51 protein-coding genes, 2 pseudogenes and 3 riboswitches (1 of these 56 cut by a window edge) are annotated in these 56,192 nt (G+C 71.8%); of the genes and pseudogenes, 23 read left to right on the forward strand and 30 right to left on the reverse strand.

Annotated elements, in window-relative coordinates; all coding sequences use genetic code 11:
* The first annotated feature begins 99 nt into the window (after nt 1-99).
* From ACGFU6_RS09525 to ACGFU6_RS09535, 3 genes are all read left to right on the forward strand, one after another.
* Nucleotides 100-765, forward strand: a complete 666-nt coding sequence (locus ACGFU6_RS09525) for a deoxynucleoside kinase (RefSeq protein WP_393609339.1) — start codon at nt 100-102, stop codon at nt 763-765.
* A gap of 109 nt (nt 766-874) precedes the next feature.
* Nucleotides 875-997, forward strand: a riboswitch (cobalamin riboswitch).
* Nucleotides 998-1,058: 61 nt separating this feature from the next.
* Nucleotides 1,059-1,451: a (2Fe-2S) ferredoxin domain-containing protein gene (locus ACGFU6_RS09530; RefSeq protein ID WP_393609340.1), complete on the forward strand. Its 393-nt coding sequence runs from the start codon at nt 1,059-1,061 to the stop codon at nt 1,449-1,451.
* Entirely contained in the window at nt 1,448-2,143 is a 696-nt protein-coding gene (locus tag ACGFU6_RS09535) for a (2Fe-2S)-binding protein (protein WP_393609341.1), read from the forward strand. The genes ACGFU6_RS09530 and ACGFU6_RS09535 overlap by 4 nt, the downstream gene beginning before the upstream one ends.
* Before the next feature lie 165 nt (nt 2,144-2,308).
* Here ACGFU6_RS09535 and ACGFU6_RS09540 read toward each other — a convergent pair whose 3' ends face one another.
* From ACGFU6_RS09540 to ACGFU6_RS09575, 8 genes and pseudogenes are all read right to left on the reverse strand, one after another.
* A complete protein-coding gene (locus ACGFU6_RS09540) occupies nt 2,309-3,109 on the reverse strand; it encodes an ABC transporter ATP-binding protein (protein ID WP_393609342.1) in 801 nt (266 codons plus the stop codon).
* Entirely contained in the window at nt 3,106-4,197 is a 1,092-nt protein-coding gene (locus tag ACGFU6_RS09545; protein ID WP_393609344.1) for a FecCD family ABC transporter permease, read from the reverse strand. The genes ACGFU6_RS09540 and ACGFU6_RS09545 overlap by 4 nt, the downstream gene beginning before the upstream one ends.
* Nucleotides 4,194-5,261: an ABC transporter substrate-binding protein gene (locus ACGFU6_RS09550; protein ID WP_393609345.1), complete on the reverse strand. Its 1,068-nt coding sequence runs from the start codon at nt 5,259-5,261 to the stop codon at nt 4,194-4,196. Before ACGFU6_RS09550 ends, ACGFU6_RS09545 begins: the two co-directional genes overlap by 4 nt.
* A gap of 29 nt (nt 5,262-5,290) precedes the next feature.
* Nucleotides 5,291-5,433: riboswitch (cobalamin riboswitch) on the reverse strand.
* Nucleotides 5,434-5,583: 150 nt separating this feature from the next.
* Nucleotides 5,584-6,027 (reverse strand): annotated as a pseudogene (locus ACGFU6_RS09555) (solute carrier family 23 protein); the annotation flags it as partial.
* An 89-nt stretch (nt 6,028-6,116) separates the two neighbouring features.
* Nucleotides 6,117-7,103: an isopenicillin N synthase family dioxygenase gene (locus tag ACGFU6_RS09560; RefSeq protein ID WP_393609346.1), complete on the reverse strand. Its 987-nt coding sequence runs from the start codon at nt 7,101-7,103 to the stop codon at nt 6,117-6,119.
* Nucleotides 7,104-7,316: 213 nt separating this feature from the next.
* Nucleotides 7,317-8,633 (reverse strand): amidohydrolase family protein, encoded by a 1,317-nt coding sequence (locus tag ACGFU6_RS09565; RefSeq protein ID WP_393609348.1) that lies wholly within the window; start codon nt 8,631-8,633, stop codon nt 7,317-7,319.
* The gene (locus ACGFU6_RS09570; RefSeq protein ID WP_393609350.1) at nt 8,630-9,346 is read right to left on the reverse strand and encodes a uracil-xanthine permease family protein; all 717 of its coding nucleotides are present in this window, start codon (nt 9,344-9,346) and stop codon (nt 8,630-8,632) included. The genes ACGFU6_RS09565 and ACGFU6_RS09570 overlap by 4 nt, the downstream gene beginning before the upstream one ends.
* A 73-nt stretch (nt 9,347-9,419) precedes the next feature.
* Nucleotides 9,420-10,199: pseudogene (locus ACGFU6_RS09575) on the reverse strand (solute carrier family 23 protein); the annotation flags it as partial.
* A 470-nt stretch (nt 10,200-10,669) separates the two neighbouring features.
* Between ACGFU6_RS09575 and ACGFU6_RS09580 the strand changes: the two are divergent.
* The 7 genes from ACGFU6_RS09580 to cobM all read left to right on the forward strand — a co-directional run bounded on the left by ACGFU6_RS09580 (nt 10,670) and on the right by cobM (nt 17,420).
* Nucleotides 10,670-10,894: a hypothetical protein gene (locus tag ACGFU6_RS09580; RefSeq protein ID WP_393609352.1), complete on the forward strand. Its 225-nt coding sequence runs from the start codon at nt 10,670-10,672 to the stop codon at nt 10,892-10,894.
* Between the two features lie 5 nt (nt 10,895-10,899).
* On the forward strand, nt 10,900-11,709 hold the full coding sequence (locus ACGFU6_RS09585; protein WP_393609353.1) for an alpha/beta fold hydrolase: 810 nt from the start codon (nt 10,900-10,902) through the stop codon (nt 11,707-11,709).
* Complete coding sequence (locus ACGFU6_RS09590; protein ID WP_393609355.1) at nt 11,709-12,965, forward strand: PP2C family protein-serine/threonine phosphatase; 1,257 nt, start codon at nt 11,709-11,711, stop codon at nt 12,963-12,965. The genes ACGFU6_RS09585 and ACGFU6_RS09590 overlap by 1 nt, the downstream gene beginning before the upstream one ends.
* Nucleotides 12,962-13,318, forward strand: a complete 357-nt coding sequence (locus ACGFU6_RS09595; RefSeq protein WP_393609357.1) for an STAS domain-containing protein — start codon at nt 12,962-12,964, stop codon at nt 13,316-13,318. Before ACGFU6_RS09590 ends, ACGFU6_RS09595 begins: the two co-directional genes overlap by 4 nt.
* A 783-nt stretch (nt 13,319-14,101) precedes the next feature.
* Entirely contained in the window at nt 14,102-15,064 is a 963-nt protein-coding gene (locus ACGFU6_RS09600) for an agmatine/peptidylarginine deiminase (RefSeq protein ID WP_393609358.1), read from the forward strand.
* Between the two features lie 308 nt (nt 15,065-15,372).
* On the forward strand, nt 15,373-16,674 hold the full coding sequence (gene cbiE, locus ACGFU6_RS09605) for a precorrin-6y C5,15-methyltransferase (decarboxylating) subunit CbiE (RefSeq protein ID WP_393609360.1): 1,302 nt from the start codon (nt 15,373-15,375) through the stop codon (nt 16,672-16,674).
* The gene (gene cobM, locus ACGFU6_RS09610) at nt 16,671-17,420 is read left to right on the forward strand and encodes a precorrin-4 C(11)-methyltransferase (protein WP_393609361.1); all 750 of its coding nucleotides are present in this window, start codon (nt 16,671-16,673) and stop codon (nt 17,418-17,420) included. Before cbiE ends, cobM begins: the two co-directional genes overlap by 4 nt.
* Before the next feature lie 38 nt (nt 17,421-17,458).
* Here cobM and ACGFU6_RS09615 read toward each other — a convergent pair whose 3' ends face one another.
* A complete protein-coding gene (locus ACGFU6_RS09615; protein WP_393609363.1) occupies nt 17,459-18,574 on the reverse strand; it encodes a cobalt-precorrin-5B (C(1))-methyltransferase in 1,116 nt (371 codons plus the stop codon).
* 11 nt (nt 18,575-18,585) lie between these two features.
* On the opposite strand from ACGFU6_RS09615, the gene ACGFU6_RS09620 reads away from it, so the two are divergent.
* On the forward strand, nt 18,586-19,347 hold the full coding sequence (locus ACGFU6_RS09620; RefSeq protein ID WP_393609364.1) for a cobalt-precorrin-6A reductase: 762 nt from the start codon (nt 18,586-18,588) through the stop codon (nt 19,345-19,347).
* On the opposite strand, the gene ACGFU6_RS09625 is transcribed toward ACGFU6_RS09620, so the two are convergent.
* The 3 genes from ACGFU6_RS09625 to ACGFU6_RS09635 form a co-directional block, all read right to left on the reverse strand.
* Nucleotides 19,332-20,843: a precorrin-2 C(20)-methyltransferase gene (locus tag ACGFU6_RS09625; RefSeq protein WP_393609366.1), complete on the reverse strand. Its 1,512-nt coding sequence runs from the start codon at nt 20,841-20,843 to the stop codon at nt 19,332-19,334. The two genes, ACGFU6_RS09620 and ACGFU6_RS09625, sit on opposite strands and share 16 nt — an antisense overlap.
* Before the next feature lie 2 nt (nt 20,844-20,845).
* Complete coding sequence (locus ACGFU6_RS09630; RefSeq protein WP_123527173.1) at nt 20,846-21,472, reverse strand: precorrin-8X methylmutase; 627 nt, start codon at nt 21,470-21,472, stop codon at nt 20,846-20,848.
* A 115-nt stretch (nt 21,473-21,587) separates the two neighbouring features.
* Complete coding sequence (locus ACGFU6_RS09635; RefSeq protein ID WP_393609738.1) at nt 21,588-22,952, reverse strand: precorrin-3B synthase; 1,365 nt, start codon at nt 22,950-22,952, stop codon at nt 21,588-21,590.
* Nucleotides 22,953-22,999: 47 nt separating this feature from the next.
* Nucleotides 23,000-23,152: riboswitch (cobalamin riboswitch) on the forward strand.
* A gap of 71 nt (nt 23,153-23,223) precedes the next feature.
* Here ACGFU6_RS09635 and cobN point away from each other — a divergent pair.
* From cobN to ACGFU6_RS09655, 4 genes are all read left to right on the forward strand, one after another.
* Nucleotides 23,224-26,820: a cobaltochelatase subunit CobN gene (cobN, locus tag ACGFU6_RS09640; protein ID WP_393609368.1), complete on the forward strand. Its 3,597-nt coding sequence runs from the start codon at nt 23,224-23,226 to the stop codon at nt 26,818-26,820.
* 232 nt (nt 26,821-27,052) lie between these two features.
* Entirely contained in the window at nt 27,053-27,928 is an 876-nt protein-coding gene (locus ACGFU6_RS09645) for a methyltransferase domain-containing protein (RefSeq protein ID WP_393609370.1), read from the forward strand.
* 132 nt (nt 27,929-28,060) lie between these two features.
* The gene (locus tag ACGFU6_RS09650) at nt 28,061-29,119 is read left to right on the forward strand and encodes a VWA domain-containing protein (protein WP_393609372.1); all 1,059 of its coding nucleotides are present in this window, start codon (nt 28,061-28,063) and stop codon (nt 29,117-29,119) included.
* A gap of 123 nt (nt 29,120-29,242) precedes the next feature.
* Nucleotides 29,243-30,628, forward strand: a complete 1,386-nt coding sequence (locus ACGFU6_RS09655; protein ID WP_393609373.1) for a rhodanese-like domain-containing protein — start codon at nt 29,243-29,245, stop codon at nt 30,626-30,628.
* A 9-nt stretch (nt 30,629-30,637) separates the two neighbouring features.
* Here the strand turns inward: ACGFU6_RS09655 and ACGFU6_RS09660 are convergent, their stop codons facing one another.
* Complete coding sequence (locus ACGFU6_RS09660; protein WP_393609375.1) at nt 30,638-30,916, reverse strand: metal-sensitive transcriptional regulator; 279 nt, start codon at nt 30,914-30,916, stop codon at nt 30,638-30,640.
* Nucleotides 30,917-31,011: 95 nt separating this feature from the next.
* Here ACGFU6_RS09660 and ACGFU6_RS09665 point away from each other — a divergent pair, with 95 nt between their 5' ends.
* The gene (locus ACGFU6_RS09665; RefSeq protein ID WP_393609377.1) at nt 31,012-31,611 is read left to right on the forward strand and encodes a rhodanese-like domain-containing protein; all 600 of its coding nucleotides are present in this window, start codon (nt 31,012-31,014) and stop codon (nt 31,609-31,611) included.
* A 109-nt stretch (nt 31,612-31,720) separates the two neighbouring features.
* Here ACGFU6_RS09665 and ACGFU6_RS09670 read toward each other — a convergent pair whose 3' ends face one another.
* The 7 genes from ACGFU6_RS09670 to ACGFU6_RS09700 are packed head-to-tail and all read right to left on the reverse strand — an operon-like array spanning nt 31,721 to nt 37,087.
* Nucleotides 31,721-32,953 carry a cytochrome P450 gene (locus tag ACGFU6_RS09670; protein WP_393609378.1) on the reverse strand — a complete coding sequence of 411 codons (1,233 nt, stop codon included), beginning with the start codon at nt 32,951-32,953 and terminating at the stop codon, nt 31,721-31,723.
* A 9-nt stretch (nt 32,954-32,962) separates the two neighbouring features.
* A complete protein-coding gene (locus tag ACGFU6_RS09675) occupies nt 32,963-34,177 on the reverse strand; it encodes a cytochrome P450 (RefSeq protein ID WP_393609380.1) in 1,215 nt (404 codons plus the stop codon).
* Nucleotides 34,174-34,797 (reverse strand): ATP/GTP-binding protein, encoded by a 624-nt coding sequence (locus ACGFU6_RS09680; protein ID WP_393609381.1) that lies wholly within the window; start codon nt 34,795-34,797, stop codon nt 34,174-34,176. Before ACGFU6_RS09680 ends, ACGFU6_RS09675 begins: the two co-directional genes overlap by 4 nt.
* A complete protein-coding gene (locus ACGFU6_RS09685; protein ID WP_393609382.1) occupies nt 34,775-35,128 on the reverse strand; it encodes a DUF742 domain-containing protein in 354 nt (117 codons plus the stop codon). Before ACGFU6_RS09685 ends, ACGFU6_RS09680 begins: the two co-directional genes overlap by 23 nt.
* On the reverse strand, nt 35,125-35,547 hold the full coding sequence (locus ACGFU6_RS09690) for a roadblock/LC7 domain-containing protein (protein WP_393609384.1): 423 nt from the start codon (nt 35,545-35,547) through the stop codon (nt 35,125-35,127). Before ACGFU6_RS09690 ends, ACGFU6_RS09685 begins: the two co-directional genes overlap by 4 nt.
* Nucleotides 35,548-35,549: 2 nt before the next feature.
* Nucleotides 35,550-36,962, reverse strand: coding sequence for an ATP-binding protein (locus ACGFU6_RS09695; protein ID WP_393609386.1), 1,413 nt, complete (start codon nt 36,960-36,962; stop codon nt 35,550-35,552).
* Nucleotides 36,962-37,087 (reverse strand): hypothetical protein, encoded by a 126-nt coding sequence (locus ACGFU6_RS09700; protein WP_393609388.1) that lies wholly within the window; start codon nt 37,085-37,087, stop codon nt 36,962-36,964. The genes ACGFU6_RS09695 and ACGFU6_RS09700 overlap by 1 nt, the downstream gene beginning before the upstream one ends.
* 621 nt (nt 37,088-37,708) lie before the next feature.
* Here ACGFU6_RS09700 and ACGFU6_RS09705 point away from each other — a divergent pair.
* The 4 genes from ACGFU6_RS09705 (at nt 37,709) to ACGFU6_RS09720 (ending at nt 41,789) form a co-directional block, all read left to right on the forward strand.
* Nucleotides 37,709-38,617 (forward strand): helix-turn-helix domain-containing protein, encoded by a 909-nt coding sequence (locus ACGFU6_RS09705; RefSeq protein WP_393609389.1) that lies wholly within the window; start codon nt 37,709-37,711, stop codon nt 38,615-38,617.
* Between the two features lie 14 nt (nt 38,618-38,631).
* Nucleotides 38,632-38,835 (forward strand): DUF397 domain-containing protein, encoded by a 204-nt coding sequence (locus ACGFU6_RS09710; protein WP_393609391.1) that lies wholly within the window; start codon nt 38,632-38,634, stop codon nt 38,833-38,835.
* A gap of 196 nt (nt 38,836-39,031) precedes the next feature.
* Nucleotides 39,032-40,375, forward strand: a complete 1,344-nt coding sequence (locus tag ACGFU6_RS09715; RefSeq protein ID WP_393609393.1) for a helix-turn-helix domain-containing protein — start codon at nt 39,032-39,034, stop codon at nt 40,373-40,375.
* 187 nt (nt 40,376-40,562) lie between these two features.
* A complete protein-coding gene (locus ACGFU6_RS09720; protein WP_393609395.1) occupies nt 40,563-41,789 on the forward strand; it encodes an FAD-dependent monooxygenase in 1,227 nt (408 codons plus the stop codon).
* Nucleotides 41,790-41,863: 74 nt separating this feature from the next.
* Here the strand turns inward: ACGFU6_RS09720 and ACGFU6_RS09725 are convergent, their stop codons facing one another.
* The 7 genes from ACGFU6_RS09725 to ACGFU6_RS09755 all read right to left on the reverse strand — a co-directional run bounded on the left by ACGFU6_RS09725 (nt 41,864) and on the right by ACGFU6_RS09755 (nt 51,131).
* Nucleotides 41,864-42,592, reverse strand: a complete 729-nt coding sequence (locus ACGFU6_RS09725; protein ID WP_393609397.1) for an ABC transporter ATP-binding protein — start codon at nt 42,590-42,592, stop codon at nt 41,864-41,866.
* Nucleotides 42,593-42,603: 11 nt separating this feature from the next.
* Nucleotides 42,604-43,455, reverse strand: coding sequence for an ABC transporter ATP-binding protein (locus ACGFU6_RS09730; RefSeq protein ID WP_393609399.1), 852 nt, complete (start codon nt 43,453-43,455; stop codon nt 42,604-42,606).
* Complete coding sequence (locus ACGFU6_RS09735) at nt 43,452-45,473, reverse strand: branched-chain amino acid ABC transporter permease (protein WP_393609401.1); 2,022 nt, start codon at nt 45,471-45,473, stop codon at nt 43,452-43,454. Before ACGFU6_RS09735 ends, ACGFU6_RS09730 begins: the two co-directional genes overlap by 4 nt.
* Nucleotide 45,474: 1 nt before the next feature.
* Nucleotides 45,475-46,677 (reverse strand): ABC transporter substrate-binding protein, encoded by a 1,203-nt coding sequence (locus ACGFU6_RS09740; protein ID WP_393609403.1) that lies wholly within the window; start codon nt 46,675-46,677, stop codon nt 45,475-45,477.
* Nucleotides 46,678-46,774: 97 nt separating this feature from the next.
* Complete coding sequence (locus ACGFU6_RS09745) at nt 46,775-47,179, reverse strand: roadblock/LC7 domain-containing protein (protein WP_123527191.1); 405 nt, start codon at nt 47,177-47,179, stop codon at nt 46,775-46,777.
* Nucleotides 47,176-49,626 carry a nitrate- and nitrite sensing domain-containing protein gene (locus ACGFU6_RS09750; RefSeq protein WP_393609405.1) on the reverse strand — a complete coding sequence of 817 codons (2,451 nt, stop codon included), beginning with the start codon at nt 49,624-49,626 and terminating at the stop codon, nt 47,176-47,178. The genes ACGFU6_RS09745 and ACGFU6_RS09750 overlap by 4 nt, the downstream gene beginning before the upstream one ends.
* A 689-nt stretch (nt 49,627-50,315) precedes the next feature.
* Complete coding sequence (locus ACGFU6_RS09755) at nt 50,316-51,131, reverse strand: SAM-dependent methyltransferase (protein WP_393609407.1); 816 nt, start codon at nt 51,129-51,131, stop codon at nt 50,316-50,318.
* A 254-nt stretch (nt 51,132-51,385) separates the two neighbouring features.
* On the opposite strand from ACGFU6_RS09755, the gene ACGFU6_RS09760 reads away from it, so the two are divergent.
* Nucleotides 51,386-52,792 carry a lipase family protein gene (locus tag ACGFU6_RS09760; protein WP_393609409.1) on the forward strand — a complete coding sequence of 469 codons (1,407 nt, stop codon included), beginning with the start codon at nt 51,386-51,388 and terminating at the stop codon, nt 52,790-52,792.
* A gap of 106 nt (nt 52,793-52,898) precedes the next feature.
* Here ACGFU6_RS09760 and ACGFU6_RS09765 read toward each other — a convergent pair whose 3' ends face one another.
* Nucleotides 52,899-53,267, reverse strand: a complete 369-nt coding sequence (locus ACGFU6_RS09765; RefSeq protein WP_393609740.1) for an ArsR/SmtB family transcription factor — start codon at nt 53,265-53,267, stop codon at nt 52,899-52,901.
* A 17-nt stretch (nt 53,268-53,284) separates the two neighbouring features.
* On the reverse strand, nt 53,285-53,731 hold the full coding sequence (locus ACGFU6_RS09770) for an SRPBCC domain-containing protein (protein ID WP_393609411.1): 447 nt from the start codon (nt 53,729-53,731) through the stop codon (nt 53,285-53,287).
* Nucleotides 53,732-53,935: 204 nt separating this feature from the next.
* Between ACGFU6_RS09770 and ACGFU6_RS09775 the strand changes: the two genes are divergently transcribed.
* Both ACGFU6_RS09775 and ACGFU6_RS09780 read left to right on the forward strand, forming a co-directional pair.
* The gene (locus ACGFU6_RS09775) at nt 53,936-54,577 is read left to right on the forward strand and encodes a CatB-related O-acetyltransferase (RefSeq protein WP_393609412.1); all 642 of its coding nucleotides are present in this window, start codon (nt 53,936-53,938) and stop codon (nt 54,575-54,577) included.
* Between the two features lie 234 nt (nt 54,578-54,811).
* Complete coding sequence (locus ACGFU6_RS09780; protein ID WP_393609414.1) at nt 54,812-55,990, forward strand: macrolide family glycosyltransferase; 1,179 nt, start codon at nt 54,812-54,814, stop codon at nt 55,988-55,990.
* A gap of 69 nt (nt 55,991-56,059) precedes the next feature.
* On the opposite strand, the gene ACGFU6_RS09785 is transcribed toward ACGFU6_RS09780, so the two are convergent.
* Nucleotides 56,060-56,192 carry the 3' portion of an alkyl/aryl-sulfatase gene (locus ACGFU6_RS09785; RefSeq protein ID WP_393609416.1) on the reverse strand. 1,613 nt of this gene lie beyond the right edge of the window, so 133 of the gene's 1,746 nt are visible here — the last part of the coding sequence; the start codon falls outside the window, past its right edge — the gene reads right to left on this strand; its stop codon occupies nt 56,060-56,062.

Raw genomic sequence — 56,192 nt, forward strand, 5'->3', positions numbered from 1 at the left:
TCGTCCCCCGTCGGGGCAGCGAGCATCGACGGGGTCTGCATCACGCCCTGGATCCTGTGCAGCCCTCCGGCATGGGCAACTCCGAGAAAGATTCGAGGTATGGCAGTGATCTGCGTCGGCGGCATGATCGGGATCGGAAAGACGAGTGTCGCCGAACTGATCGCCAAGGAGCTGGGGAGCAGGGTCTTCTACGAGAGCGTGGAGGACAATCCGATTCTGCCGCTCTTCTACACGGCCGGCCCCGAAGAGATAGAGGCGAGGCGGTACCCCTTCCTCCTCCAGCTCTACTTCCTGCAGACGCGTTTCGCCGCGATCAAAGACGCGTACAAGCAGGACGACAACGTGCTCGACCGCTCCATCTACGAGGACTGGTACTTCGCCAAGGTCAACCACGACCTCGGCAGGATCAGTTCCCTTGAGATGCGGGTGTACGAGGGGCTGCTCGCGGAGATGATGCGCGAGATCGACGGCCTGCCCTACCGCAAAGCACCCGATCTCATGGTGTATCTCCGGGCGGACTTCGAGACGGTACTGCACCGCATCGGGCTGCGGGGACGCGATTTCGAACAGGACCGGAGTCTCGTCGGGTACTACCGGACGCTGTGGTCGGGGTACGACGACTGGGTGCGCGAGCACTACCGCGCCAGTGACGTCGTCGTGGTCGACATGAACGACACCGACGTGGTCAACAGCCCCGAGGACGCGGAGCGCGTGGTCCGGGAAGTCACTGACGCCCTGGCGCTGGCGAGGTCACGGCGCCCCTGATGCCGCCCGGTGGCCGGGCACGGAGGTGTCCCGGTACGCCGTCCGGCCGGGCTCCTGCCACCGTGGGGCGGGTGACATGATGGGCTGCGGACATGGGCGACGGCGGCCCGAGGAAACCGGTGGGAATCCGGTGCGGTACCGCCACTGTGATCGGCGAGCGGATCCCGATGCGCCACTGCCCCGCGAGGGCGGGAAGGCCGGGACGAGCACGGACCCGAGAGCCAGGAGACTCACGCTGTCGCCTCCTCGAAGGACCCCGGGGCGGAACTCCCCGGCAAGAGGGAGGATGCGGCATGCCTGAGCGGCCAGTCGACGAGAACGCGCCGACGTCGGACCGGACGGTCCCCTGCCGGGTGGTGGTGTGCCGCGACTGCTGCTGCGGCACGGTCAAGGTGCGGGGCGATCACCCCGCGCAGACCGCGCGGTTGCGGGAGATCGCCCCGGTGCGGACCTCCGACTGCCTGGACCTCTGTGAGCAGGCCAACGTCATCGTCGTACAGCCTTCTGCCGTCGGGCGGGCGGCAGGAGCCCGGCCGGTCTGGCTCGGCCTGGTCAACGACCCCAATGCCACCGAGGACATAGTGGATTGGGTGCGGGCCGGCGGGCCGGGTGTCGCGGACCGTCCCGGCATCCTCGACCTCTATCTGATCGACCCGCCGCGCCGCGTGAGGACGGCGACCTCATGACCAGCGGTGGGCGCGCGGCGGACGCGGTACCGGCGCACGAGGTCGTCGTGGCGCTGCGCGACGTGGCGCGGATGGGCGGATTCTTCGTCCTGGACACGGCCCGGGGGCCCGGGTCCGGTGCAGGAGGGCTCACACGGGAAGGGTTCGGCGCGCGGGCCAGGACGGTCAATGAACGCTACGCCACCGCCGAGGCCCGCGTCGGAGTCTCCATCGCCCATCTCGGGCTCGCGGCCCGCCTGTGGTCACCGGTTCTCGCCTGCGCGCTGTTGCACGGGATCGTGCCGGAGACGACCACCGTGGAATGGGCCGGTGACAGTGCGGCGCTCCGGCTGGCCGAGCCTCGGGGCAGCCGTGCTCCGCAGCCGGCGTCGTCGCTCGCCGATGCCGTCCGCGCTCAGGCGGACGGTGTTCTGGAGGGTGTGGAGCGGGGCCTGCCCGTCAAGGTGGCTCCCCGCCTGCTCGCGGGTAACTCGGCTTCCGCGCTGGTCGGTTCGGCGGCGCAGCTGCTCAGGTCCCGGCCCGACCTGCGGGCACCGCTCACCGGGCTGACCAGGGAACTCCTTCAGACGGGGCGGCTGTTGGGTACGGGCGAGGTCACCGGCCCCGAGCTGACGTTCCGGCGGCGGAGCTGCTGTCTGTACTACCGGGCCTTGAACGGTGCGAAGTGCGGTGACTGCTGCCTGGCCCGGTGACCGGAGCGGAGCAGGCCACAGGGGCCCGCTCCGCCCGCTGCCGAACGTGCCCGGGATCCGCTCACCGCGACGCGGGCAGCCGGTGTCGCGGTGGGCCCGGCGTCCCGGATCCGGCGCCGCGGCTCGTACCCCGGCACCGGCGTCCAGTTGACCCAGGACGCCCGGTCACCGGTTCGCGTCGGGCACAGGCACGTCCGCCGGCAGGAACGTCACCTGGGGACGGCCCGTGCGAGGATGCACCGCGACCTCGGCGGTCACCTCGTAGACCTCCGCGAGCAGGCGCGGAGTGAGCACCTCGTGCGGAGCACCGGACGCGACGACACCGCCGTCGCACAGAACGAACAGGCGATCGCAGTAGTACGCGGCCAGGTTGAGGTCGTGCAGGGCGACGAGGACCGTCGCGGGCAGCCGGCGCAGCACGGCCAGGATCTCCAACTGGTGCCGGATGTCGAGGTGGTTGGTCGGTTCGTCCAGGACGAGCAGCGACGGCTCCTGAGCCAGCGCGCGGGCGATCAGCACCCGTTGGCGCTCGCCGCCGGAGAGCCGGTCGAAGGCGCGGCCGGCCAGGGGGACGGCGTCGACCGAGACGAGTGCGGCCTCGATCAGCGCGGCGTCCTCGGTCGTGTCGCCCGACAGCAGTCGCTTGTGCGGGGTGCGGCCCATCGCGACGACTTCACGCACGCTCAGATCGAGGCCGGACGGAGTGTCCTGCACCACTGCGGCCAGGGTGCGCGCCAGCCGGCGCGGTGGCAGTGACCAGGTGTCTTCGCCGTCGACGCGGACCGTTCCGGCTGCCGGCCGCAGTATGCGGTAGACGGCGCGCAGCAGGCTGGACTTGCCGCTGCCGTTCGGTCCGACGAGGCCGATCGTCTCCCCGGGGCGGGCCGTGAGCGTGACGTCGTGGACCAGTCGCCGGGCCCCGGCCGTGAGCGTGACGCACTCGACGCGCAGTTCGGCCGCCGTCATGCCGCGCCTCCGGCGTTCCTACGGGCGTCGCGTCGCATCAGCCACAGGAAGAAGGGCCCTCCGCACAGGGCGGTGAGGACGCCGACCGGCATCTCCTGCGGTGCCGCTACGGTCCGCGCTGCGATGTCCGCCAGGACCAGGAAGGACGCGCCCCCGAGCGCGGCGGCGGGCAGCACACGCCGGTGGTCAGCGCCGACGAGGAGCCGTACGGTGTGCGGCAGCATCAGTCCGACGAAACCGATCGGTCCGGCCGAGGCGACCAGCACTCCGGTGACGAGCGAGACGAGCACGAACATCCGGGCCCGGAAACGGGCGACGTCCAGGCCCATGGTGGCGGCGGCCTCCTCGCCGGCGAGCAGCAGGTTCAGGTTCGGGGACTGCACCATGAGGACGGCGATGCCGAACAGCAGCGCCAGGCCCGGCAGCCACAGCGAACCCCAGGACACACCGCCCAGGCCGCCCAGCGTCCAGGCGAGGACCGTGCGCGCCTCGTTGCCGTTGTCCGTCGTCAGGAGCAGCAGGTTCAACAGCGCGCTGAGCACTGACGCCACCGCGACCCCGGCCAGGATGAGCCGCAGCGAGGTGATGCGGCCGCCGGTGCGGGCGGCGGCGTAGACGAGCACGAGCGCGCCCAGTGCCCCGGCGAACGCGGCCGCCGACAGGGACACCGTCCCGAAGAGGCTCACCCCGAACACGATCACCGAGACCGCGCCGAGCGAGGCGCCGGAGGACACCCCGAGGAGGTACGGCTCGGCGAGCGGATTGCGCACCAGCGCCTGCAACGCCGTACCGACGACGGCGAGACCCGCGCCGGTGACCGCGCCGAGCAGGACGCGGGGCCCGCGCACGTCGAGGACGATCGTCTCCCGCGCCCGGGTCCAGGTGGGTTCCGTCCAGTCGGCGCCGAGCGCATGGGTGACGATGCCCCACACCTGGCCGGGCGGCACGTGCACCGAGCCGAAAGCGAGTCCTGCGGTCGAGCAGGCGGCCAGTAGCACCGTGAGCCCGGCCAGGGTGAGCGCGAACGCGGCCCGGCGGCGCGGCTTCACCAAGGCGGTGTTCCCGGCGTCCGCGGTGGACGCGGTCACTTGAAGCTGTCCGGGTGCAGCCCGCGCGCCAGGTCGCCCACCGCGTCCGCCGAGCGGACACCGACGAGGGTGTCGGTCAGCGGCAGCACCACGAAACGCCTGTTCCTGATCGCGGGCACGTCGGCGAGGGCGGGCTGGGAGAGCAGGAACTTCTTCTTCTGCGCGACGCCGGTGCCCGCGTAGTCGTAGATGGCGATGACGTCGGGCTTGCGGTCGACGACCTGCTCCCAGGAGACGTCGCCGAACACGTCGTCCAGGTCGGAGAAGACGTTCTTGCCGCCTGCCAGCCTGATCAGCTCGTTGCCCAGGCCCTTGCCGCCGGCCGTGAAGGCGGACTTGTCGCCGCTGTCGTAGACGAACACGGAGACGTCACGCGCGTCCTTCACGGCCTCGCTCGCCTTGCCGGCGCGGGTGCGCAGCTCGGAGACGAGGGTGGCGGCGCGATCGGGGACGCCGAAGATCTTGCCGATCGTGCGTATCTCGGTGTACGTGTCCTCGATGGTCACCCCCTTCTTTCCGGCGCAGTTCTCCCGGTTGAGGTAGGTGTCGATGCCCGCGTCCCCGAGCGCCTCGCGTGAGCGGCCCTCCTTCTCCGCGAATGCGCTGGCGTACCCGCCGTAGACGAAGTCGGGATCGGTGTCGAGGACCTTCTCGAACGACGGCGCCTCCTTCGACAGCTGCGGGATCGACGCGAAGTCCTCGCGCAGCGCGGGCAGGATCGCCGAGTCGGGGTACGACGTACCGGCCATCCGGTCCTTGAGCCCCAGCGAGAGCATCACTTCGGTCGGATGCTGGTGGATGGTCACCGCACGGGACGGCGGCTTCGTGTACGTCGTCCTGACACCGCAGTTGTCGATGGTGACGGGGAAGCCCTTCGCCGCCGAGGCGCTCGCCTCCGGGGAGCCGGCGGTGGCCCCGGACGAGCCGCAGCCGGCCGTCAGCACAATCGCCGACAGCACGGTGAGGGCTGCGGCGAGGCGCGCGGGACCGCGCCCGCGTGGGGCTGCGAACGCCGCGGGCGAGGGGGAGAGCGAGAAAAGGGGACGGCTGTGACCGTCGTGCATGGGAAGCCTCCTGCGGAGTCCGCGCTCCTCGGATCGGGCCCGCGGCAGGTCAGTGACCTGACTTCCGCGCACGTCCCGTGGGACACGCGCGGTCACAGTGGCGGGACCGCGCCGGATTCGCACCGGCTTCCTGATTCCTGCCGCGGCTTTGACCTGGTGATCGTACGTAATGACCGGATGGACGAGGAAACCGGGTCGGCGCCGGGTCACTGGTACTCCTCGCCAAGCTGCCGAGCGCCGTGCGCCGGTGCGAACGAGGCCCGGTCTGGGCGAGGAAGCCCCGGCCGAACCGGGCCACGAGCAGGATCACGACCACCACGAACGCTGCGAGCGCGAGACGGGAGGGCGCCGCGTAGTCGGCCGCCCTCGGGTCGTTCCCGACGACAAGACTCACCCCCACCCCGATCAGCGCGAGGTCGACCACCGTGATCACCACACCGCTCACCAGCGGCGGGAAGAACCGCACGGCCTTCGCGAACGGGTAGGCGACCAGCAGCCCGAACACCCCCGCCGCCAGCATCGATCCGTACACGGCCTGGATGCCGTACTCCCCGGCGATCAGGATCATCGGCGTCACCGCGGTGAACGCCGCCCCCGCCATCACCGGCATCCGTACCCCGAGGATCCGGCCGACCCCGGCTCCCTGGATCATCGTGACGACGCCCGCGACGAGCAGATCGGCGTTGATGAGCACGGCGATGGTCGAGGCGTCGAGGCCGGCCGCCGCGCCGAACACCAGCGGTACGGTCACACACCCCGTGTACATCACGAGCACGTGCTGCAGCCCGAGTACCGCAAGCCGCCCGGACCCGGGCCGGCTGCTCCCTGGGGACGTCGTCACGTCACCCACCTCTCTCAGCGCTTGAAGTTGGCGGCGATGCGCTGCTGGATGTAGTCGGCAGCCGTGATCGGCGGATAGCGGCCGTCCGGCCCCTCGATCACCACGTCACGGTCCGCCTGTGCGAAGAACGCGATGCTGTGGCGGGCGGCCCTGTCGTCGCCCGGACCCGGCGACTTGACCCGGTGGAAGTTCGACGGCAGCCGGTCGTCGCTCCACCGCATCAGCATGTCACCGATATTGCAGGTGATCACGTCGTCGGCCGGCTCGACCGGCGTCCACTCCTGCGCTTCGGCCTCCCTGCCAGGGCACACCTGAAGCCCGCCCTGCCCGTCCCGCTGGAACAGCAGCGTGAGGCAGTCGAAGTCCGTGTGCGCGCCCGCCCGCCACACACCGGCGGGGATCTCGGCGTCCTCGGGCACCGCGAAGTAGTGCAGCATCCGCAGCGTCGACTGGTACTGGTCGCTCGCCGGGCGGTGGGCGCGGGCGAAGAACCCGTCGGGCAGCCCCAGCCTGTCGGCGAAGCAGGACAGCACGCGCATGGCAAGGTCGCGGCACTGCGCCTCGAAGGCCAGGGTGCGCTCGCGGAACCCGGGCAGAACGTCGTCGGGCCACAGCCCGTCCATGTGCGGGCGGGTCAGCTGGTAGGACTCCTTCTGGTCGGGCGTTCCGATCGACGGGCGGACCTGGGTCATGGACTCCCAGCCCGAGTTGAGGCCCCTCTTCAGTCCGTGCCGGGCCTTGGTCCCCTCCGGCAGTGCGAAGAAGCGTGCCGCGTCGGCGAACGCGGCGTCCACCGAGGGCTGTTCGATGCCGTGGTTGACGAGCTGGAAGAAGCCGATGTCCGTGGCGGCGGCCCACAGCTCCTCGGTGATCGCGGCCTTGCGGTGCTCGAAGCCGGTGAGGTCGATGCGGCGGATCTCCCGGACGGAGGTCTCCGTCCCGGCCCCGCCCATGCGGGTCTCTTTGTCCAGCTCGGCAAGGTGGTAAGCGGTGTTGGTCATCGCGGCTGTCGCTCCTCGAAGCGATCGTGGTGTACGGGATGCAGTCACCGCCCCTGCGATCCCCACCGCCGGCTCTCAGAGGCCCGCGGGCACGGCCGCGGCGGACCCCTTCGCGGGCCCGGCGCCGTGGGCTGGCGCGGGCCCCGGTCACCCGGGACCCGCACGCGATGTGCTCAGCCTGCCCGGCGCGTGTTTCCGCCGCGGCTCACGGTGTTACGCGGCCGTAAAGCCGAGCCGGGCCGCCAACTCCGCCGACGGCAGCCGGACATGCTCCCCGTCGCGCACCAGGACCTCCCCGCCGACCATGACGGCCGCCACGGTCCTGCTGCCCGCACAGGTCAGCAGGGTGGCACCCGGGTCGCGTACGGGAAGGCACGCGTAATCCCGGTCGAAGCGGTGCAGCACCAAGTCCGCCTGCATCCCGGGCCGTACCCCGTCCGGGCGCTCCTCCAGGCCGAGGACCCGGTTCGCGCCGTTGGCGGCCAGCGCGAACATCTCCGGGAAGCCGAACAGATCGGCCTTGCGGTGCGCGGCCCGCTGCACATACGCGCCGATGCGCAGCGCCTCCAGGATGTCCTGGGTGTCGTTGCTGGCCGCGCCGTCGACACCGAGCCCGACCCGCAGTCCGGCCGCCAGCATGTCGGGCACGGGAGCGATCCCGCTGCCCAGGCGCATGTTGCTGAGCGGGTTGTACGAGACACCGACCCCGTGCCGCGCCAGCGTCGCGCGACCTGCAGCGTCCAGCTCCACACAGTGCACCGCGAGCAGCCGCTCCCACAGGAAGCCGGCCCGCTCCAGATATTCGACGGCTCCGACCCCCGCGTGCTCACGGCACATCACGTCGTCGGTCGCCGTCTCCAGGAGGTGCAGCGAGACGGGCAGGCCCCGCTCGTCGGCGTAGGCGCGCACGGCCCTCATCCCGTCCGGCGTCAGGCACCGCGGATTGGGCACCGCCACTGCGACCTCGACCCGGCTGCCGTGCGCGGCCGCTATCAGCTCGTCCGTGTGGGAGAGGGCCTCCTCCAGCGGCTGCATCAGGCGCGGGTCGAACCCCCACTTGCGGCTGAGGTCGCCGCGGTCGGCGACGCCTCGGCACAGCACGGCCCGCACCCCGCTGGCGCGCAGCGCGCGCAGCACGGCGTCGTGCACGTCGGGCGACGGGTGCGGCCACATGTGCTCGACGAGCGTGGTGGTGCCGCTGCGCAACGCCTCCGCGGCGGCGGCCGTCGCGGTCGCGTACGCCCGCTCGGGCGTCAGCAGCGCCGCTTCCTCGCCGACCGCGCTGAGCCATGCGAGCAGCGGCAGTCCTTCGCCGATGCCGCGCAGGCCCGCTTGGAAGAGATGGGTATGGGTGTTCACGAGTCCGGGCGTCAGATGCCCCCCGGCGCCGTCCAACACGATCTCTCCCGGCGGAAGTTCGCCGTGAGGCAGGAGAGCTCGGACGCGGCCGTCGGCCAGGTGCACGTCCATCCCCGCGTGCCAGGTGCCACCGCTGAAGACCGTGACGTCCGTGATCGTGTCGAGGGTCATCGGGAGAGGTCCTTCCGGCGGGGCGTGTGGTGGAACAGCAGGTTCAGGGCGAAGGCGACGATGCCGGTGACGGCGATACCGCTGTCCAGGACCGGGCGCGCGTAAGACGGCAGAGGGGCGTAGAAGTCGGGGGCGCCGACCGGGATCATGCCGAGCGCGAAGGCGAGGGTGACGGTCAGCAGGTTCCGCGAGTCGGTGAGATCGGCGCGGGCCAGGACGCGCAGGCCCACCGCGCCGACCGTGCCGAACATGACGAGCGACACCCCGCCGAGCACCGGTCCCGGCACGGCGGCGACGGCCGCGCCGAGCACCGGGACGAAGGCGAGCACCACCATCAACGCTCCCGAAAGAGCCACGACATGACGGCTTCGCACCCGTGTGACACTGAGCAGCCCCACGGACTGCCCGAACGTCACGATGGGGAACGAGGCGAGTGCCCCGGACACGACCGTCGCCGCGCCGTCCGCACGCAACGCCCTTACCACGGTGGGCGCGTCGTCGCCGCGTTCCACGATCTGCCCGACGGCGAGCGTGTCACCCACCGACTCGACCATGTTCACCAGTTGCACGACCAGCATCGCCGCGACGGCCGGCACGATGAACGTGGGCGCGCCGAAGGCGGTCGGATCGGGAGCGGTCACCACGTGCGCGTCCGCGACGCCCGTACCGTCGAACAGGCCCAACTGCACGGCGATTACGGTCCCCGCGGTCATCGCGGCGAGTACCGAGTACCGAGAACCGGGCGAGCGCGGGCGGCGCGAGCAGTTCCGCCACCACGACGAGCAGCACGGTCACGGCGGCGAGCCCGAGCCCGCGGCCGCTGCCGCCGCCGCCGTTGATCAGTCCTGCCGCGGACGGCACGAGCGAGAACCCGATCACGGCGATCACGGTCCCGGTGACCAGCGGCGGGAACAGGTGCAGCCATCGCCCGAACCACGGCGCGATGGCCACCGTCACCAGGCCGGACACGATCGTGGCCCCGAACACGGCCGCGAGCCCGTGCTCCTTCCCGATCAGCACGGCGGGCGTGATCGCGGTGAATGTGGACCCCATGACGATGGGAAGCCTGGCCCCGAACCACTTGACGCCGAGCGACTGCAACAGCGTGGCGAGCCCGCTGACCAGCAGGTTGGCACTGATCAGCAGCCTTATCCGGTCCTCGGGCAGATGGAGCGCGCTGCCCACGAGTAGCGGCATGGTCGCCATGCCCGCGTAGGCGACGAGCAGGTGCTGCAGGCTCAGCGGCACCAGGCGGCGCAGCGGCGGGCGTACGTCCACGGGGTGAGGCCCTTGCGCGGGCGCGACAGCGTGCTCGGCGACAGCCATCGTTCCTCCCTGAAAGCTAGGCGGAAGACGGCTGGTTCGCGCCGGGGCACGACAGTGGCCCCGCACACACGGGCCGTTGCAGCCATGGCCGGTGTGAGGGCGACCATAGGGACACCGTGTTTCGCCCGCGTTGCGCCGGGAATTCGGGCACGGAGCCGGATGGCGCCCCGCTCCACATCGGCTCAGACCCATCGTGGACTGCGACACGCTCTCCGTGGGCGTCGAGGTGATCCCCGACATCACGAGCGGCTCCAGAGCGCCCGTCCCTGGCAGGCACGTCTACTGCCGGAGTCGACACAGGATTCAACCGTGGAACCGGGGGCACGCTGAACTCCATGACCCGCGGGGAGAAGAATTACTACTAGCTGACCGATGCGCACGGCCGTAGGGAAAGCTGAGGCGACGTCGAATACTTGGGAGCGTCTGATGCGAATCGTTGTCGGACTTTTCATATTCATCTTTGCGGGATTTTTTGTCGTATCTTCCAAGCGGCTCAGCCGATCTGCCGGAGGCAGTCAGGCGCTATCGCAAGGTATGCAGGCCTGGAATCGTCTGCTATTCGTCCTTATTGGTGGAGTCCTTTCTCTCGCCGGCCTGGCCTATGCTTTCGGGCTCTTTGGGTAATCCCTTCGTGCGGCAATGCATGGGTTTATGTGTCAGATAGCGGTATTGCGCCGGTGTGAGCCGGTCTTCCGCCTGAAGGATCTTCAGTGGCGCAACGACCGGTAGCGAAGATCCCGCTCTCGGTGACAAGGTCCTACGGCTCCGAACCGCACCGCGACGCCCTGCGCTGCGCAAGCGCAGGGATCCTGCCCGTCGCCTCCCGCAAGGACCGCCCCCAACGGCTCAAGTGCCTGGGCAAGGTCGGCTGCGCCTGTCGCGTCGATCCGCAGATGATCCAGCTGTTCTACAGCCGGCCCCTTCTGCGAGGATGAGCCGTATGAGCGTGCGTAGGAGGAACCGGGTGCGGGTGTCAGGCCGCGCAGGCGCACCGGTGGTGGTGCTGGCGCATGGTTTCGGGTGCGACCAGAACATGTGGCGCCTGGTCGCGCCGACTCTGGAGCGGGACTTCACGGTGGTGGTCTTCGACCACGTGGGCGCCGGCCGTTCCGACCTGGCGGCATGGAGCAGGGACCGGCACTCCAGCCTGGACGGATATGTCGAGGACGTCCTGGAGATCTGCCGCGACCTGGACCTGGGGCCGGTGACGTTCGTGGGGCACTCGGTGAGCGCGATGATGGGCGTGCTGGCCGCCGTCCGGCATCCCGAGCTCTTCGCGGGCCTGGTACTCCTCGCTCCGTCACCCTGCTTCATCGACGACCCCTCGGCCGGCTACCGCGGCGGCTTCAGTGCCGAGGACATCGAGGAACTCCTCGAATCCCTGGACGCGAACTACCTCGGCTGGTCGGGCGCCATGGCCCCGGTCATCATGGGCAACCCCGAGCGCCCCGCGCTGGGCGAGGAGCTGACGAGCAGCTTCTGCGCCACGGACCCCGAGATCCAGCGGGTCTTCGCCCGGGTGACGTTCCTCTCCGACAACCGCGCCGACCTGGAGCGGGTGACCGTGCCCACCCTGGTCGCCCAGTGCTCCAGCGACGCCATCGCCCCGCCCGAGGTCGGCGCCTTCGTCCAGTCCCAGATCAAGGGCAGCCGCCTGATCACCCTGACCGCCACCGGGCACTGCCCCCAGCTCAGCGCCCCGGAGGAGACCGCCGAGGCGATCAGCCGCTTCGCGGGAGCTCTGGGGTGATGCCCCGGACCGATGGCGACCAGGACCGCGAACCGGAATCCGGCGGACGCACCGACGACCAGACGTTCTCCGCCCTGCTGGAGGACAGCGCCGAGGACCTCTACGAGCACGCCCCCTGCGGCTACCTGTCCACTCTGCTCGACGGTCAGATCGTCAAGATCAACACCACCCTTCTCGACTGGCTCGGCCACCGGCGCGGCGATCTGGTGGGCCACAGGAAGTTCTCCGATCTCCTCACCGTCGGGTGCCGTCTCTACCACGAGACCCACTTCGCCCCGCTGTTGCGCATGCAGGGCGAGATCAGCGGCATCGCCCTGGAACTCAAGGCCGCCGACGGCCGCCGCCTGCCCGTCCTGGTGACCTCCACGGTCAAGACCGGCAGTGACGGGCAGCCGCTGCTGATCCGCACCACCGTCTTCGACGCCCGCGACCGCCGCTCCTACGAACAAGAACTGCTGCGCGCCCGCCAGGAGTCCGAGCGCGAACGCGAACGCCTCCAGCAGCTCAACGCCACGCTCCAGCGGACGCTGCTGCCCCCGACCCTGGCCAACGTCCCGGGCTTGAACGTGGCCGCGCACTACCACATCGCCTCGATCGACGAGGTCGGCGGCGACTTCTACGACCTGTTCCCCCTCGCCGCCGGAACCTGGGGCATGTTCCTGGGCGACGTGTGCGGCAAGGGCGCCGCCGCCGCGGCTGTCACCTCCCTGGCCCGCTACACCCTGCGTGCCGCCGCGGTCTACGACCCCGACCCGGCCGCGGTCCTGGGCAACCTCAACACCGTCCTGAACCACGAGTACAACGGCATCGACCCCCGGTTCTGCACCGTCCTGTTCGGCCTGCTCACCCCCGACGGCGAGCGAGGCGGGTTCCGCATCACCCTGGCCAGCGGCGGACACCCGCCCGCGCTGCTGCTCCGCGCCGACGGCACCGCCGACTACCTGCCCACCCCCGACGGCCAGCTCATCGGCGCCCTGCCCGACGCCCACATCTCCACCACCACCTTCCGCCTCGATCCCGGCGACACCCTGCTCCTGCACACCGACGGCCTCACCGAGGCCCACACCGCCATCGCCGGTGACCGCTACGGCGACGAGGCCCTCCTCGACTTCGGCCGCGCCCTGGCTCCCACCACCGCCGAGACCACCGTCTCCGCGATCCGTGAACTCCTGGACACCCTCGGCACCGGGGTAGACGACGACACCGCCGTCCTGGCCATCCACGTGCCCCGGCCCGACCGTAAAGAGCAGCAGTGACCCAGCTCAGCACCACCTCGCGTACCACCCCCGCCGGGCCGGTTGTCACCCTCAGCGGCGAACTCGACCACCACAGCGCACCTCAGGTCCGCGCCATGCTGCCCGGACTGGACATCGGACCGGGACAGCAACTCGTCGTCGACCTCGGCGGTCTCACCTTCTGTGACTCCAGCGGCATCACCGTCCTGATCGCCGCACGCAACCAGGCCCTCGCCAGGAACGCCGGCATCGTCCTGGCCGCCGTCCCCGAACGCGTCAGGCGGATCTTCACCATCGTCGGCCTCGACCAGGTCTTCCCGACCCATCCCACCGTTCAGGCAGCCGAAGCCGCCTGGGCACCCCCGGCCGGTTGAGCAAGCCGGCAGACACCGACAGGAGCCCAACGCTCCGTGCCTGCCGCCCCGTACGTCACCTGGATCAGCCATGCGCCACGCCTGTCGCGCCGGCTTGCGTGAGGCGAGAAGCGGACGGACTACTCCCGGATGGCCTCGGTCACCGTCGCCGGAAAGACGTACGCCGGGCAGTACGGGGGGACCGATCAGTCCGAGCGCATCGAGCTTGGTGACACGTTCTTCCACTGCGGCCCTCGGCCCGGCAGGCAGGTTAACCGCCGGGGTGGACACGGGGTTCAACCGTGACCCCGGGGGCACGCTGGATTCCATGACCCGTGGGGGAATAGGGCTGTCAGTGCTTGACCGACGCGCTCGGCAGCGTGCTCGCCCTTGCCGAAGAGGCCGGCACAAAGGTCGACGGCTACGGCCACAGCCCTTAGTCCCGACCTACGGTGGCACCAACTTCCTTGGCGTGAACGCGGTTCAATGCCACCGCACGGCGCGGAACATCCCGCGCCTTCGTCGGCGGAATACTCTTTGCAAATCCAACGTCAGGTATCAATAATGTGGCAACACGTTCGGCGTCTTTCTGCTTTTATCGCCCTAATCGCGGTGATCGGAATCATTGCCCTGGTCACGGGAATCCGCGACCATGATGCATCGAACATCGGCCTGGGGAGCGTGATGCTGTTCCTCACGCTTGCCTTTGTCGTGTTAGTGGGCTACAGGTTCAAGACGGGGGAGATTTCACTCCCTCTCTCCGCTGAGGTGCACAATCCCCGTGTCCCCGGGCGAAGTGCCTGGATGGCCTGGCCCGACAGCACCACGATCTGGGGCCGCTCCCTGCTCGCCGGGGTCCAGGCCGACATCGCGCTGATCGCGCGGACGGTCGCCACGTACGAGCCCGTCGTCATGTGCGCCAACTCCGCGAGCGCCGCCAAGGCCCGGTCGATGTGCGGGGCCTCGGTCACCGTCATCACGTCCGTGCCGGTCGACGACTGCTGGATGCGCGACACCGGCCCGGTCTTCCGTACCGACGGCGCCGGCGGCCTGGACGCGGTCGGGCTCAACTTCAACGGCTGGGGCAACAAGCAGACCCACGCCAAGGACGCGCGAGCCGCCGCCGGGATCGCCTCCTACGCCAAGGCGGCCTACACCTCCGCGGCCCTGGTGGGCGAGGGCGGCGCCGTCGAGCAGGACGGCAGGGGCACCCTCATGGCGACCCGCAGCAGTCTCGTCAACCGCAACCGGAACCCCGGCAGGACACAGCGCCAGCTGGAGACGGCCCTGTGCGAGGCGTACGGGGCGTCCAAGGTCATCTGGTTCGACGGTGTGAACGGCCAGGACATCACCGACGACCACGTGGACGCCACCTCACGGTTCCTGGCCCCGGGGGAGGCGCTCGTGCAGATGCCCCTGGCGTCGGACAACGACGTCTACGCCAAGGACGCGCGCCAGCAGTACCGGATCCTGACCGAGTCGACGACGTCGGCCGGTGCGCCGATGGACGTGGCTCAGCTCCAGGGACCCGACTACGACAGGATCCGCTCCGGCGACCCGGAGTTCCTCGCGTCCTACGCCAACTACTACGTGTGCAACGGCGCCGTCATCAGCGCCCAGTTCGGCGACACCAGGGCGGACGCCGCCGCCAGGGCGACCCTGAGCCGGCTCTTCCCTGGCCGGGCCGTCGAACAGCTCAATATCGACCCCCTGGGCACGGGCGGCGGAGGAATCCACTGCGTCACCCAGCATCAGCCCCGCCCCTGACCTCCCGGAGCAGTTGAGGCAGGAGGCGAGGCGGGAGCGCCCCCGGTGCCGGTGTCGAACCCGGCACCGGGGGCCAACAGCACGTAGAGCCGGCGCAGCCCTGCCGTGCCGTCGGGGCCGGACGCCGACAGGGCGCCCGCGCCGGAGGCCGCCACCACGGGGATCCAGGCCCGGCTGCGGGGCCTGGGGCCGCGTACGTGACGAGGCGCGGCAGCAAGGGGGCGGCGCACCCACCTGGCCGGTGTCCTGACAAGGCCGGACAGTAGAGTTCGGGTGCGCCAGCCCCCCCGAACACCGAGGTATCGTCCGTGACTCCCGAACCCGCCGACCGTCCCGTGCCGCCAGCAGCGAGCGTCGTGGGAATCGGAGCCGACGGCTGGTCCGGGCTGACCGACGCCGCGCGCCGCGAACTCATCGGCGCGCAGGTCCTGATCGGCGCCGAACGCCAGCTCGGCCTGCTCCCGCCGCCGTGCGCGGGACGGCGCGTCGCCTGGCCATCGCCGCTGCGGCCGGCGGTCGCGGGCCTGCTCGCCGCGCACGCGGGGAGCAGGATCGCCGTACTGGCCAGCGGCGACCCGATGTTCTACGGCATCGGCCGGGCCCTCACCGAAGTGCTCGGCGCCGACGGGCTGCGCGTCCTGCCGCACCCCTCGTCCGTCTCCTACGCCTGCGCCCGGGTCGGCTGGCCCCTTGAGGACACCGAGGTCGTCACGCTGGTGGGCAGGCCCGCCGCCCGGCTCGCGGCCGCCCTGCACGACGGCCGCCGGCTGCTGGTCCTCAGCGCGGACGCCGGCACGCCCGCCGTGGTCGCCGCGCTGCTGCGCGAACACGGCTTCGGGCCGAGCCCGCTGCGCGTCCTGGAACAGCTCGGAGGCGAGGGCGAAGCGTGTACCGAAGGGACCGCGGACACCTGGGCGCACCCGCCCGGCGACCCGCTGAACGTGATCGCGGTCGAATGCCGCGCGGCCCCCGGAGCCGTGCGTCTCGGCGCGGTGCCCGGTCTGCCCGACGAGGCGTACGAACACGACGGCCAGCTCACCAAGCGCCACATCCGGGCCACCACCCTCGGCACGCTCGCACCGGCACCGGGCGAGCTGCTGTGGGACGTCGGCGGCGGCTCCGGGTCCGTGGCGATCGAGTGGATGCGCGTCCACCCCTCCTGCCGGGCGATCAGCGTGGAGCGCGACCCCGTACGGGCGGAGCGCATCACCCGCAACGCCGCACACCTCGGGGTGCCCGCCCTGCGCGTGATCAGTGGCGGGGCCCCCGGGAGCCTCGCCCGACTTCCCACGCCCGACGCCGTGTTCATCGGTGGCGGGCTGACCGTGCCAGGGCTGCTCGACGCCTGCTGGGAAGCGCTGCCGGCGGGCGGCCGGCTGGTCGCCAACACCGTCACGCTGGAGTCCGAGGCGCTGCTCACCGAGTGGTACCGCCGGCACGGCGGCGAGCTCGTCCGCCTCGCCGTCGCGCACGCGGTGCCGGTCGGCGGCTTCACCGGCTGGCGGCAGGCGATGCCGGTCACCCAGTGGTCGGTGCGCAAGCCCTCGGCCGGTCCGACCGCGCGAGCCGCGGCGCAAACCCGTACAGAACATTCAGGAGACAACAGATGACCGTGTACTTCATCGGCGCGGGGCCGGGTGCGGCCGACCTGATCACCGTGCGCGGCGCGCGTACGCTCGCCGCCTGCGGGGTGTGCCTGTACGCGGGCAGCCTGGTGCCCGCCGAACTCCTCGCCGAGTGCCCCCCGGACGCGCGGCTCGTGGACACCGCGCAGCTCGACATCGGACAGATCACGGCCGAGCTGACGGCCGCGCACGAGGCCGGTCACGACGTGGCGCGGCTGCACTCGGGCGACCCCTCGGTGTTCAGCGCGGTCAACGAGCAGATGCGGCGCCTCGACGAGGCGGGCGTGCCCTACGAGGTGATCCCGGGCGTGCCCGCGTTCGCGGCCGCCGCCGCGGCACTCAAGCGGGAGCTGACCGTGCCCACGGTCGGCCAGACCGTCATCCTCACCCGGATCGCCAACCGGGCCACGGCGATGCCCGAGGGGGAGGACCTGGCGACGCTGGGCCGCAGCGGGGCCCTGATCGTCCTGCACCTCGCCGCCAGGTACGTGGACCGGGTCGTCGACGAGCTGCTGCCGCACTACGGGGCCGACTGCCCGACGGCCGTCGTCGCCCTCGCCTCCCGCCCCGACGAGCTCATCCTGCGCGGACCCCTCGACGGCATCGCGGAGCAGGTGAAGGCGGCGGGCGTGATCCGTACCGCCGTCATCATGGTCGGCCGCACCCTGGGCGCCGACCAGTTCCGCGACAGCCACCTCTACTCGCCGGGACGCGACCGGCACGCCTGCTGACACACCCGGCGGCACCCCGGACGGCACCGGACGCCGGGTCAGCGCACCGAGCTGCGCCCGACGACCGTGCCCGCCCGGTCGATGCAGATGACGTCGACGGCGACCGGCGAGCCGCGCAGCACGGCCAGCGCCTCGTCCCGGGCGGCCACCGCCACCAGGTCCCCCAGGGGGACACCGTGCTCCTGGCAGGAGCGGAGCGCCGCCAGGCCGGTGTTCGCGGTGGCCACCTCGGCGGCCAGGGCCTCGTCCGCGCCGCCCCGCCGGGCCAGCCCGGCCAGGAAGGGTTTGTCGACCTGGGAGCGGGCCGAGTGCAGGTCGAGGTGGCCGGCGGCGAGCTTCGACAGCTTGGCGAACCCGCCGCAGATGGTGAGCCGGTCCACCGGATGGCGGCGCACGTACTTCAGTACGGCGCCCGCGAAGTCCCCCATGTCCAGGAGGGCGATCTCCGGCAGTCCGTACTCGGCCACCACGGTCCTCTCCGACGTCGAGCCCGTACAGCCCGCCACATGGGTGTGGCCGGCCGCGCGCGCCACGTCCACGCCCCGGCGGATCGAGTCGATCCACGCCGAGCAGGAGTACGGCACCACGACCCCGGTCGTGCCCAGGATCGACAGGCCGCCCAGGATGCCCAGGCGCGGGTTCCAGGTCGAGCGGGCGATCTCCTCGCCGTGGTCGACGGAGACCGTGACCTCGACGTCGCCGGAGCCCCGGTGCGCCGCGGCGACCCGCGCGAGGTGGTCGCCGATCATCTGGCGCGGAACCGGGTTGATGGCGGGCTCTCCCACGTCGAGCGGGAGTCCCGGCAGGGTGACCGTGCCCACGCCGGGACCCGCCCTGAACACCACGCCCGAGCCCGCCGGCAGCCGCCGCACGGTGACCCGTACGAGAGCGCCGTGGGTGACGTCCGGATCGTCCCCGGCGTCCTTGACCACACCGGCCGTCGCCCGTTCCCCGGCCAGCTCCTCCACCGCCAGGGCGAACGCCGGGGTCTGGCCCCGGGGGAGCGTGATGGTGACCGGGTCGGGGAAATCGCCGGTCAGCAGGGCCGTGTACGCGGCCGTCGCCGCGGCGGTCGCGCAGGCACCGGTCGTCCAGCCGGGCCGCAGACCGGTGTGTTTGAGTTGGGCGCCGCGCCCGCCCTTCGCCTCACCCACGGATGGACCCCATGCACGTACTCGTACTCGGCGGAACCACGGAGGCCCGCCGCCTCGCCGAGCTCCTGGCGGCACAACTGCCCGACGCCCGGGTGACCAGTTCGCTCGCGGGGCGGGTGGCCAGCCCCAGGCTCCCGCCGGGCGAGGTTCGCGTCGGCGGTTTCGGCGGCGCCGACGGCCTTGCCGCGTGGCTGCGCACGCACCAGGTGGACGCGCTCATCGACGCCACCCATCCTTTCGCCGGGACGATCAGTTTCAACGCGGCGACAGCCGCCTCGGCTGCCCATGTTCCCCTGCTGGCACTCCGCCGCCCCGGCTGGGTGCCCGGCCGGGGCGACGACTGGCACCCGGTCGGCTCCCTCGACGAGGCCGCACGGGCACTGCCCGCCCTCGGGCGCCGGGTCTTCCTCACCACCGGACGCATGGGACTGGCCGCCTTCGCCGGGCTGGACGAGCTGTGGTTCCTGGCGCGGTCGGTCGACGAGCCGGAGCCGCCGTACCCCGCCCGGATGGAGGTCCTGCTCGACCGGGGCCCGTTCACCGCCGAGGGGGAGCGCGAGCTGATCCGCCGCCACCGCCTGGACGTCCTCGTCACGAAGGACAGCGGCGGCGCCGCCACCGCCCCCAAGCTCGCCGCCGCCCGCGAGGCGGGGATCCCGGTCGTCGTGGTGCGCCGCCCGCCGGTTCCCGAGGGCGTCGCGGTGGCCGGCACCCCGGACCTGGCCCTCGCCTGGCTGCGCGGGACGGGGCCCGGGGCTCAGCCCTCCGGGTAGCGGCGCGGGGTCCAGACGATCTGCTCCCCGTCGCCGCGCCGCACCCAGCGCGTCTGCGAGGACCCGACGATCAGGATCGTGCGCATGTCGACCTCGGCCGGGTCGAGATCGGCCAGCCGCACCGTGCGGACGTTCTCGGCCGGCCCGCCGACGTCCCGGCCGAGCACCACGGGAGTGTCCGGCGAGCGGTGCTCCAGGAGCAGGTCGCGCGCCTTGCCGACCTGCCAGGTCCGGCTGCGTGAGCCGGGGTTGTACAGCGCGAGCACCAGGTCCGCCGAGGCCGCGGCCCGCAACCGTTCCGCGATGACCTCCCACGGCTTGAGCCGGTCCGAGAGCGAGATCGTGGCGTAGTCGTGGCCCAGCGGCGCCCCCGCCCGGGCCGCGGCCGCGTTGGCCGCGGTCACGCCCGGCAGCACCCGGACCGGCACGTCCGCGTACCGGTCCTGGGCGGCCACCTCCAGGACGGCCGTCGCCATGGCGAAGACCCCGGGGTCGCCGCCGGACACCACGGCCACCCGCCGTCCGCGACGCGCCAGGTCCAGGGCGAACTCGGCGCGCTCCGACTCGACCTTGTTGTCCGAGCCGTGGCGGGACTGCCCAGGCCGGACCGGCACCCGCTCCAGATAGGTGGTGTAGCCGACCACGTCGTCGGCGGCGGCCAGCACCCCGCGCGTCTCGGGCGTCAGCCACAGCGGTCCGGCGGGGCCGGTGCCGACCACGGCCACCTCGCCGCCGTCCGCGGTGCCTTCGGCCTCGGGGCGCGGCGCGTCGATCCTGCTGGGCAGCACGGCGACCGCGAAGTACGGCACGGAGCCGGGATCGATCCCGGCCAGCTCGCCCGTGCGTTCCCCGGCCATCGTGGCGCGCTCCACGTAACGGGCCTCGGGCAGCCGGCCCGACGCCTCGAAGGCGCGGCGCACCGCGGGGAACGTGCGGCCCAGCTTCATCACCACCGCGGTGTCCGTGGCGGCCAGCCGGGCGGTCAGCTCCTCCTCCGGCAGGGTGCCGGGCAGGATGGTCAGCACCTCCTCGCCCTCGACGAGCGGGGTGCCGAGCCGGGCGGCCGCGGCGCTGACCGAGGTGACGCCGGGGATCACCTCGGTGGGATAGCGGTCGGCGAGCCGCTTGTGCATGTGCATGTACGAGCCGTAGAACATCGGGTCGCCCTCGGCGAGCACGGCGACCGTGCGCCCCGCGTCGAGGTGCACCGCGAGGCGGGCCGCCGCCTCGGCGTAGAAGTCGTCCAGCGCGCCCCGGTAGCCGCCCGGATGGTCCGTGGTCTCCGTCGTGACGGGGTAGACCAGGGCCTCTTCGATGTGGTCGGGGCGCAGATGCTCCGCCGCGATGGACCGGGCGATCGACCGTCCGTGCCGGGCGCTGTGGTAGGCGACGACATCGGCCTGGGCGATGACCTGGACCGCGCGCACGGTCATCAGGGCAGGATCGCCCGGGCCGAGCCCGACCCCGTACAGCCGGCCGTTCTTCTGCTCGCTCACGCTTACTCTTCCTCGCTGGCGATCGCGTTGAGGGCGGCGGCCGCCATGGCGCTGCCGCCCCGCCGGCCGCGCACGATCAGGTGGTCGAGCCCGGACGCGTGTGCGGCCAGGGCGTCCTTGGACTCGGCCGCGCCGATGAAGCCGACGGGCACACCGATGACGGCGGCGGGGCGCGGCGCGCCCTCCTCGATCAGTTCGAGCAGCCGGAACAGGGCGGTGGGCGCGTTGCCGACGGCGACGACCGCGCCGTCCAGCCGGTCGCGCCACAGCTCCAGGGCGGCCGCGCTGCGGGTGGTGCCGAGCTCCGCCGCGAGACCGGGCACCGCCGGGTCGGACAGGGTGCACACGACCTCGTTGCCGGCGGGCAGCCGCTTGCGGGTGACACCGCTGGCGACCATGGCCACGTCGCACAGGATGGGCGCGCCGGCCCGCAGCGCCGCACGGGCCCGCGACACCACGTCCGGGCTGAAGGCCAGATCGCGTACGAGGTCGACCATGCCGCAGGCGTGGATCATCCGGACCGCCACCTGGCTCACATCGGCGGGCAGCCCCGAGAGATCGGCCTCCGCGCGGATCGTGGCGAACGACTGCCGATAGATGGCCGGTCCGTCCTTCTCGTACTGGTGCACAGTGCTGTCGCTCTCTTCATCGGCGTGGAAAATCGGGCGTGGAAAGTCGGGTGTGGAGGGGCCGGTCTGGTCCGGGGTCGGGCCGGTCGGTGCGCGGCGGCCGGGTGCGGGACGGTCAGGTGCCGAGGCTGCCCCGGGCCGCCTCCACGGCGGCCGCGAGCGCGGACGGGCTGTCGGGGACGGGCAGCGGGGCGTGCCGTTCACCGTCGCGCACCAGTGAGACCCGGTAGCCGTCCGCGGTGGCGACCACGTCGACCCATTCGCCCCGGGGATGACCGCACCGGCGCTCGCACCCCGACCAGTACACCGGCAGCGCCCCCACGGGCCCCAGGGCCGCTGCCGCCCCGGCCCGCACATCGGCGAGTGACTTGGCGCAGCCGGGACGCCCGATGCAGGCCCCCACCCCGGTCCAGGGGGAGAGGGGCCCGGTGATCAGCCCGGCGGCCCCCAGAGCGTCCAGTCTCTCCGCGGCCCGCGCCCGCTCCACACCCGGCACGACGACGCCGCGCCACGGGGTGAGCCTGAGTTCGCCACCGTCACCGCCACCGTCACCGCCACCGCCACGGCCACCGCCACCGTCTCGCTGCCGGGCCGTGTCTGTCAGCGCCCGCCACTGCTCCGCGCCGACGCGTCCCAGGGGCACGCCGACGGACAGCGCGACCGTGTCGTACGGGCCGTCCACGACGCCGAACGCGGGAGCAGCCGACTCCGAGGGGCGCACGGGCCCGGCGGTGCGCGCGGAGGGGATCCCGGCCCGAGCCAGCCGCCGGACCACCTGGTCCCGGAGGATCCCGCCTTCCGCGCGCAGATCCGTCACACGCCAGACGCCCGAGCCGCGCGCGGTGTCCACGAAGGTCTCGGCGGCGACGAGCGCGGCCCGAGGGGCGTGCGCGCCGGATATCCGCAGAACTGATTCGGCCGGACCGATCCGCAGAGCCGCGTCGCCGTCGGCCCGTGCCAGCAGGGTCACATCGGCGCCGAGCGCGTCCACATCGCCGCGGCCGTCGTCGAGTGCGAACAGGAAGCGGCCCGACAGCTCGGTCGTCAGCTCACTCGCGCACACCAGCTCGTCCAGCGCGGACAGCCACGGGCGGACGTCGCGTTCTCCCCGGCCGTCGAGCCCGGAGAGCGGGGAGGCCACGATGTTGCGGACACGCTCGTGGCGCTCGGAGGGCAGCAGCCCCGACTCACCCAGCCCGGAGGCCAGTTCGCCGCCGCACTCCGGCCGCAGACCGCGCAACTGCACATTGCCGCGCGAAGTGAGATGCAGCTCACCATCGCCGAGCCGCTCCGCCAACTCCCGCAGCACATCTGCCCGGCTCGCGCTCAGTACCCCCCCGGGGATCCGGACCCGGGCCAGCGCACCGTCGTGCGCACTGTGCAGCCGCAGCGTGCCGGGGCAGGCGTCACCGCGGTCACGGACGGACGCGGCTCCTGTGGGCACGGGCAAAGTGGCTGGCGGGGGCATGGCGGCGAGCATACCGACCATCTCATCAGATCCGTATGCCTCCCAGTTCTTGACCGCCCCTTACTATGCCTAGCGACGGACCTTCCGGTCCGTAGTCGCCACAGACGGCGACAGGGGAGGAAGCCCGGTGCGATTCCGGCGCGGTCCCGCCACTGTGAACCCGGCCCCACCGGCCGGGTGAGTCAGGAACTCCCTTCCCCGAGCCACTCGGCCCGTCCGAGCAGGGGAGTCCCATTCCGACACCGCCCGGGGCGTGGATACCCCGAGGAAGGCCAGACGCCGCATGATCCTGCTCCTGTCGACGTCAGACACCGACCTGCTCAGCGCCCGCGCCTCCGACGGCCCGGTCGCCTACCGCTACGCGAACCCCTCCCGGCTCCCGCTCCAGGACCTCCCCGAGCTCCTCGACGGCACCGACCTGGTCGTCGTACGTCTCCTCGGCGGGGTCCGCGCCTGGCAGGACGGCCTCGACCAGGTCCTGGCCACCGGGCGCCCCGTCGTCGTCCTCACCGGGGAACAGGCCCCCGACGCCCAGCTGATGGCCGCCTCCACCGTCCCGATCGGCATCGCGGCCGAGGCGCACGCCTACCTGGCGCACGGCGGCCCCGCCAACCTGGAGCAGCTCGCCCGCTTCCTGTCCGACACCGTCCTGCTCACCGGCCACGGCTTCGAACCGCCCGCCCCGGCGCCCTCCTGGGGCCCGTTGGAGCGCACGCCCCGCGTGACGGACGGCCCCACCATCGCGGTGCTCTACTACCGCGCCCACCACATGAGCGGCAACACCGCGTTCATCGACGCCCTGTGCGGTGCCGTCGAGGACGCGGGCGGCCGCGCGCTGCCGCTGTTCGTCGCCTCGCTGCGCACGCCCGAACCCGAGCTGATCGACGCCCTGCGGGCCGCCGACGCGATCGTGACCACCGTGCTCGCGGCGGGCGGTACCCGGCCCGCCGAGGCGTCGGCCGGCGGGGACGACGAGTCCTGGGACGCCGGGGCCCTCACCGGCCTCGACGTGCCGATCCTCCAGGCGCTCTGCCTCACCGGTTCCCGGTCCGACTGGGAGGACAACGACGAGGGCGTCTCGCCGCTGGACGCCGCGAGTCAGATCGCCGTCCCCGAGTTCGACGGCCGCCTGATCACCGTCCCGTTCTCGTTCAAGGAGATCGACGAGGACGGCCTGCCGGCCTACGTGGCCGACGCCGAGCGCGCCGCCCGGGTCGCCGGGACCGCCGTGCGCCACGCGCGGCTCCGCCACATCCCGAACGCCGACAAGCGCCTCGCCCTTGTGCTGTCCGCGTACCCGACCAAGCACTCCCGGATCGGCAACGCCGTCGGACTCGACACCCCGGCGAGCGCCGTCGCGCTGCTGCGCCGGCTCCGCGCCGAGGGGTACGACTTCGGCGACGAGGAGGTGCCGGGCCTCGCCTCCGGTGACGGCGACGAGCTGATCTACGCACTGATCGAGGCGGGTGGCCACGACCAGGAGTGGCTCACCGAGGAGCAGTTGGCCCGCAACCCGGTCCGTATCCCGGCGGCCGACTACCGGCGCTGGTACGCGACGCTGCCGGCCGAACTCCGCGAGGCCGTCGAGGAGCACTGGGGCCCGGCCCCGGGCGAGATGTTCGTGGACCGCTCGCGCAACCCCGAGGGCGACATCGTCCTCGCCGCGCTGCGCCGGGGCAACCTGCTCATCCTCATCCAGCCGCCGCGCGGCTTCGGCGAGAACCCGATCGCGATCTACCACGACCCCGATCTGCCGCCCTCGCACCACTACCTGGCCGCCTACCGCTGGATCGCCGCCTCCGCCGACGACAACGGCTTCGGCGCCGACGCGATGGTCCACCTCGGCAAGCACGGCAACCTGGAGTGGCTGCCCGGGAAGAACGCCGGACTGTCCGCCGCGTGCGGGCCCGACGCGGCACTGGGCGATCTCCCGCTCGTCTACCCGTTCCTGGTCAATGACCCGGGCGAGGGGACCCAGGCCAAACGCCGCGTCCACGCCACCCTGGTGGACCACCTCGTGCCGCCGATGGCCCGCGCCGAGAGCTACGGCGACGTGGCCCGGCTGGAACAGCTCCTGGACGAGCACGCCCAGATCGCGGCGATGGACCCGGCGAAGCTCCCGGCCATCAGGGCCCAGATCTGGACCCTGATCCAGGCCGCGAAGCTCGACCACGACCTGGGGCTCGAAGACCGCCCGGAGGACGAGGGCTTCGACGAGTTCATCATGCATCTCGACGGCTGGCTCTGTGAGATCAAGGACGCACAGATCCGCGACGGACTGCACGTCCTGGGCGGCGCGCCCGCCGGCGGCGACCGGGTCAACCTCGTCCTGGCGATCCTGCGGGCCCGCCAGATCTGGGGCGGGACCACATCCCTGCCCGGCCTGCGCGAGGCGCTCGGCCTCGACGAGTCGGCGGCCACCCGCACCGCGGCCGACGAGATCGAGGAGCAGGCGCGCGCCCTGGTCCTGGCGATGGAGGACGCCGCGTGGGCGCCGGACGCCGTCGCCGGGGTCGCGGCCGGGCACCCGCAGGCCGTGGCCGACATCCTGGCCTTCGCGGCCGGTGAGGTCGTACCGCGTCTGGCGGCCACCACCGACGAACTCGACCACACCGTCCACGCGCTGAACGGCGGCTTCGTCCCCGCCGGACCCTCCGGATCCCCGCTCCGGGGCCTGGTCAACGTCCTGCCGACCGGACGGAACTTCTACTCCGTCGACCCCAAGGCGGTGCCCTCCCGCCTCGCCTGGGAGACCGGACAGGCGCTGGCCGACTCCCTGCTGGAGCGCTACCGCACCGACAACGGCGACTGGCCCACCTCGGTCGGCCTGTCCCTGTGGGGCACCAGCGCGATGCGTACGGCCGGCGACGACGTCGCGGAGGCCTTCGCCCTGCTCGGCGTCCGCCCGGTCTGGGACGACGCCTCACGGCGGGTCACCGGCCTGGAGGCCGTCCCGGCCGCCGAACTGGGGCGCCCGCGCATCGACGTGACGCTCCGCATCAGCGGCTTCTTCCGCGACGCGTTCCCGCACACCATCGGCCTCCTCGATGACGCGGTCCGCCTCGCGGCCTCGCTGGAGGAGCCCGACGAGCAGAACTACGTACGGGCCCACACCCAGGCGGACCTGGCCGCACACGGCGACGAACGCCGCGCCACCACCCGTATCTTCGGCTCCCGCCCCGGCACCTACGGCGCGGGCCTGCTCCAGCTCATCGACTCCCGGGACTGGCGCACGGACGCCGACCTGGCCGAGGTCTACACGGTCTGGGGCGGCTACGCCTACGGCCGTGAACTGGACGGACGCCCGGCCCGCGAGGAGATGGAGACGGCGTACAAGCGCATCGAGGTCGCGGCCAAGAACACCGACACCCGCGAGCACGACATCGCGGACTCGGACGACTACTTCCAGTACCACGGCGGCATGGTCGCCACCGTGCGCGCGCTCAAGGGCACCGCCCCGGAGGCGTACATCGGGGACTCCACCCGGCCGGAGACCGTCAAGACCCGCACCCTGGTCGAGGAGACCTCACGCGTCTTCCGCGCCCGCGTCGTCAACCCCAAGTGGATCGAGGCGATGCGCCGCCACGGCTACAAGGGCGCCTTCGAGCTGGCCGCCACCGTCGACTACCTCTTCGGCTACGACGCCACGACGGGGGTGGTGGCCGACTGGATGTACGACAAGCTCACCGAGACCTACGTCCTGGACCCGGCCAACCGCGAGTTCCTCCAGCGGGCCAACCCCTGGGCCCTGCACGGCATCGCGGAACGCCTCCTGGAGGCCGAGTCCCGCGGTATGTGGGAGAAGCCCGACCCGGAGATCCTCGCCGGGCTGCGTCAGGTCTTCCTGGAGGCGGAGGGCGACCTGGAGGGGGAGGACTGAACCAGCGGGCGCAGTACCGGCGTCCGAACGGCAGGAGGGCCCCGCGAACCGCGCGCGGGGGCGGGGCCCTTCCACGCGTGGCATCGGTGGTCAGCCGGTGACGGGCCGGCCGATGACCTGGTCGAGCTTGTCCGTCCGATGCCCGCGCGGTCCGGCCGGGTGCGCCCGCCGTGTGACATGTCTCTCCACAGGCGCCATGGCGCTGTCCGCCCGGGAGGTGGAGCATCCGGACATGACCTCCTCGTCCCGCACGCCGCTCGTCGATGGCCGACCGGAACCGACAGACGGGACCACAGGGCCCGGCGGAGAGTCCCCTCCCGACCACGGGTACCTGCTGGACAACGCGCGCGCGGAGGCGGGCGAGCGGTTCGTGTGGCTTGCCGAGCTGTTCGACGGTGTGACGCGCGGGCACTTCGACCGGCTGGGCGTCGGGGCCGGCTCGCGCTGCTGGGAAGTGGGAGCCGGCGGCCCCGGTATCCCGGAGGCGCTCGCGGCGGCCGTCGGCCCGACCGGGCGCGTGCTGGTCACGGACATCGACCCGTCGTGGCTGCGGACGGGCGACGGGTACGAGGTGCGCCGGCACGACGTCGCCGCTGATCCGCCCCCGGAGCCGGGGACGTTCGATCTGGTGCACGCCCGGCTCGTACTGATCCATGTACCGGACCGGGCGCGGGCGTTGGCCACGATGGTGGCGGCGCTACGGCCCGGCGGCCGGCTGCTGGTCGAGGACGCCGACACCGCTCTGCAGCCACTGGCGTGCCTGGACGACAGCGGCCCAGCCCAGCGGCGGGCCAACCGGCTGCGCGACGCGATCCGGGAGCTGCTGTCGCGCCGAGGCGCGGACCTGCGCTACGGCCGGACACTGCCGCGCGCATTGCGTGAGGCCGGCTTGGTGGACGTCGCCGCCACGGGCTCCTTCCCGGTCGGCGGGCGGGCCTGCGGCCGGCTGGAGGCCTCCACCGTCCGGCACGTGCGCGGCGAACTGCTCGCGGCCGGCCTGGCCGACGAGGCCGAGATCGACGCGCACCTGGCCGCCATCGACGCCGGTGAACTCGATCTGACACTCGCGCCGTTGATCTCGGCGTGGGGGCGCCGTCCGGCCGAGTAGCCGCCGACGCCCGGTCAGGGGCCTCCGGCTCTCACCGCGCGGCTCGTGGTGATGACGCGTCGAACTCCGTTGTCAGTGCCTCCCCATAGGGTTCAGGTATCACTCGGGGAGCTTCGGAGAAGGAGCAGAAACGTGTCCGCCAACAGGCTTCAGCACAAGGTGAATCACGTCGCGCTGGTCGTGGACTGTTCGGGTTCCATGCGTCCGCACCAGGGCCAGCTCGTTCGTGTCGTGGACGAGTTCGTGGCCGGTCTGAAGGCCGAGTCGGACAGCCTCGGTCATGAAACCCGGATCAGTCTCTATTCGTTCGACCACAGGGTGGAGAACCTGGTCTGGGACATGGACGTGAAGCATCTGCCGTCCATGCGGGGCCTGTACAGGGTCAACAACGGCGCGACGGCCCTCATTGAGGCTTCTTTGAAGTCCCTGGACGATCTGGGCCACATCTGGGAGGAATACGGCGAGCACAGCTTCCTGCAGATCGTGGTGACGGACGGCGAGGAGAACGCCTCCGGCGGAGACCGGCGGCACGACGGCGACATGACCGTCCTCGGCCCCTGGCTCGACCGGATCGCGGCGAAGATGGGCGGCCTCCCCGGCCACTGGACGTCCGCGATCCTCGTACCGAACTCGCTGGCCAAGCGCACCGCCCAGAACTACGGCTTCCCGGCCGGCAACATCGCCATCTGGGACGCCGATTCGCAGGAGGGTGTCGAGGAGGCGATCGGCACCGTGCGTGCCGCCGCCACGAGCTTCCTGCGTGGCCGCGAGCAGGGTGTGCGCGGCACGAGGAATCTGTTCGCCGTCGGCCAGGACATATCTGTTGACGAGGTGCGCGCGAATCTCGAACCGATACCGGCCGACAAGTACCGCCTCCTGAAGGTCGACAAGGAGATCGAGATCCGGCCCTTCGTCGACTCGCATCCGGGTGTGACATACGAACGCGGCTCCTGTTACTACCAATTGGGCGCCCGCGTTCAGGTCCAGCCCGACAAGGAAGTGATAGTCGTCGAGAAGGACACCGATCGCGCGTACACGGGCGATGCCGCACGCAGCCTTCTTTTCGGTACGGGTATCCATGGGACGGTCTCGGTGAAGGCGGGAAACAATCCCGCGGTTGAGGTGTATGTGCAGAGCCGTTCGGTGAACAGGAAGCTCAAGCCGAAGACGCGTCTGCTCATCATGCTCTGAGCCGAGCGGCCCGAGCGGTACCAGCGGCTCACTTCCAGGCGCCCGGAAATACCCCGGGGGGTATCACTGTTACAGTGAGACGAAGATACCCACCGGGGTAAATCGATATGGAGGGAGACGGCCGTGTTCTTCGTGGACACCCTGGAGACCGAAGGCCTGGGCAACCGCAGCTATCTCGCGGGCGGGGCGTCGGCGGCGGTGGTCGTCGACCCGCCGCGCGATGTGGAGCGAGTCCTGGCGGCGGCCGCCGGGCGCGGGGTGCGGATCGGGTACGTGGTGGAGACACGCATACACAACGACTACGTCACCGGTGGCCTGGAGCTGGCCCGGCTGACCGGTGCGCGGTATCTGGTGCCCGCGTCGGCCCGGGTCTCCTTCGACCGGGTCCCGGTCGAGGACGGCGACAGCGTCCACGTCGACACCGGGCTCGGCCTGCGGGCGCTGGCGACCCCCGGACACACCCCGCATCACACCGCGTACGTGCTGGTCGAGGACGGGCGGGAGGTGGCCGCGTTCACCGGCGGCTCGCTGCTGATCGGCGCGGTGGGCCGTCCCGACCTGGTCGAGCCCCGGCTCACCGAGGAGCTGGCCCGCTCCCAGTACGCCTCCGTCCACCGGCTGGCCGGGGAGCTCCACGACGATGTCCGGGTGCTGCCCACCCATGGCTTCGGAAGCTTCTGCTCCGCCTCCCGGGCCGGGGGCGATGCCACCACCATCGGCAAGGAGCGGGCCGGTAACGACGCGCTCACCCAGGACGTCGACGCCTTCGTGGCGCAGACGCTCGCCGGTCTTGAGGACGTGCCCGCCTACTACGCGCACATGGGCCCGATCAACGCGAACGGTCCCGCGCCGGCGGATCTGACCCCGCCCGGGACCGCCGACGCCGAGGAGATCGCCCAGCGTCTGGCCGCCGGGGAGTGGGTGGTCGACCTGCGCAGCCGTACCGCGTTCTCGCGGGGGCATGTCGCCGGCACGTTCAACTTCGAGGCAGGGGGCAGCCTCGCCACCTATCTCGCCTGGCTGATCCCGTGGGGCAAACCCGTCACCCTCCTCGCCGCCTCCGCCGAACAGCTCGCCGGCGCCCAGCGGGAGCTGGTGCGGGTCGGTATCGAGCGGCCCGCTGCCGCCGCCACCGGTGAGCCGTCCTCCTGGCTGCGGCCGGGGCAGGAGCTGCGGTCCTTCCCCCGCGCGGACTTCGCCGCCCTGGAGCAGGCGCTCGGACGCGGCGAGGACGTCGTGGTGCTGGACGTACGCCGCGACTCCGAACGTGCCGGTGAGTACGTGCGGGGATCGGTGCACATTCCCTTGCACGAACTGCGTGAGCGCGCCGCCGAGGTTCCGGCCGGAGTGGTGTGGGTGCACTGCGCGGGCGGGATGCGCGCCGCGACGGCCGCGTCCCTGCTCGACGCCGGAGGCCGTGACGTGGTCGCCGTCGACGACGGTTTCGACGCCGCCCGGAGCGCCGGTCTGACCGTCACCGCCGCCGCCGGGAGCGGTCCGGCGGTATGAGCGTCGCCGTCAGGCCAGCGAGAGGAACAGCTTCTCCAGCCGGGCACGCATCTGGTCCCGGTCCCCGGCCTCCTGGCCGCCGTCGGCCATGCACTGCTGCAGGCCCGTCGCGATGATCGCGAACCCGGCCCGGTCGAGGGCGCGGGAGACCGCGGCCAGCTGCGTGATCACGTCCTCGCAGTCCCGGCCGTCCTCGATCATCTTGACGATCCCGGCGATCTGGCCCTGGGCCCGCTTCAGCCGGTTGAGCACCGACTTCAGCTCGGCGGCCGCCATGTCCAGCTCCACGCTTCCTCCTCCGTACGCACCGTGAATACCCCTAGGGGTATCCTATCGTGTTCGGGGCTCCCGACCCCGGCCCGCACAGAAACGGAACACCGCACATGACCACCCCCACGCCCGCCCCCGTCTCCGCGCCCGGCCCCGCCGCCGTCCTCCCCGCGCAGGCGGCGGCCCGGCTCGGCCACTACGCCGTCATCGACGTCCGCACCCCCGGCGAATACGCCTCCGGCCACGTTCCCGGCGCCTACAACGTCCCCCTGGACCAGATACGCGCGGCGCTTCCGGCGCTGAGGGCGGCCGCGACCCGCGGTGACCTGCTGATCGTCTGCGCCGCCGGCAACCGCTCCGCCACCGCCCGCGGCGAACTGGCCGCAGCCGGTGTCGCGGCGGCCACCCTCACCGGCGGCACCACCGCGTGGGCGGAACAGGGCCACGCCCTCGACCGGCCCGAGAACGCCTCCCGGGTCTGGGGCATGGAACGCCAGGTCCGTCTCGCCGCCGGCTCCCTCGTGGTCCTGGGTCTCGCCGTCGGCACCCGCTACCGAGGTGCCCGCGGGCTCTCCGCCGCGATCGGCGGCGGCCTCGTCTTCTCCGCGCTCACCAACACCTGCGGGATGGCCGCCGTCCTCGCCAGGCTGCCGCACAACCGCCCTCGCCCCGCCGACCTCGACGCCACCCTCGCCGCGCTCCGGCAGCGGTAGCCGGTAAGGCGCCCCATCCGGGCGGGAGGCCGGCGAACCGGCCTCCCGCCCGGGGTGCGCCGCCATGCGGGCCGCAGCCCCGGCGCGGACACGCTCCGGTGCGTCCCGGTCAGGCCCTGGCCGGGACGCACCGGACCGGCAGGGTCTGGTGGCCGTTGCTGATGAGGGAGTGCAGCGGCTTCAACTCGCTCGTCGGCACAGCGAGTTCGAGGTCGGGGAAGCGCTCGAACAGCAGCCGCAGCGCCGCGGCGATCTCCATCCGGGCGAGCGGGGCGCCGATGCAGAAGTGCACGCCGTGCCCGAAGGCGAGGTGCTCCGAGGACGGCCGGGTCAGGTCGAAGCGGTCGGCGGACTCCCCGTGCCAGTCGGGGTGCCGGTTGGCCGCCGCGTAGGAGACGAGGATCGCCTCGCCGGCCCGGATCGTCTGCCCGTCGGGCAGGGGCAGGTCCTCCAGCGCGCAGCGCAGCGGGAGGTGCTTGACGGCGGGCTCGAACCGCAGGGTCTCCTCGACGACATCGCTCCAGTTGGCGCGGCCGGCGCGGACGTGGGCGAGCTGCTCGGGGTTGGTGAGCAGGGCCGTGATGCCGTGGTCGATCCCGTTGACCGTCGTCTCGTACCCGGCGCTGATCATCAGCAGCAGAGTGTCGCGCAGTTCGTCGTCCGACATCGCGCCGCCGTCGCCCTCGGTGTCCCGGGCGGCGATGAGGAGCGAGGTCATGTCGTCGCCCGGCGCGGCGCGCTTGGCGGCGATCAGCTCGTCGAGCAGCTTGTACAGGGCGGCCGTGTTCGCCGCGGCCTCATCGGCGGCGAGAGCGGTGGAGAAGACTCCGTCGACCACGCTGCGGAAGCCCTGACGATGGTCGTCGGGGACGCCCATGAGCCGCCCGATCACCGCGATCGGCAGTGGATAGGCGAGCTCCTCGCGGAGGTCGACGATCTCCCCGGCCGGCCGGGACCCGATGGTGTCGAGGAGGGACGTGACGATCGCCTCGATGGTGGATGCCATGGTCTGGACCCGGCGTGCGCTGAACGCGGGCGCGACCATGCGCCTGAGCCGGCGGTGGTCACCGCCGTACGCGGTGAACATGTTGTTGACCGCGATCCACAGGGCCAGGGGCCAGGTCGTCACGGCGTCGGCGAAGCCCGGCCAGTGAGCGCGGGTGTCCTTGGAGACCCGGGCGTCCGTCAGGAGTTCCTTGAGCAGGACCGGGTCGGTGACGGACCACGCGGTGACGCCGAGAATGTCGACACGGGCGGCCGGTCCGCGGGAGCGCAGGGCCTCGTGTTCGGCGTGGTGGTCCGCCGCGGAGGGGTCCAGAACGAGAATCGGGTGTTCGGGCACGGGTGCTCCTCAGCGAGTGGCAGGGAAGACGACGGGGAGGGATTCCAGGGCACGGTGGAAAGGACCGGGCCGCCAGCGCACCTCATCGGCCGGAACCGCGAGGTCCATCTCCGGGAAGGCGTCGGCGAGACAGGTGATGGCGGTCTCGGCGATGAGATAGGCGTGGGAACGGGCCGGACAGGTGTGCGGTCCGGTACTCCAGGACAGATGGGCGCGGTTGCCGACGAAGGCCTCCGGCGGGAGTCCTGCGGTGAGCGCCGGGTCGTTGTTGCAGGCGGCCATCGAGATGACGACCGGCTGGTGCGCCGGGAGCAGGGTGCCGTCCACGTCCGCGTCGTAACGCGGATAGCTGATGCAGTAGTTGGCCATCGGCGGGTCCGTGTACAGGACGGTGTCGAGGGCGTCGCGGATCGTGGACTCGGCGGAGTGCAGCGTGGCGGAGAACTCCTCGTCCGTGAGGATCTTCCACCAGGTGTTGACGATGAGGTTGGTCAGCGGTTCGATGCCGGCGCCGTACAGCGTGACGATCTGGTGGCCCATCTCCTCGTCGCTCAGCCCCGCCGGGTGGCCTATCAGCCGGGACGTCACATCGTCCGCCGGATGGTGCCTGCGCAGGCTCACCAGGTCGGCGACCGCCGTGGCGAGGATCTCGTTGCCCCGGACGGCGTCGGTGGTCTCGAAGATGCGCGACATGCCGTCGGCGATCCGGGCGCCGATCTCGTCGGGGCATCCCAGCATCGAGCTCAGGACCCGGAAGGCGATCGGGAAGGCGTACTGAGTGGCGAGATCCGCCCGGCCGGTGGAGCCGAAGCCGGTCACGGCGTCGGCGGCGACCTTCTCCACCAGGGCACGCAGCTCGTGCTGGTCGATCGCGTCGATGCTCGCGGTGTTGGCCGAGCGATAGCGGGAGTGCTCGGTGCCACCGCTGCGCAGGGCGTTGGGCCGCCACTCCATCATCGGCCGCACCGGGCACGACGCCGGTACGTGCTGCTCCCACACCCGGGGATCGGCGGGGAAGCGCAGCGGATCGTTGAGGATGCTGCGCGCCTGGAAGTAGCCGATCACCAGGGTGGCGGGGATGCCCGGGGCCAGTTCGACGGGCGCGAACGCGCCGAAGGCGCGCCGCATCTGCTCGTACGCGGCGTGCGGGTCGGCGGCGAAATCGGGTCCGTACAGGGGATACCGGGCCGGCCCGGTCAGTGGCTCGGTGCTGATGGGGTTCATCGCAAGGGCTCCAGGGGTGCGGCTGGTCGGTGCTCCACGAGGTGGTCCATCAGGGCGACGAGTGCGTGGAGCGAGGAGGTGCGGTCGCGGGCGTCGCAGGTGATGAGCGGCGTGGCGGCGTCCAGGGCGAGGGCCTGGCGGAGTTCGCCCAGGTCGTAGGCGGGGGCGCCGGGGAAGGTGTTGATAGCGACGGCATAGGGGATGCCCTGTGCCTCCAGCAGGCCCAGCGCGCCGTGGCAGGCGTCGAGGTCGCGGGTGTCGGCCAGCACCAGGCACCCGAGTGCCCCTTCGGCCAGGTCCTCCCAGAGCAGCTGGAAACGCTCCTGCCCCGGCAGCCCGAACAGATAGAGGACCAGGCGGCCGTCGGCCAGATGGATGCGGCCGAAGTCCATGCCCACGGTCGTCGTGGTCTTCGCGGGCGTCCCGCTCAGGTCGTCCACATCCGCGCTGTCGACGGTGATGGGCTCCTCCATGCGCAGCGGAGTCACCTCGGACACGCTGCCGATGAAGGTCGTCTTGCCCACGCCGAAGCCCCCGGCGACCACGATCTTGGCGGACTCGGTCACCGCGGCCGGTACGAAGGTGACGGCCGTCGGTTCAGACCAGGTCTCGGAGGCCATCGCGCACCCTTCGCAGGAGGTCGGATTCGGGTCGGTCGGAGACAGCCGCGACGGGACTGGTCAGATGGCCGCTGTCCATCAGGGTGGAGACGAGGATCCGGACCGTGGACGGGGGCATCTGCAGGGCGGCGGCGATGTCCGCGACGGCGAGACCGCCGTGACCGCCGGCGAACAGACCCATTAATCCACGGGCATCGGGGCCGAGCGCGTTCGTCGGGCCGTTCGCGGCGATGACCACGCTTTCCAGGCGCACGTCCTGTCGCGGACGGACCCGTCCCCCGGTGCGTACGTACGGCCTGACCAGATCCGCGTCACGCCGCGGCCCGCTCATGCCGCGGAGCCGCCGTCCGTCTGCGACGGAACGCGTTCCGCGGTGCTCAGCCGCCTGCCCACCTTCACCGCGAGCTGCGCCATCTCGCGGCTGATCAGACCCACGTCCGCGTGCGGATCGGTGGTGCAGACCGACAGCATCGTGTTGTCCCCGGCAGCCGTCGTCAGGCCGATGTTGTCGATGCACTCGATCATCTGCTGGCGGACCCCGCCACCACCGGTGAAGTCGTCCCACGCCTTTCCGGCGGCACGCATGGCGGCCGTCAGCGCGGCGAACTTCTCGCCTTCCTCCTGGCTCATCGTTCTGGTGCGCGCCTTCAGCAGGCCGTCGCTGCTCATCAGCACGGCGAAGCGGACGCCCTCGATCTCACCGAGGTGCTCGTCCAGCAGCCAGCCAAGGGAGTTGATGGTGGTCGACATGGTCAACGTCCTTCGGTCTCAGGGGGAGTGCTCGGCGTGTCGCGGACGCTGCGGGCACCGTTCAGCCAGGCGGTCGCCACCTCGGGCCGGCCGGGCTCCACGGGCGCCGCGGCGGCGGCGTGGCGTCGGGAGGGCGGCGCGGACCGCCTGCGGACCGTCAGCCCGCTCACCGTGGTCGAGGACTCCGCCGGTACGGGTTCGGGGGCCCGGACGGGCTCGGCGACGGGGGCCGGTTCGGCGACGGGAGCGTGCCCGGCCACGGGAGCCGGTGCGGGGGCGGCCGGGGCCTGCCCGCGGCGCGGCGCGGGCGGGGCGGCGGGGACGGCCGGCCGGGGGGCCGGCGGCGCGGTGAGCAGCTTCTGCGGCAGGACGATGAAGGCGCGCGTACCGCCGTAGACGTTGGGGGCCGTCACCTCGACGCGGTATCCGTAGGACGCGGCGAGGACGCCGGCCACGCGCAGACCGGTCTGCGGGTAGGCGCCCAGCTTCGTGATGTCGTCCCGCTCCTCGCTGGACATCACCCGGCGGGCCCACTCCAGCCGCTCGTCCTCCATGCGCAGCCCCGCATCGTCCACGATCAGGAAGACCGCGTCGTTGCCGTGCTCCAGGGAGACGTGCACACGGGTGTTGGGCGCCGAGTAGCGCAGGGCGTTGTCCAGCAGGATCGCGAGGGTGTGGATCACCGCTTCCACTGCCCGGCTCTCCACCGCGAAGGTGTTCATGTCCGCGTGCTGCACCCGCTGGAAGCCCTCGACCCGGCCCATCGCGGAGCGCACGATCTCGCCGAGCGCGGTCACCGGGTGGCGCCGCGAGAGCTTGTCGCCCGCCAGCACCGAGTAGCCGCTGGCCGTCAGCAGCATCTGCTGGGCCAGGTGGTCGATCTCGACCAGGGTCTCGTACGCGTCGTCCGAGACGTGCTGACGCACCCCGGCACTGACCTTGGTGCCCAGCTTCGACGCCCGGTGGACCGTACCCGCGGCGAAGGACCTCACGGCCGCCCGTGCGACGTCGACGGCCTCCTTGCGTACGTGGGCGACCTGCTCGGCGGTCTCGCGGCGGGCCAGTTCGATCCGCTCCTCGGCCGCTCTCCCGGCCAGGGCGACGGTGTGCGAGTGCTGTGCGGCCAGCGCCCCGACGGCCTCGGCGACGGGGTTGCCGGCCAGCTGCGGCGGAACGGTCACCTCGATACCGCGCGCCTCGCCCGCCCCGGCTCCGTCGGCCGGGGCGGGGACGGCGGTGGTCGCCAGGTGCCTCACGAAGTACTCGGTCATCTGTATCTGTTGGGCGAGCCGCTCGGAGTGCTCGTGCAGCTGGCCGGCCCGTTGTTCCGCCCGGCGTGCCGCGCCGCGGAAACGGACCGCCAGCACCGAGACGGCCACTGCCAGCACCGCGAGAACCAGCGTCAGCGCAAGCATCAGACCCCCGGGAACGTGATGGAGGCGGCTGCCCGGCCGGCCCGGCCGTCGTCACGGACGTGTGCTCCGGTCTGCGTGCCGCCGGTCGGGAAGTGCTGCTCGATACGCGGGAGATGGCGTTTCATGATGTCCGTACTCCGTAGTGCCGGGGTAACCGGGTCTGTGGGCCGGGGCCGCCGGGGCGGCCTGCGGATGGCATGGTGCGGGCGCGCGGCCCGGTGGTTCGCGGGGCTGTCGGCAGGGAACGGCGGGAGGCGCGGCACGACCGTGCGAGGGTCGGGGGCATCACACTCTCCGCGGGGCGCGATCAGCCGGCCGGGACGGGCCGACGGCTCTGCGCCGTGGGGTGTGTTCGCCGTCAGCGCCGGGCGCGCACGGGCAGCCTGTGCGCGACGGGGCGGCCGGCCTCCAGCGGGCGGCGGGGCGAGCTCTCAGGACCTCGCGGCGATGAGCCGCTGCGCGGTTGCTCGTAGGGTGGCCCATCGCGGAAGTCCTTGTAGTGGAGACGATCGACGCCAGGTCACTCGGAACGGGTTCGAAGTGACCTGTGTTTCTAACGAGGTTCCTGCCGAGTTGGAGTATGGCCCTGGATCTCTCCCGGTGTAACGCTCGCTGGGTAAGTGTCCGCATGAGCGTTGCGTGTACGGGCGCGGCGGCAGCGCGATCCTGGTGCCGCACGGTAACTTCCTTGTGGCTGTTACGCGCCGGCGGGGAGGCCGGGGCGGCATGTCCAAGGGGGTAGTGCCATGACCGAAGGGCTGACGGTGCCGGCCGGGGCCGCGGATCCCGCCGCGGGAATGGGACCGGTCACGCGACGGCGGCAGCTCGGAGTCCGGCTGCTCGCCCTGCGCGACACCTGCGGGCTGTCGGCCGAGGAGGCGGGCGAGCGCGCCGGGGTCTCGAAGGCGACGGTCAGCCGGTACGAGCGCGCCAAGGGGAACGTGCGGTGGAACCAGGTCGACCAGCTCTGCCGCGCGTACGGTGCCTCCGACGAGGAGCGTCAGCGCCTCGTCGAACTGGCCAAGAACAGCCGGGACACCGAAGTCTGGTGGATCCCGTTCGCCGCGAAGCTCCCGGACCGGATGCGGATGCTGCTCGCCCTGGAGAACGAGGCGTCGCGCATCAGGCACCACACCGTGGGCGTGGTGCCCGGCCTGCTCCAGACGCCGGGGTACGCCCAGGAGATCAAGGCCACCCCCGGGAACACCTTCCCGCCGCAGGACCTCCAGGAGTTCCTGCGGATCCGCATGCTGCGTCAGCGGATCCTGGACCGTGCGACGCCGCCGGCCTACCACGTCGTCCTGGACGAGGCGGTCGTCCGGCGCAGGGTCGGGAGCGGTGAGGTCATGGCGGCCCAGCTCGACCATCTGCTCGCCCGGGGACGGGAGCCGAACATCAGCATCCAGGTGCTGCCGTTCTCGGCGGGTGCGTACAGCGCCGCGCTCAGCACGTTCATCGTCTTCGGCGGCCCCGATCCCTCCCTGGACGTCGTCTTCCTGGAGAACCAGAGCGGTTCGCTGTTCCTGGAGGAACCCCTGGCGTTGAAGCAGTACGCCGAGGCGATGGCCTTCCTGCGCCAGGAGGCACTGGACACGGCCGCCTCCGCCGAACTGATCGCCGAGGCGAGCACGACGCACCTGCGAAACCGGAAGTAACGAGGAGTTTGCGCATGGCCCGACAGATCCGCCCCGAGTTCTTCAAGAGCAGCTACAGCGCCAACGCCGACGGGGAGTGCGTCGAATGCTCCGAGTGGCAGCACGCGTTCCTCGTGCGTGACTCGAAGACGTCCGACGGCGCGGTCCTCAGCTTCACGCACCCCGCGTGGGGAGAGTTCGCCGCAGCGCTGCGCTGCGGCGGCCCCCAACCCCGCTGACCTGCGGCCCTGTTCGCAGGGCCCGGCCTTGCGGTGGCGACGCGGGCGGCCGACTCCCGCCCGCCGCGGCCCGATCACAGCGGTCCTGCCGGAATCACCCTGCCCGCTCTCCTGGTTACAGTATTCAGTCCGAGCAGGACATGGCCGGGGCAGGATCAGCCGCATCGGCCGATGATGATGCAGACAGTCCGCAACCGTGGCAGCTGTCCGCATCACGGCGCCGATGGAAGAGGAAATGCCGCAGAAGCCGAAGCTCCTGGACGACACCGAGTCCGCACGCGCCTGGTGGGGCAAGGAACTCCGTAACTGGCGGAACGTCAGATCGCTCTCCTCGAAGGGGCTGGGCAAGAGAGTCCACCTCAGCGGCACGATGATCGAGCGCATCGAGAAGAACGAGCGCCTGTGCGACGCCGGACTGGCCCGCAGGCTCGACGATGCCCTGGAGGCCGGTGGAGCCCTGCGACGGCTGTGGCGCCTGGTCGAGGAGGAGGCCGCCGGGCGGTCCGACGATGCGGACAGCTTAGTTCCGGTGCACCGGCCGGCCGGAGAGGCCGGGCAGGTCGAGTGGGTGTTCGACGGGCATCCGCCCGGCCTCGTCGGCCCGAGGCGTGCCGAACCCCCCTCGGTCGTCCGCCCCGAGGACATCGCCCAAGTGCTCGCCGCTGCCGCGGTCATCGCCGAGTGGGACAACCTCTACGGGGGCGGCGGCATCGTGCGCAGCTCCCTGTACGGCCAACTGCACTGGGCGCGGGGCCTCCTCGCCGCCGACTGCCCGTCCGCGCTGGAGGCGGAGCTGTTCGCCGCGGTCGGGAGACTGTCCGTCGTGCTGGGGGCGAGCGCCTTCGACGCGTACGAGCACGAGGACGCGACCCGGCTCCTGCGGTTCGGCCGCTGGTGCGCCGAACGCGCCGATGACTGGCATCTGAGAGCAGCCGCCCTTAACTGGCTCTCCCGGCAGTCCATTTGGTGCGGCATGCCGGACGAGGGGCTCACCCACGCGGAGGACGGGCTGGTGCGCGCGGACCGCCTCACCCCCCGGGAACAGGCCATGCTGCACAACGCCCGTGCCCGAGCGTGGGCGAAGATGCGGCGCCCCGGCCAGGCCATGGCCGCCATCGACCGCTCCGACGAGGTCTTCGGCGCGGTCAGGGAGAACGAGGACGTCGTCTGGATGAGCTTCTACGACGACGCGCAGCACCACGGCGACACCGGGCACGCCGCCTTCGATCTGACGCTGCTCTCCGGGCAGTCGCCCGCGGTGGCGACGGCCAGGCTCACGAAGGCGATGGACGGGTACACCGACGCCTATGTGCGCTCGCGCGCGCTCTGCGGTACCAAGCTCGCCACACTGATCATGGCGACGGGCGACCCGGGCGATGCCCTGACGGTGGCTCACCGGGCCCTGGACGAGCTGGGGCGCCTGCGCTCGAACCGTGCGGTCGAGGACGTGATGGACCTGTCCAAGGAGTGCCGGCGCTACGCCGACGACGCGGAGGTCGTCGCGCTGCGGGAACGGATCGCGGCCGCCGTCCGCTCATGAGCGCCCCACGGGCCGGGCCGGTGTGCGGGGCTCACCGGCCGACGTCCGCTGGATAGGATTCCCTCCGTGCCCTGACCTACCGAAACAGCACAACGAGCCTCAGTGCTTGTGGATTTCCGACCGGTCGAGCCGACGCGGCAGAGCCCCCGAACGGCGGCCGGAACGCCAAGTGAGTGGAGTACCAGTCATGCGTGGAGGCAGCATCGCCGTGGTCGGCGGCAGCATAGGGGGGTGTGCCGCGGCCCTGGCCGCGTCGCGCGGGGGAGCCGGCGAGGTCACCGTCTTCGAACGTGCGGACGCCGAACTCCGCGACAGGGGTGTGGGTATCGCCCTGCACAGCGACCGCTACGACGAGCTGAGGGACGCCGGGTACGTGGCCCCCGAGATGCCCTGGGCGCCGCTGAACCGGCGGGTGTGGAGCGTGCGCGAGGGCGACGCGGAGCACGGCCGGGCCGTCGGCGAGCAGCCGTTCCCCTTCCGGGCCTACAACTGGGGTTCGCTGTGGAGCGAGTTGCGCCGCCGGGTGCCCGATGACGTCACCTACCGGTCCGGCTCCGTGGTCTCCGCCGTGCAGCCGGACCCGGACGGTGTGACGCTGCGTCTGGCCGACGGCCACGAGCAGCGCTTCGACGTCGTGATCGGTGCCGACGGCTACCGCTCCGTCGTCCGCGAGGCCATGTTTCCCGGCACCGGGGCGACGTACGCCGGATACATCGGCTGGCGCGGCACCTCGCCGGACGTCGAGGGGCTCCCCTCGGACGGCATGTCCGCGCACAACGTCGTCTTCCCCGGCGGCCACTGCATGATCTACCGCATCCCGGACGGCACCGGCGGACACCGGCTCAACTGGGTGCTCTACACCGTGCCCCCGCAGACCGACGCCCTCCAGGCCGACCTGCGGACGCCCACCTCGCTGCCGCCGGGCCGTCTGAACGCCGAACTCACCGCACACCTGCGTGCCCTGGTCGCGGACAACTTCCCGCCGTACTGGGCGGCCAGGGTCCTGAGCACGCCCGCCGAGACCACCTTCATCCAGCCGATCTACGACCTGGAGGTGCCGCACTACACCTCCGGCCGGATGCTGCTCGTCGGCGACGCGGCCAGCGTCGCCCGGCCGCACATCGGCGGCGGCAGCGTGAAGGCGCTCCAGGACGCCACCGCCCTGGAGGCCGCCTGGCTGGCCGGGGACAGCTGGAAAGAGGTGCTGGAACGGTACGACTCCGGCCGTGGCGCCGTCGGGGCGGCCATGGTCGCGCTCGCCCGGAGGATGGGCAGCGCGCAGGTCGAGAACACACCGGACTGGTCCGCCATGGAACAGCCGGAGTTCGACGCCTGGTGGCAGGACCAGAACAGCGGCTCCGACCGGCGCAGCGGCTTCGGCGGCCACAGCATGAAGGCGGGACAGGCCGGCTAGGACGGCTGGTCCGGAGCGTTACGGGGGCGGTGACCGCACATGGCCACCGCCCCCGGCTGTGCCCGGGACCGCCTTCAGGGGGCCGTCGGCACGAGTTCGAGCGCGGCATGCAGGGCGCCCGCGTCGGCGCGCGCGTCCGCGCCCTCGAGACGGAGCGTGGTCCGCCCCGACGTGAGCACCGTGAGTGTGTCGGCGCACTCGGCCGCCTGCGCCGGGCTGGGGGACACCAGCAGTACGGCGATGCCCTCACCGGCCAGCGTGGGGACCAGCTCGTGGACCTGGCGGACGAGGGCGGGCGCGAGGCCCTCGGTCGGCTCGTCGAGCAGCAGCACGCTCGGTGAGCTGAGCAGCGCGCGGGCCAGGGCGAGCATCTGCTGCTCGCCGCCCGACAGATCCGCTCCCCGGTTGCCCCGGCGCTCGCCCAGCCGGGGGAGCAGCTCAAGCACCCGGGCGGGCGTCCACACGCTCGGGCGCGCGGTGTCGCCCCGGCGCGGCGGGCGGTAGGACAGCCGCAGGTGTTCGGCGACGGTGAGCCCGGCGAAGACCCTGCGGCCCTGCGGCACGAGGCCGATACCGGCACGGGCGATCCGGTGCGCGGGCCGGCCCGTCAGGTCCCGGCCGTCGAGCCGTACGGTGCCGGCCCCGGGCCGCATCAGACCGGCCACGGTGTGGACGAGGGTGGTCTTGCCCGCGCCGTTGTGGCCGACGACGGCGTGGACCGTGCCGGCGGGCACCGCCAGGTCGACCCCGTGCAGGACGGTGCCGCCGTGGTAGCCCGCGGTGAGGCCGGTGAGTTCGAGCATCGTGGACCGGGTCATCCTCTCGCGTCGGTGGTGGACGGCCCGGCGACAGCGGCGCCGGAGCCCGCCGCCTCGTTCCGTGCCCGGCCCGCCGCCGTGCCGGTGTTGTGGTAGGCGTCGCGGACCTCGGGGTGGGCGAGCGCCTCCCGGGTCGGCCCCGTGACCAGGACCCGCCCGGCCGCCAGCACGGTGACCGACGTGGCCAGTTGGGCGACGACCTCGACGTGGTGCTCGACCAGGATGATCGCGACGCTGTCCGGCAGGCCGCCCAGGATGCCGAGGAGCCGGCCGATGTCACCGTCGGTCAGACCGGCTGCGGGCTCGTCCAGGAGGAGCAGCCGCGGGTCCCCGGCCAGCGCGGCGGCGAGGTCGAGCATGCGGCGCTGCCCGTGGGAGAGCGTGGCGGCGGGCCGGTGCGCGAGGTCCGCGAGGCCGACGGTCTCCAGGTGACGGCCCGCGGCCTCGGCGTGCAGCCGGTAGCGGGACGGGCTGCGCCAGGCCCCCCGGCGCTTCGGGTGGTGCGGCCAGCCGGCCAGTACGACGTTGTCCAGCACCGTCAGCTCGGAGATCACCGTCGGCTGCTGGAAGCTGCGGGCGATGCCGAGACGGCTGCGTCTGGCGGTGGCCGTCCGGGTGATGTCCGTGCCGTTCAGGGCGATGGTGCCGTGGTCGGCCCGGTCCGTACCCGCGATGAGGTTGAGCAGCGTGGTCTTGCCGGCGCCGTTGGGGCCGATGACGGCGTGCCGGGCGCCGGCGGGGAGCCGCAGGCTGACGTCGTCCACGGCGGTGAGGCTGCCGTAACTGCGGCTGAGACGGTCGAGATCCAGCACCGGGGGCGGCGGTGCCGCGGTCTTCGCGGACGTCATGGGGAGACCTTCCCGGCGGCGGGCGGGGCGGATGCGGGCGTGGTGGTGGCCGGGTGCCGGCCGTCCGGCGCCGGCCCGCCCCGGCCGGGTCCGCCGAGCAGACCGGCCAGACCCCGGGGCAGCAGGTACACGGCGGCGATGAACAGCGCACCGAGCAGCAGCGGCCCGTGGCCGGGCCACGAACCGGCGACCCAGTCCCGGGTGAAGACGATGAGTCCGGCACCCAGCAGAGCGCCGATCACCGAGGTCGTGCCGCCGATGACGGTCGCCAGCAGCGCGAACGCGGCGATCTCGAATCCGACGTCGGCGGGGGAGAGGTACTGCTGGACGCTGACCATCAGCGAGCCGCCGACCCCGGCCAGTGCGCCGGCGCAGACGTGCGCCACCAGCAGGTAGCGCCCCACGGGGTGCCCCGAGGCGCGCATCCGCGCCTCGGCGCCCCGGGTGCCGGTCAGCAGCTTCCCGGCCGGGGAGCGCAGCACCAGCAGCGTGACGGCGACGGAGACGACGGCGACGACGAGCGCGTAGTTGTAGAGGTCGCTCTCGTCGGTCATCCCCGCACCGCCCCACAACGCCCGGGTGGAGGGGAATCCGACGAGACCGTCGGCGCCACCGGTGACGGACTTGACCTGGTTGATGACCGCGCCGGTCAGCTCACCGACGGCAAGCGTGATCATCAGCACCGTGGTGCCGCGGGCCCGGATCACGGCGGGCCCCGTCACCGCCGAGAACACCGCTGCGGCGAGCGCCGAGAGGACGATCTGGACGGGCCCCACCGTCCACCCGGCGTCCGCGAGGTTCGCGGTGGCGTACGCGCCCACGGCGAACGGCGCGGTCTGCCCGAGCGTGGGCAGCCCGGCGTAGCCGGTGAGGATGGTGACGCTGACCGCGAGGAGCCCCAGAGCCAGCGCGGAGCCGGCCAGCGAGATGCTGTACGAGTCGAGGATCGCCGGCAGCGCGATCAGCAGTGCGAGCAGCACGAGCAGCGGGACGGCCTGCCGCCACGCGGGCCCGCGCACCGGCCGGGCGGGCTCGGTCACGGCGGCGGGCCCGGTCGCCGTCGCGGCGGCGGTCCGGCGCGCCCTCAGCCGTGCGGCGAGGTGGCGGCGCAGCCGGGCGACCGGGTCCGGGTCGGGGTCCTGCGGGCCGTGCGCCGTCGCCGGCTCCGCGAAGCGGGAGCGGAACACCAGCACGGCCGCCATCGCGGCGAAGAGCAGGTACGGGGCCAGGTCCGGCAGCACCGAGACGCCGAGCGTCTGCACCTCGCCCACGACGATCGCCGCCGCCACCGTCGCCCACAGCGAGCGCAGCCCGCCGAGGACGACGACCACGAGGGACAGCATGAGCACGTTCTCCGAGGTCCCGGGCCCGGGGCCGATGATCGGCGCCCCCAGCACTCCCGCCGCACCGGCCAGCGCCCCCGCCGCCGCGAGGACGCCGGTGTGAACCGCCCGGGGGCTGCGGCCGGTCGCGGCGAGCATCTGCGGATCGTCGGCACAGGCCCGCGCCGCCGCCCCCACACGGGTCCGGGTCAGCACCCACGTACCGAGCACCGCCAGCAGCAGGGCCATCACGATGAAGCAGAGCCGGTAGGCGGGGTAACGGTGGCCCAGCAGCCGCACCGAGGTGTCGAGCGCCTCGGGGACGCGTACCGGGAGCTCGTCCGCCCCGAAGAGCTGGATGAGCAGATCACCGCCGACGAGCGCGATCCCGAACGTCAGCAGTGCCTGAGCGAGATGCCCACGACGGGCGAGCGGGACCGTCGCGGCGGACAGCCCCGCCCCCGCGAGGCCCGCCGCCGCGGTTCCGGCGGCCAGCCCGAGGACGAGGCCGCCCCAGGTCCCGTCGCTCAGCTCGGCGCCCGTGTAGGCGCCGATCGCGTACAGCGTGCCGTGCGACAGGTTGAGCACGCCCGCGGTGCCGAACGCGAGACTCAGGCCGGCGGAGACCACGAACAGCAGCAGCCCGTAGGCCACGCCGTCCACCGCCGGCACGAGGTGGGCATCAAGGAGCTCCATGTCAGCCGCCGAGCGTCGCCAGGTCCTGGACCATGACGTTGGCCAGCTGGTTGCCGTCCGGCCGCACCTGACGCAGGTACCAGGTCTGCACCGGCGAGTGCGCCTTCTCGCTGAACTCCCAGGCGCCGCGCGGACTGTCGATCTGACCCAGGCCGGAGATCGCCTTGTTGATGGTCTGCGACGTCACGTCACCGTCCTTCGCCGCGTCGGCGATCGCCTTGTCCAGCACGGCGGCCGCGTCGTAGGACGACATCGCGTACGTGGTCGGCTGGGTGTCGTACTCGGCCGTCCAGTCGGCGGCGAACTTGCGGTTGGCCGCGTTGTCGAGGTCGGGGGCGTAGTTCAGGACCGAGTAGATGTCCTTCGCCGCCTTGCCCTGCGCCTGAAGGACACTGCCCTCGGTGACGAACGCCGTGTACAGCGGCAGGTCGGCGATGTCGGACTGCGCGTACTGCTTGGCGAAGTCGATCGCGGCCTTGCCCGCGTAGAAGCAGTACACCGCCTTGGCGTCGGTCTTGGCGATGTCGGCGAAGTACGGCATGAAGTTGGTCGTCTTCGGGAACGGCGTCCAGGTGGTCTTGCCGTCCGGGTTGGCGAGCTTCCCCTTGATCCGCTCGAACTCCTTGGTGAAGCCGCGCAGCTCGTCGTAACCGCCCTGGTAGTCCGGGCCGATCGCGTAGACCGGTCCGTCCACCTTCTCCTTGACGTACGGGGCGATGGCCTTGCCCGGTTCGTCGGACATGAAGCTCGTCGTCCACACGTACTCGAGGTCCTTGACGGGCGGCCGGGCGTTCGACCCCAGGAACGGGATCTTGGCCTGGTCGACCAGCGGCAGCACCGCGTTGACCGAGCCACCGCTGACGAGGCCCGTCAGTACGTCGACCTTGTCCTTCTTGACCAGCTTGGTGGCGGCGGGAACGGCGGTCGGGGGGCCGTCGCCCTCGTCCGCCACGACGAGCTCGACCTTGCGCCCGCCCAGCTTGTTGTCATGCGTCTTCAGATAGAGCTCGAAGCCGGCTCGCAGGTCCGTTCCGACCGGCTTGTAGGTACCGGACAGCGAGGCCACCAGGCCGACCTTCACCGTGTCGCCGCCGGAGCCGCTGTCGCTGCTGCACCCGCTGACGGCTGCCAGGCCGAGGGCGAGGGCGGCAGCGCACACCGGCCGGAGTCTGCGGTGACGTGGGCTGGATATATCGAAGAACATGAGGGCTCTCATCGCGAGGAGTGGGTGGAACGGGCTGACTCGGCCGCCGAGCGGAACGGACGGACGCGTCGGGGTGGCGGTGGGGGACCGCCGGTACTCAGTGCGTGGGCGAGATGCTCGGGGCGCGGACGTGGGGAGACAGCGCGTCGCCGACCTGGTTGATCAGTTCGGACATCATGTAGCTGACCTCGCCGATGTCCGCGTCCCTGGTGGTGGTCACCAGGAGCGAGGCGCCGCTGGAGACTGCCATCGAGAACATGTAGCCGCCCTCCATCGCGGTGAGGCTGTGCTCGACGGGGTCCGTGTTCGTCAACTGGGCTGCGGCGGAGAGCAGGTTGACGACGCCGGAGGCGATGGCCGCCAGCCGGTCGGCGTCGTCACGCTCCACACCGGTGTAGGCCAGCGCGAGTCCGTCCACGGACACGGCTATCGCCTGGGTGACCTCCGGAATGCGTCCGGCGAAGTCGCTCAGGATCCAGCTCAGGTCGGTGGGTGAGGTCATTTCTTGGTCCGTTCGGTGTTGTCGTCGGTGGCGGAACGCCCGCGGGGGTTCGTACTCCGGTTGATCCCCTGGGCGTAGGCCGCGAGGACGTCGGAGACCTGCCGGGAGTCCCGGCGGCGGGGCGACGGCCGCGGTGCGGCGGCGCCGGACCGCTGATCGGTGCCGCCCCGTTTGCCCAGGCTGGGCCACTGCTGGGGCGTGTTGCGCTGCCTCAGGGGCAGGCCGGACGCGCTGACTCCCGCGACGCGTGAGACGGGTTCGTCATGCACGGGATGCGGAGCCGGCGTGGTGGCGCGCTCGCGCCCGTCGGTGGCGGAACCCGCGTCGTGGGCGCCGGCGGACGAGGCGTCCCCGTCGCCCGGATGGCCGGACCTCGCCGCGCCCGAAGGGGCACCGCCTGCCCGGACGCCGGCACCCGCGCCGACGGGCCGGACCGGCCGCCCGGCCACATCGCCCGGCTGCCTGCGGACCGGCTGTCCGAGTGCGCCGACCGGACGCGGCGCCTCGTAGCGGACGCCACCGCCGCGTTCCTCGCCCGGCGTGCCCGGTGCCGTCTCCTGCGGGATCTCGGTCAGCACGTTCGCCGGCAGGGTGACCTCGGCGATGGTGCCGGGACCGGAGGAGTCACGCAGTTCGACAACGATGCCGTGACGCGCCGAGAGCCGTGCCACCACGTGCAGACCCATGGACCGGACGTCCCCGATGCCTGCCTGCGGCTCGCGCAGCGCGGCGTTGTGGACGGCCCGGCGCTCCGGCGTGATCCCCACACCCTCGTCGACGATCTGCACGACGGCCCGGTCCCACAGCCGCCACACGGCGACCCCGACCTGTGCGTCGGGAGGTGAGAACCGGGTCGCGTTGTCGAGGAGTTCGGCCAGGACGTGCGCCACGTCGTGCACCGCACGGGCGGCGATGCCGATACCCGCTTCGACGACGCCGAGGGACACGCGGTCGAATCGCTCGATCTGCTGGGCCGCCGCCACGATGACCGTGGAGCAGCCGATGTCGGCCGAACGCACCCGGGCGTTGCCGTAACCACCCAGTACCAGGAGGTTGTTGGTATTGCGCTCCATGCGGATGGCGAGGTGGTCGAGGGCGAAGAGCGTCTGCATGCGGTCGGGGTCGGCCTCGTCGCGCTGCACGGTGTCGAGCTCGGACACCATGACACTGGTCAGCTGTGCGCCCCTTCGGGCCACGCGGACCAGGGTCTCCGCGAACTGTTCGTGCACCCGGGCCTGTTGAGCGGCGAGCCGGACGGCCTCGTGATGAACGGCGTTGAACGCCTCGCCGACCTCACCGATCTCGTCCCCGCCCGTGGTCTTGACCGGGTTGCCCGACCGCTCGGCGACCTCCTCGGGTGTGGAGCCGCTCAGCGCGCCCGGCCGGGACAGCTCGGTCATCACGGCGGGGAGCGCGGTGTGGGCCACCTCGTGCGCGGCGTTGCGCAGATCGCGCAGCCGCCGGATCATGACGCGCCCCAGCCGGACGGCGACGACGACGACGCCCACGAGGGTCAGCAGTACCAGGGCGACCTCGGCACCGGCGGTCCACAGGAGCCTGGTGCGCTCCTTGGAGACCGTCACGATGACGGACGCGTCGATCCGCTTCTCCACCGAACGCAGCAGCGTCTGGCGGTCGTCGGAGGCCTTCTGCCACTCCTGGGCGGTGACGTCGATGTCCTTGCTGGTGCCCGTGCGCCCGATCCGGTCCTCCAGCTCGCGGGCCGCCAGTGCCTTCGGGCCGGAGAGCGTGCGCTCCAGCCAGGTCCGCCACTCGGCGGGGCCGAGGCCGTACATGGCGCCGGTCGACTCCGTGTAGCCCAGCCGGCTGGCGTCGAAGGTGCGCTGCGAGGCGATGGTGAAGCCGCCCGCGGCCTGCGCCCTCATCACGGTGACCTGCTGCTGAGCCGTGTGCTCGGTGGCCTCGGACAGGGCGGCGGCGGCGCGGATGCGGTCCGCGATGTCGGCGTCGACCCCGTCGGCCTGCGCGATGCCGTCGCGGTAGCCGTTGAGGTCGGCGATGACGATCCGGTAGCCGAAGGCGAGCGCGGAGATGGTCGTGCTGCCCGAGCGCACCTGCGCACGCAGGGCGGGCAGTTCTTCCACGAAGCGCTGGATTCGGGTCAGTGCGGTCTGTGCGCTGCCGGGTACCTCGGACAGCTGACCGGTCCTGCTGTTGAAGGCGGTGATGCTCTCGTCGGTCGCGTTGGAACTCTTCATGAACGCGTCCGCTGATCCCTGCTTGGAGACCAGCGCGGTGGCGGTGGCCCGCTCCCGCTGTAACTGATGGGTCAGATCACCCGCGACGGCGGCGACATCGACCATCTCCGTCAGCCGGTCGGCCTGGAGCGCCTGGGTGGTCGCCGGAGCGAGGGCGAGGACCGAGAAGGTGACCGCGACCGTGAGGGGCGCGGTGACGAGCAGGACAAGACGACGATTGATTTTCACTGCGCGGCTCCATCACCGGAACCGGTGCTGAGTATCGGTGACACACAGATACCTGTTAACGGAGTGTGGGGGTGTGGGGTGCTGGTATGGACGTTGGTGCATCGTGTGCACAGTTGCAGTTGGGACAGGAGGGGCGGGCGGGACCCCGGTGGCGCGGCTTGATCCTATGCCGTGGCACGCAACTACCGACGCGTACATCGGCGAAAGTTTGCGCTCACGCAGCAATGCGGAAGCGGTCCAACTCGATCACAATTGCTCAGAAGATGTACCCAGCGAGCACAAGCGGAATCTCATCAGCGCCTCGACTGGAACACTGTGACCGGCATGATGTCCGCAACTGATGAGCTGTCAGATATGTATGCGGAATACGCTCTTGATCCAGCCGGCCGTGCGGTGAGAAGCCGGCGGTTGTCGGTGCGCCGTTGTGGAAAGGTTAGATCCGATTAACGATGGTGACCGTCCCGGACGGGCTGTTGTCCGCCACTGCGTGGATCGGTCCGGCAGGCGGGGTCCGGGGGGAGGCGGCCTTCACAAGTCCCCTTCGGCAAGGGGTTGATGCCGATGCGCCGGGTTCTGGCACGAATCACGCGTGATGTCGTGCGGTGACTGAAGTGACCTTGTTCTCCGGTTCCGGGACGCGGCCGCCCCCGCGCGTGGCGGGGGCGGGGCGATCGGTGGAGCGGTGGCTCTTACGGCTTGCGGCCCACCGCCACGTATCCGGCGCTGATGATGTCGTCCTGGCCGGGAACCGGTTCGCCGAGCTCGGGGTGCCAGGTCTCACCGGCCACGATGCCGGGCTCGACGATCTCCAGTCCGTCGAAGAAGGCGGCGAACTGCTGACGGTTGCGGGGCGCCAGCGTGAGCGTGTTGGCCTTGTACATCTCGTCGACCTTCTGGGCCTCCTCCGGATGGAAGTCGGCGGTGAGGTGCGAGATCACGACGTGGCTGCCCGGCGCGAGTACCCCTGTCAGCCTGCTCACCAGCTCGTACGCGCCGTCCTCGTCACTCACGAAATGGAGCAGCGCGATCATCGAGAGTGCGACCGGCTTGCTGAAGTCCAGTGTCTTGCCCGCTTGTTCGAGGATGGCGTCCACATCGCGCGCATCGGCCTGCACGTAGTCGATCGCGCCTTGCGGGGTGCCGCTCAGCAGGGCTTCGGCGTGAGCCAGCACGATCGGGTCGTTGTCGCAGTAGACGACACGGGTGGTGGGCTCGGAACTCTGGGCCACCTGATGGAGGTTGGGCGCGGTGGGTATTCCCGTCCCGATGTCGAGGAACTGCCGGATGCCCTGGCCGGACAGCCAGCGGGTGGCGCGGTGCATGAAAGCGCGGTTCACCTTCGCCATTACGGGGATGCCGGGTTCGAGCGCGAGCATCTGGCGTCCCATCGCCTCGTCCACCGGGTAGTTGTCCTTGCCGCCGAGGAACCAGTCGTACATCCGCGCGGGATGCGGCTTGCTGGTGTCGATGTGCAGGGAGGTGGCGTCGTTCGCCGGTCGGGACATGGTGAACTCCAGAGTGCGTGAGGCATTGGGCGATCAGCTCGCCCCAAGAATAGGGAACTTGTGCGCTCCGGAAGCCCGCTTCGGCCGCGCGCCCGGCCCTCCCGCCCGGCGGGAGGGCGCCGCCCCGCCCCCGATCGCGCCGCACGCATGCGCCGCAATGGTTACCGCAGCGTAACTTACTGGTGGGTTACCTCCGGTAAGTTCCGCTGCTAGCTTGCGCTCACCTGCATTCCGAGCAGAGCGAGGAGTGAGCTGTGAGCCGCAAGAGCACCCGTTCGCGTTCCACCTTCGAGGCCGCCGACTCGGCTGTCTCCCCACGCCGTTCGCCCTGTGCCGGCGCCGCGCGCGTACTGGCCGTCGCCGTGACGGCGGCCGCCTGCGCGATCACGTACGCCGTACCCGCCACCGCCGTCGATGGATCGGAGCCGGTGGTGTCCCGGGGGGTGACGATCCCCGCCTTCTACAACCCGCCCGCCGAACTGCCCTCCACCAACGGCGCGTTGATCCGACAGGAGCCGCTCCCACTGGGGCTGGGCATCCCGGGCCTGGACGGCCGCCCGATGCCTGGCACTGCCACCCGGCTCATGTACAGGTCGACCGACTCCAACGGGCAGCCGGTCGCGGTGACCGGCGCCTACATCGAGCCGTCGGCCGCCTGGAAGCGCGGCGGACCGAGGCCTTTGGTGGCGGTGGCCGCGGGCACCATGGGGCAGGGTGACCAGTGCGCGCCCTCGATGGCACTCCAGTACCCGCTGACCCTGAACGGCGAGACAGTGTCGGTCGGTTACGAGGCCCTGGCCATCTACCGGCTGCTCGCCGCCGGTACCGCGGTCGTCGTCACCGACTACGTCGGACTCGGTACGACCGACCGGCTGCACACCTACGTCAACCGGGTCGACGAGGGTCACGCCCTGCTGGACGCGGCCCGCGCCGCGCACGCCGTGCCCGGCGCCTCCGTCACCCCCGAGTCGCGTACGGGTCTCTACGGATACAGCCAGGGTGGCGGGGCCAGTGCCTCGGCCGCCGAGCTGCAGCCGTCCTACGCACCTGACGTCGAGCTGGCCGGCACCTACTCCGGGGCGCCGCCCGCCGATCTGACCGCCGTCATGAAGGGCATCGACGGCAGCGCGCTCGCCGGGGCCCTGGCCTGGTCCATCAACGGCTTCGCCCAGGCCGACCCCGACGTCCGGGCCGTCGTCGAGGCCAACATCAACGCCACGGGCAAGGCCGCGCTGAAGGACGCCTCGACCATGTGCGTCGGCGACGCGATCCTCGGCTACGGCTTCGCCAGAAGCGGCAAGTGGACCAACAGCGGCAAGTCGATCGGTGACGTCATCGCCGCCGAGCCCCGCGCGCAGGCCGCTCTCGACAGGCAGCGCATCGGCAACCTCAAGCCGGCCGGTCCGGTGCGCCTGGCGACCGGCGTCCAGGACGACATCGTTCCCCACGGACAGGCCCGGCAGCTGGCCGTGGACTGGTGCCGCAAGGGCGCCGACGTCACCTACGACGCCATCGTCCTGCCCAACCTGGGTGACAAGATCCTCACCAACCACGTGGTCCCGCTCATCACCGACCAGGGCGACGCGATCTCATGGCTGACCGACCGCCTCGCGGGCCGGGCGGCCAAGTCCAACTGCTGGTCCATGCCGATCCAGCCCTGATCCCCTCCTCCGGGCCTGGGCGCCGCGCTCCTGCGGCAGGCTCGCCGCTCCCACCGGGCCGCCGGCCCGGTGGGAGCGGCGAGCCGGGAGCGGGTGGCGCGAAGGGTCAGCGCGCATCCCGTTCGGCCGCCTCGGCGACGCGCTTGATGTGCGCCAGCCGCCGGTCCCAGTCGGCTGCCAGTCCCGCCATCCACCGCGCTGTCGCGTTCAGCGCGGCGGGCCGCACCGAGTACCGCACCTCGCGGCCGACCCGGCCCCCGGTGACCAGTCCGGCGGCGTCCAGCACGGTGAGGTGTTTGACCACCGCCTGGCGCGAGACGGGGAGCTGCCCGGCGAGCGAGGTCGCGGTGGCCTCGCCCCGGGCGGCGAGCAGGTCGAGCAGCGCGCGCCGCGTCGGGTCGGCCAGTGCGCCCAGGACGTTGTCGACGCCCTCGGCCGAGGAGGTCGCGCCGGTGGCGTCGAAGGCGCCGGGCACGGCGGGGGATCCCTCCGTCACGCGGAAGGCTGTTCGGCGCGCTCCTTGAGCGCGCCGAGCTCCATCGGCCAGCCCGCGGTGTTGTCCTTGAAGCTGCGACCGCGCAGCTCCTCGGACCCGGGGAGCGTCGCGAATCCGCTCTCGACGACGCGCAGCCGGGTCGCGGCGCCCTCCGGTGTCAGGGTGAACTCCACCAGGGTGCTGTTGTCCTCGCGCAGTTCCTGCCCGGGGAACGCGCTGGCCCAGCGGTAGGCCAGGTACGTCGGCGGCTCGACCTTCTCCACCCGCACCGGGAATTCGCCGTACTCGGAACTCTTGGCCAGCAGCAACTCGCCCTCCCTGGCCACGGTGCCGGGCAGGTTCGCCTTGTCGGCCGCCCAGAACCCGGGCTGCGCCACCAGTGACCAGACCCGGTCGAGGGGCGCCTCGATCAGGGTTTCGCTTTCGATCCGGTCCTCGCTCATGGGGAGACTCCTTGAGTGCCGTCGATGAATGCCGCCGGCGGCCCGTCTCGGTGGGCGCCGCCGATTTGTGCAACTCCAGAGTTGCACGTAACTGATCCGGGAGCAACCTGGCGGTTGCGCCTCGGTCGCGGATATCCGTTGCCCCGGCCGGGCGGCGGCGCGATCATGGACCGGCCCTGCCCCGTCCCTCGTAAGGAATCGCGCATGTCATCGCCCGCCGACCCCGCGGTGCTCCACCCGATGCCCGGCCAGCCGCGGGTGGTGCAGCTCAAGCCGCTGGTGAAGTCCCCGCTGATCGACGTGGGGGAGTACTCGTACTACGACGACCCGGACGACCCCACCGCGTTCGAGACGCGCAACGTGCTCTACCACTACGGCCCGGAGAGGCTGGTCATCGGCAGGTTCTGCGCGCTCGGGACCGGGGTGCGGTTCATCATGAACGGCGCCAACCACCGGATGGACGGCCCCTCCACGTTCCCGTTCCCGACGATGGGCGGATCGTGGGCGGACCACTTCGACCTGCTGGCCGGACTGCCGGGCCGGGGTGACACGGTCGTCGGCCACGACGTCTGGTTCGGCCACAGCGCCACCGTCCTGCCCGGGGTGCGGATCGGGCACGGCGCGATCATCGGCAGCGGCTCCGTGGTCACCAAGGACGTGCCCGACTACGGGATCGTCGGCGGAAACCCGGCGCGCCTCCTGCGCACCCGCTACAGCGAGGAGGACGTCGCCCGGCTGCTCGCGCTGGCCTGGTGGGACTGGCCGGCCGAACACATCACCGAACATGTACGGACCCTCATGTCGGGAAGCATCGACGAACTTGAAGCCGCAGCCCCGCCCGTGTGACACTCCGTGTGGAACCGGACACGTGGCGTGCCGGAAATTCACGTGCGGGCGTCCGGAACGCGGGCTAGGGTCTGCGGCATGTATCTCTTCCAGCTCTACGGCTGACACCGACGGGGCAGTGCCCCGCCCGTGTCCGGCAGGTCCGCGCGCCCACGACCCGGCATCTCCGCCGGGGTGGCCGACGCGCCGGTCAGCCATTCCCTTCCCCCGTAGAGCCGAAAAGAGTGATCCTCCATGTCCGTCCGCCCTCGCGCGCATATCGCGATGATCGGTGTCTCCGCCGTCAGTCACGTGCTTCCGAGTCTTCCCGTCATCCGTGAACTGGTGGCCCGCGGCCACCGGGTGACCTACGCCAACGGTCCGATGGTGGCCGACCGCATCAAGGCAACCGGCGCCGAACTGGTCCCGTGCGGGACCGTGCTGCCGGTCGCCGACAACAACTGGCCCGACGACCCCATCGCGGCGATGACCCTCTTCTTCGAGGACGCGGTCCAGGCCCTCCCGCAACTGCGGGCCTTCTACGACGACGACCCCGCAGACCTCTACCTGTACGACATCGGCGCATACGCCGCGCGTGCGCTCGCCGAATCGCAGAAGCGCCCTCTCATGCAGCTTTCCCCGACCGCCGTCGGCTGGGAGAGCTACGGGCGGGACGTGGCGGCGCAGCTGTGGAAGCTGCCCGGCGCCGACGTGTACCGGGCGAATTTCGGCCGCTGGCTCGCCGAGTGCGGCGCCTCCACCACCGACATGGACGTCTTCTGCGGCCGCCCCGCGAACACCCTCGCCCTGATCCCCCGGGCGATGCAGCCGCACGGCGACGACGTCGACACGGACACGGTGACGTTCGTCGGCTCGTGCTCCGGCCCGCGTGACGGCGAGCAGGCCTGGACCCGCCCCGCCGACGCGGAGCACGTCCTGCTGGTCTCGCTGGGTTCGGCGTACACCGACCGGCCCGAGTTCTACCGCCGGTGCCTGGCCGCGTACGGCGACCTGCCCGGCTGGCACGTGGTGCTCCAGGTCGGCAGGCACACCGACCGGCGCGAGCTCGGTGACATCCCGTCCAACGTCGAGGTGCACTCCTGGGTGCCCCAGCCGGCGATCCTGGAGCAGGCCGACGCCTTCGTGACCCATGCGGGCATGGGCGGCAGTGCCGAGGGGCTCTTCGCCGGTGTCCCGATGATCGCTGTCCCGCAGGGCGCCGACCAGTTCATGAACGCCGACCGGCTCGTGGAGCTGGGTGTGGCCCGCCGCATCGACACCGAGGACGCCACGGCGGACGCGCTGCGGTCCGCCCTCACCGAACTCGTCGACGACCCGGAGGTCGCGCGCCGTTCGGCGGAGCTGCGGGCCCAGGTACGGGCCGAGGGCGGCACCATGAGGGCCGCCGACCTCATCGAGGAGCTGCTCGGCTGATCCCAGCGCCCCCTCTCACGGTGTGATGACGGCTCACGGTGTGACGACAGCTCAAGGCGTTACGAAGGCTCAAGGTGTGACGACGGCGAAGTTCGGGTCGAACTCGTCGAGGAGTCCGGCGAACGCGCCGAGGAGGGTCTCGTCCCCGTCCAGCGTGATCTTCCCGTCCCGCGCCATCCCCGGCGCGGCGGCGGGCTTCAGC

The sequence above is a fragment of the Streptomyces sp. NPDC048462 genome (assembly GCF_043200175.1).
In the GTDB taxonomy this organism is placed as follows: Bacteria; Actinomycetota; Actinomycetes; order Streptomycetales; family Streptomycetaceae; genus Streptomyces.

What these genes read in the sequence shown, in the direction of transcription:
- ACGFU6_RS09525 (WP_393609339.1), top strand. Translation starts at nt 100, where the DNA reads ATGGCAGTGATCTGCGTCGGCGGCATGATCGGGATCGGAAAGACGAGT.
- ACGFU6_RS09530 (WP_393609340.1), top strand. Translation starts at nt 1,059, where the DNA reads ATGCCTGAGCGGCCAGTCGACGAGAACGCGCCGACGTCGGACCGGACG.
- ACGFU6_RS09535 (WP_393609341.1), top strand. Translation starts at nt 1,448, where the DNA reads ATGACCAGCGGTGGGCGCGCGGCGGACGCGGTACCGGCGCACGAGGTC.
- ACGFU6_RS09540 (WP_393609342.1), bottom strand. Translation starts at nt 3,109, where the DNA reads ATGACGGCGGCCGAACTGCGCGTCGAGTGCGTCACGCTCACGGCCGGG.
- ACGFU6_RS09550 (WP_393609345.1), bottom strand. Translation starts at nt 5,261, where the DNA reads ATGCACGACGGTCACAGCCGTCCCCTTTTCTCGCTCTCCCCCTCGCCC.
- ACGFU6_RS09560 (WP_393609346.1), bottom strand. Translation starts at nt 7,103, where the DNA reads ATGACCAACACCGCTTACCACCTTGCCGAGCTGGACAAAGAGACCCGC.
- ACGFU6_RS09565 (WP_393609348.1), bottom strand. Translation starts at nt 8,633, where the DNA reads ATGACCCTCGACACGATCACGGACGTCACGGTCTTCAGCGGTGGCACC.
- ACGFU6_RS09570 (WP_393609350.1), bottom strand. Translation starts at nt 9,346, where the DNA reads ATGACCGCGGGGACCGTAATCGCCGTGCAGTTGGGCCTGTTCGACGGT.
- ACGFU6_RS09585 (WP_393609353.1), top strand. Translation starts at nt 10,900, where the DNA reads ATGAGCGTGCGTAGGAGGAACCGGGTGCGGGTGTCAGGCCGCGCAGGC.
- ACGFU6_RS09590 (WP_393609355.1), top strand. Translation starts at nt 11,709, where the DNA reads ATGCCCCGGACCGATGGCGACCAGGACCGCGAACCGGAATCCGGCGGA.
- ACGFU6_RS09600 (WP_393609358.1), top strand. Translation starts at nt 14,102, where the DNA reads ATGGCCTGGCCCGACAGCACCACGATCTGGGGCCGCTCCCTGCTCGCC.
- cobM (WP_393609361.1), top strand. Translation starts at nt 16,671, where the DNA reads ATGACCGTGTACTTCATCGGCGCGGGGCCGGGTGCGGCCGACCTGATC.
- ACGFU6_RS09620 (WP_393609364.1), top strand. Translation starts at nt 18,586, where the DNA reads ATGCACGTACTCGTACTCGGCGGAACCACGGAGGCCCGCCGCCTCGCC.
- ACGFU6_RS09635 (WP_393609738.1), bottom strand. Translation starts at nt 22,952, where the DNA reads ATGCTCGCCGCCATGCCCCCGCCAGCCACTTTGCCCGTGCCCACAGGA.
- cobN (WP_393609368.1), top strand. Translation starts at nt 23,224, where the DNA reads ATGATCCTGCTCCTGTCGACGTCAGACACCGACCTGCTCAGCGCCCGC.
- ACGFU6_RS09645 (WP_393609370.1), top strand. Translation starts at nt 27,053, where the DNA reads ATGACCTCCTCGTCCCGCACGCCGCTCGTCGATGGCCGACCGGAACCG.
- ACGFU6_RS09665 (WP_393609377.1), top strand. Translation starts at nt 31,012, where the DNA reads ATGACCACCCCCACGCCCGCCCCCGTCTCCGCGCCCGGCCCCGCCGCC.
- ACGFU6_RS09675 (WP_393609380.1), bottom strand. Translation starts at nt 34,177, where the DNA reads ATGAACCCCATCAGCACCGAGCCACTGACCGGGCCGGCCCGGTATCCC.
- ACGFU6_RS09680 (WP_393609381.1), bottom strand. Translation starts at nt 34,797, where the DNA reads ATGGCCTCCGAGACCTGGTCTGAACCGACGGCCGTCACCTTCGTACCG.
- ACGFU6_RS09685 (WP_393609382.1), bottom strand. Translation starts at nt 35,128, where the DNA reads ATGAGCGGGCCGCGGCGTGACGCGGATCTGGTCAGGCCGTACGTACGC.
- ACGFU6_RS09690 (WP_393609384.1), bottom strand. Translation starts at nt 35,547, where the DNA reads ATGTCGACCACCATCAACTCCCTTGGCTGGCTGCTGGACGAGCACCTC.
- ACGFU6_RS09695 (WP_393609386.1), bottom strand. Translation starts at nt 36,962, where the DNA reads ATGCTTGCGCTGACGCTGGTTCTCGCGGTGCTGGCAGTGGCCGTCTCG.
- ACGFU6_RS09700 (WP_393609388.1), bottom strand. Translation starts at nt 37,087, where the DNA reads ATGAAACGCCATCTCCCGCGTATCGAGCAGCACTTCCCGACCGGCGGC.
- ACGFU6_RS09705 (WP_393609389.1), top strand. Translation starts at nt 37,709, where the DNA reads ATGACCGAAGGGCTGACGGTGCCGGCCGGGGCCGCGGATCCCGCCGCG.
- ACGFU6_RS09710 (WP_393609391.1), top strand. Translation starts at nt 38,632, where the DNA reads ATGGCCCGACAGATCCGCCCCGAGTTCTTCAAGAGCAGCTACAGCGCC.
- ACGFU6_RS09720 (WP_393609395.1), top strand. Translation starts at nt 40,563, where the DNA reads ATGCGTGGAGGCAGCATCGCCGTGGTCGGCGGCAGCATAGGGGGGTGT.
- ACGFU6_RS09725 (WP_393609397.1), bottom strand. Translation starts at nt 42,592, where the DNA reads ATGCTCGAACTCACCGGCCTCACCGCGGGCTACCACGGCGGCACCGTC.
- ACGFU6_RS09730 (WP_393609399.1), bottom strand. Translation starts at nt 43,455, where the DNA reads ATGACGTCCGCGAAGACCGCGGCACCGCCGCCCCCGGTGCTGGATCTC.
- ACGFU6_RS09735 (WP_393609401.1), bottom strand. Translation starts at nt 45,473, where the DNA reads ATGGAGCTCCTTGATGCCCACCTCGTGCCGGCGGTGGACGGCGTGGCC.
- ACGFU6_RS09740 (WP_393609403.1), bottom strand. Translation starts at nt 46,677, where the DNA reads ATGTTCTTCGATATATCCAGCCCACGTCACCGCAGACTCCGGCCGGTG.
- ACGFU6_RS09745 (WP_123527191.1), bottom strand. Translation starts at nt 47,179, where the DNA reads ATGACCTCACCCACCGACCTGAGCTGGATCCTGAGCGACTTCGCCGGA.
- ACGFU6_RS09755 (WP_393609407.1), bottom strand. Translation starts at nt 51,131, where the DNA reads ATGTCCCGACCGGCGAACGACGCCACCTCCCTGCACATCGACACCAGC.
- ACGFU6_RS09770 (WP_393609411.1), bottom strand. Translation starts at nt 53,731, where the DNA reads ATGAGCGAGGACCGGATCGAAAGCGAAACCCTGATCGAGGCGCCCCTC.
- ACGFU6_RS09775 (WP_393609412.1), top strand. Translation starts at nt 53,936, where the DNA reads ATGTCATCGCCCGCCGACCCCGCGGTGCTCCACCCGATGCCCGGCCAG.
- ACGFU6_RS09780 (WP_393609414.1), top strand. Translation starts at nt 54,812, where the DNA reads ATGTCCGTCCGCCCTCGCGCGCATATCGCGATGATCGGTGTCTCCGCC.